Genomic DNA, 57,671 nt, shown 5'->3' on the forward strand with positions numbered 1-57,671 from the left:
CGAGGCCTGTGGCGTTCGTCACATGCCGCGCGCAGGTGCCCCGTGCGGTGTGTTTGTCCCCCAGGCGGCTCACAGGTGGCTCCCCGTCACATCACGAACCGGGCATGACCTGGGCCGCTCAGGTATCCGAGGAGATCAGCCGCACTGTAGGTTCTTGCGCCATGGAGGAGCTGGACCGACAGATCGTGCAGCTGCTCGTCAAGGACGGGCGGATGAGCTACACAGACCTGGGCAAGGCCACGGGCCTGTCCACGTCGGCCGTGCACCAGCGGGTGCGGCGGCTGGAGCAGCGTGGCGTCATCCGCGGCTACGCCGCGGTCGTCGACCCGGAGGCCGTCGGGCTGCCCCTGACCGCGTTCATCTCGGTGAAGCCGTTCGACCCCAGCGCCCCCGACGACATCGCGGACCGCCTGGCCGGGGTCCCCGAGATCGAGGCCTGTCACAGCGTCGCGGGCGACGAGAACTACATCCTCAAGGTGCGCGTGGCCACGCCGCACGAACTGGAGGAACTGCTCGCCCGGCTGCGCTCCCTGGCGGGGGTGTCGACGCGGACGACGGTGGTGCTGTCCACGCCGTACGAGGCGCGTCCGCCGCGCATCTGACGCGGCGGCAGGGCCCCCGAAACGGCCCGCTCGCGCTTGCGGGCCGGAGTGTTTCGCTGGGCTCCCCTCCCTCCCACACGAACAAACGTGTCCCGTGCCCGACCTGCGTGCCGGTCCGCTCACGGCAGGCGCGAGACTGGTCCCCATGAGTGAGTCCACCGCCCCGCCCCAGACCGTCCTGCTCCGCCGCGGCGAAGTCCACAGCCCCGCCGACCCCTTCGCCACGGCCATGGTGGTCGAGCGCGGTCAGGTCGCCTGGGTCGGCTCGGAGGGGGCCGCGGACGCCTTCGCGGACGGTGTGGACGAGGTCGTCGACCTGGACGGTGCCCTCGTCACCCCGGCATTCACCGATGCGCATGTGCATACGACGTCGACAGGGCTCGCGCTCACCGGCCTGGACCTGTCCGGTGCCCCTTCCCTGGAGGCGGCCCTCGCCCTCGTACGGGACTTCGCCGCCGCCCGCCCGCACGACCGCGTCCTCCTCGGACACGGCTGGGACGCCGCCCGCTGGCCCGGCGGCCGCCCCCCGACGCGCGCCGAGCTGGACGAGGCCACCGGCGGCCGTCCCCTCTATCTGAGCCGGATCGACGTCCACTCGGCGGTCGTCACCACGGCGCTGCTCGACCTGGTCCCGGGTGACGTCACCCGGGAGGACGCTCCGCTCACCGCCGCCGCCCACCACGCCGTACGCGCCGCCGCGTTCGCCGCCGTCACGCCCGCCCAGCGCGCCGCGGCCCAGCGCGCCGCCCTCGCCCACGCCGCGTCCCTGGGCATCGGCACCGTTCACGAATGCGCAGGCCCCGAGATCTCCTCGGAGGACGACCTCACGGGCCTGCTGCGGCTGGCGGCCGAGGAGCCGGGACCGCGGGTCATCGGCTACTGGGCGGAGCAGGCCGACGAAGGGGTCGCGAAGGCACGGGAGTTGGGCGCGATCGGCGCCGCGGGCGACCTCTTCGTGGACGGAGCCCTCGGCTCGCACACCGCCTGCCTGCACGAGCCGTACGCCGACGCCGGCCACACCGGCACCGCCTACCTGGACGCCGCGGCCGTCGCCGCGCACGTCATCGCCTGTACGGAGGCGGGCCTCCAGGCGGGCTTCCACGCCATCGGTGACGCCGCAGTGAGCACCGTCGTCAAGGGCGTGCGCGACGCCGCCCAGAAGCTCGGCCTGGCCCGTGTCCGCGCCGCCCGTCACCGGGTCGAACACGCCGAGATGCTCACCCCCGACACCGTCGCGGCTTTCGCGGAACTCGGCCTGACGGCCTCCGTCCAGCCCGCCTTCGACGCCCTGTGGGGAGGCGAGGACGGCATGTACGCCCAGCGCCTGGGCGTCGAGCGGGCCCGCACCCTCAACCCCTTCGCGGCCCTGCTGCGTACGGGCGTCCCCCTCGCCTTCGGCTCCGACAGCCCGGTCACGCCCCTGGACCCGTGGGGCACGGTCCGCGCCGCCGCCTTCCATCGCACCCCCGAGCACCGCGTCTCCGTGCGCGCCGCGTTCACGGCGCATACCCGCGGCGGCTGGCGGGCGATCGGACGCGACGACGCGGGGGTCCTGGTGCCGGGCGCGCCCGCGGACTACGCCGTGTGGCGCACCGGCGAGCTGGTCGTGCAGGCCCCGGACGACCGGGTCGCGCGCTGGTCCACCGACCCCCGCTCCGGCACCCCCGGCCTGCCCGATCTCACCCCCGGCGGGGACCTCCCCGTCTGCCTGCGCACCGTCGTGGGCGGGCGGACGGTCTTCGTACGGCCGGGCGAGTGATCTCCGGTTGCGGCACGGTGGTGATCTTCCGCCTCCAGTTCCCTCGCACCACCTGCGCGTCCTCCGCCCTGACCAGGCCTTTGATGTAAAAGGTGGAGGTCAAACGGCTGTTGACAGGCGGAGGAGGGTGGCCGGTAGGTTCGGCCGAGTCCACCACCGGACGCCCGACCGGGAACCTCCGCGCGCACGCCGCGGCGCCGCTGGGTCAGGGACGGTGTGCCGCACCGGGGCACCGCCACTGGGAGCCAGGCTCAGCGCTCGCGCAGCGGCAAGGGAAGGTTCCGGCCGGTCGGGAGGTGTGACCCGGGTGGGGCCCGGGCGCTCAGTAGACAACGGCTCTCGGTCGATCCGCAGCCGGCGGATCCCAGGTCGGCCCGAAGGGCGCCGGGCCCCCATCCGCCGTATGCGACGGCCCCGGAAGCCCGGTGGGCAGGCGGCTGAAACCCGCACTCTTACCCAGGTCTTGTGCATTCGACACCACCGTACGAACGTGCTGTCGCGTCATCGCAGGCCGAGCCCACTATGGTGGACCCCTGCGTACGGAGATGAAGGGGCAGCAGTGAACGACGGCGACGGGACCCTCGCGGCAGGGGGCCAGGGGAGGCAGTTCGGCCCGCTCGGCACCGCCTTGGTGATCATTCCGACCTACAACGAGGCGGAGAACATCAAGTCGATCGTCGGCCGGGTGCGAAAGGCCGTCCCCGAGACGCACGTCCTGGTGGCCGACGACAACAGCCCCGACGGCACGGGCAAGCTCGCCGACGAGCTGGCCGCCGAGGACGACCACGTCCATGTCCTGCACCGCAAGGGCAAGGAGGGCCTGGGCGCCGCCTACCTCGCGGGCTTCCGCTGGGGCATGGAGAAGGGATACGGCGTCCTGATCGAGATGGACGCCGACGGCTCCCACCAGCCCGAGGAACTGCCCCGCCTGCTGACCGCCCTGAAGGGAGCCGACCTGGTGCTCGGCTCGCGCTGGGTGCCCGGCGGCCGGGTGGTGAACTGGCCGAAGTCCCGTGAGTTCATCTCGCGAGGCGGCAGCCTCTACTCGCGCCTCGCCCTGGACCTCCCCCTCCGCGACATTACGGGCGGCTACCGCGCCTTTCGCCGCGAGACCCTGGAGGGCCTCGGCCTCGACGAGGTCGCCTCCCAGGGCTACTGCTTCCAGGTCGACCTCGCGCGCCGCGCGGTCAAGGCCGGCTATCACGTCGTGGAGGTCCCCATCACCTTCGTCGAGCGCGAACTCGGCGACTCCAAGATGAGCCGCGACATCCTCGTGGAAGCCCTGTGGCGGGTGACGGCGTGGGGCGTCGGCGAGCGGGTCGGCAGGATCACCGGCCGCGGCAAGAACCCCTGATGGCCGTACGACCGCACAGAAACGGTTGATCGCCCCCTTATCCCGCCCTGAGCCGGGCCCGGGCACACTGGAGGTATGACGACTGGCGCTCAGACCCCCAGGTATCCCACCCGGCCCCGGCGCTCCCGGCTGCGCACATTCCTGCCGTTGGGTGTGGCCGCGTGGCTCGTGCTGGAGATCTGGCTGCTGACCGTGGTCGCGGGGGCGTCGAGCGGGCTGGTGGTCTTCCTGCTCCTGGTAGCGGGCTTCGTCCTCGGCTCTGTCGTCATCAAGCGGGCCGGGCGCCGGGCCTTCAGGAACCTCACCGAGACGCTGCAACAGCAGCAGGCCGGCGTGATGCCCACGGCCCGGCCGAACAGCGAGGGCAACGGCCTGATGATGCTGGGCGGCCTGCTGCTGATGATCCCCGGCCTGATCTCGGACGCGGCCGGACTGCTCCTCCTGCTGCCCCCGATCCAGAAGGCCGTGAGCCGCTACGCGGAACGCACCTTCGACCGCAAGCTCCGCGATGCCGCCTCCGGCACCCTGGGCGACGCCTTCCAGCAGGCTCGCATCCACCGCCCCGACGGCAAGGTCGTCCAGGGCGAGGTCATCAGGGACGAGCCGGGAGACACACCCCAGGAGCCGCGCCCTCCGCTGTCGCGCTGACCTCGACCTCGTCCGGGGCGCGAGCCCCCGGGAACCGCGCACCCCACCACTCACCGGCACAGAACACACCGCGGGCGCCGTACGTCGGATCGACGTACGGCGCCCGCGGCAATGAACGCGCGCTGAACCTTGCCCAAGCCCCCGCAGGGACTACGCGGACTTGCGGCTGTCCCGGGGGTGAACCGCGATGTTCATCGCCCCGGACCGCAGAACGGCCAGCCGCTCCTCAAGGACCTCCTCGAGTTCCTCGCGGGTGCGCCGCTCCATCAGCATGTCCCAATGTGTACGCGCGGGCTTGGCCTTCTTCTCTTCCGGGCCGTCGCCGTCCACGAGGAGTGCCTGGGCCCCGCAGACCTTGCACTCCCACTCCGGCGGGATCTCCGCCTCGACCGAGAAGGGCATCTCGAAGCGGTGCCCCTTCTCGCATGCGTACTCCACGGCCTGGCGCGGAGCCAGGTCGATACCGCGGTCCGTCTCGTAGCTGGTCACCACGAGGCGCGTGCCGCGAAGAGCTCGCTCACTCATGAATCGTGCCTCCCGGGCTTGTCGCCCACAGGACAGGTGTCGCTGTCGTCGTCATCCGGTCAACGTCCGGTCGGCGGTAAAGATTCCCGTTCCGTGTCCCGTTCCGGGTCATGCGTCGCCGTCGTAGCCGCCCCTTGTTGTACCCACCAGCGCCCGGTTTGTCACATCTGCTAGCAGATGTGACCCAGCGTTTCGGCACCTTTGACGCGCAGTAACGGTACGCCTGGCAGGCCAAAGGCGTATACTACAGCTCTTTCGCATCCGGTGCTAAATCCTGTCCGGAACCGGATTGCCGGCGGCGCCGATCGCCCGCCGCACCGGAACCCACGCGAGCAGCAGGAACCCGATGACGAAGAAGGCGACCAGCGAGACGATCGCGTCCCGGTAGCTTCCGGTCAGCTGATAGGTGATCCCGAACAGCAGCGGGCCGAGCCAGCTCATGCCGCGGTCGCTCATCTCGTACGCCGAGAAGTACTCGGCCTCCTTGCCGGGCGGGACGAGATGCGAGAACAGGGAGCGGGACAGGGCCTGGCTCCCGCCGAGGACCAGTCCGATGCCGGCCGCCAGGACGAAGAACCACACGGGCGCCCCGGCGGGCAGGAAGTACCCGGCCCCGATCGTCACCGTCCACGCGACCAGCGACCCGAGGATCGTGCGCTTCGCCCCGTACGTCCGGGCCAGCCGGCCCAGCGTCAGCGCACCCACCACCGCCAGCACCTGGACCAGCAGCACGGCCCCGATGAGCGTGGACTGCCCGAGCCCCAGTTCCTCGGAGCCGTAGACCGACGCCTGGGAGATCACCGTCTGGATGCCGTCGTTGTAGACGAGGTACGCCAGCAGGAAGGCGAGGGTCAGCGGATGGCGGCGCATGTCGCGGACGGTCGCCGCGAGCTGACGCCGGCCGGGGACCGTCGTGCCGCGGGCGGGGGAGCGGCGGTCGCGCAGCCGCCGGAGCGGTACGAGTGTGAAGGCGCCCCACCACAGGCCCGCCGACGCCAGGCAGATGCGGACGGCCGTGGTCTCGGAGAGGCCGAAGGAGTCGTGCGCCAGGTACAGCACCAGGTTCGCGACCAGGACCAGCGATCCCGCCGCGTAACCGAAGGCCCACCCGCGCGAGGAGACCGCGTCGCGCTCCCCGGGCGGGGCGATCTGCGGCAGGTAGGAGTTGTAGAGCATCATCGCCACGGACTGCGCGGCGTTGGCGACGACCAGGAGAGCGCCGCCGAGCAGATAGCGGTCGCCGTCGAGGAGGAACATGCCCGTCGTCGCCGCGGCGCCCGTGTAGGCGGCGGCCGCCAGGAGGGGCTTCTTCCGGCCGGTGCGGTCGGCGGCGGCGCCGACCAGCGGCATCACCAGTACCGCCACGATCACCGACAGGGACACGGAGTACGCGAAGAAGGATCCGGCGCGTACCGGGATCCCCAGGGGGTGGACGTACCCGTCGCCGTCCGCCGCCGACTCGGCGACCGACGTCAGGTAGGGGCCCAGGAACACGGTGAGCACGCTCGTCGAGTAGACCGAGCACGCCCAGTCGTAGAAGTACCAGCCGCGCTGCTCGCGCCTCCGCTCGGCGGCCTCGCCGGCTGCCTGTGTCCGCACGGTGTCGGTGCCCACCCGTGCCCTCGCTTCCCCGTCAAGGCGCCGCGCGAAGGCCCCGGGCCGCCGCCTCAGACCCAGACTCCCCGGTCCTCCATGACCTTGCGCAACGTGTCGATGTGATCGGTCATGATGCCATCCACTCCCAGGTCCAGAAGCCGGTGCATGCGGTCCGGATCGTTGACGGTCCACACGTGCACCTGCAGCCCGCGCGCGTGGGCGGTACGGATGAAGCGCTGGTCCACCACCTGGATGCCCGACTGGGACTCCGGAACCTGGGCGGCGACCGCCGAGCGGCGCACCGCGGCCGGGAGGCCCCACGAGCGCAGCCGCAGGTTGAGCACACCCCGGGTGCCGTACGACGTGGCCAGGCGCGGACCGGCGAGGCGCTGGGCGCGGACCACGCGTGCCTCGGAGAAGGAGCCGAGGCAGATCCGGTCCCAGCAGCCGGCGCGCTCGACCAGGTCCAGGAAGGGCAGCAGCGCGGGCTCCGCCTTGACGTCGACGTTCCAGCGCACGTCGGGGAAGGTCTCCAGGAGTTCATCGAAGAGGGGCAGCGGTTCCTCGCCCGCCACGCGCGCGTGGCGCACCTCGTCCCACGGCAGGTCGGCGATCCGTCCGGCGCCGTCCGTCACCCGGTCCAGCGTCGCGTCGTGGAAGGCGACGAGCCGGCCGTCCCGCGTGGCGTGGACGTCGGTCTCGATGTACCGGTAGCCCGCCTCGATGGCGCGGCGGAACTGCCGCACGGTGTTCTCCAGGCCGTCCGCCGCCCCTCCCCGGTGGGCGAAGGCGATCGGGCCGGGATGGTCGAGGTAGGGATGGCGTATCCGCGCGGTCACGGTCGCAGTATCCCTCTTTCCGGCAGCCCGACGGCAACGACCGTGCTGCCGTCGGATGCCGGGACGGTGGCGAACACACGGAGGAACAGCTGGGTGAGCGGGCCGATCGACACCGCGTACAACAAGGTGCCGACGGCGACGGTGCCGCCCAGGGCGAAGCCGGTGCCGAGGACGGCCACCTCGACGGCCGTCCGCATCAGGCGGACCGAGCGGCCCGTGCGCCGGTGGAGTCCCGTCATCAGCCCGTCCCGGGGGCCCGGTCCCAAGCGCGCGGCGATGTAGAGGCCGGTGGCGAGGCCGTTGAGAAGGATGCCGGCCAGGAGCAGGGGCACCCGAACGACCAGGGCGTGCGCCTCGGGCAGCAGGGCGAGCGTGCCGTCCATGACGACGCCGACCACGACCACGTTGGAGACCGTGCCGAGGCCCGGGCGCTGGCGCAGCGGAATCCACAGCAGCAGCACCGCCGCGCCCACGACGACCGACACGGCACCGATCGTGAGTCCGGTGAGTTCGGCGAGCCCCTCATGCAGCACGTTCCAGGGTTCCAGGCCCAGGCCCGCCTCGACGAGCAGCGCCGAACTCGCCCCGTACAGGACGAGACCGGCGTACAGCTGGATCAACCGTCTCACCAAGTGGTGCCGCGCGGACAAGGTAATGCCCCCCTGTGGTGGTAGTGGACTGATGCATGACACCCTGTGGCTTGCGAAGCAACGTCATCCATGGCCAATCAGGGGAAGGTGGACTGATTCACATGGCGCAGTGGACGTCGGCCGTGGGGGCGGCGCAGCTCGCACGGCTGCTCAACTCCCAGCAGGACCGCCCGGCGGGCCCCGGCGCCCGCCGCCCGCCCGCCTATCGCGCGCTCGCCGACGGCATTCGGCTGCTGGTGCTGGAAGGCCGCGTGCCCGTGGCCGCCCGGCTGCCCGCCGAACGTGAACTGGCGATGTCCCTGTCCGTGAGCCGCACCACGATCGCCGCCGCCTACGAGGCCCTGCGCGCCGAGGGCTTCCTGGAGTCCCGGCGCGGCGCCGGGAGCTGGACCGCGGTGCCGGCCGGGAACCCGCTGCCCGCTCGGGGGCTCGAACCCCTGCCGCCCGAGGCACTCGGCTCGATGATCGACCTCGGCACCGCGGCCCTTCCCGCCCCCGAGCCGTGGCTGACCCGCGCCGTGCAGGGCGCGCTGGAGGAACTGCCGCCGTACGCGCACACGCACGGCGACTACCCGGCCGGTCTGCCGGCGCTGCGTACGATGATCGCCGACCGCTACACCGCGCGCGGGATCCCGACCATGCCCGAACAGATCATGGTGACCACGGGCGCCATGGGGGCGATCGACGCCATCTGTCACCTCTTCGCGGGCCGCGGCGAGCGCATCGCCGTCGAGTCGCCGTCGTACGCCAACATCCTCCAGCTGATGCGGGAGGCCGGTGCCCGTCTCGTGCCCGTCGCCATGGCCGAGGGGCTGGCCGGCTGGGACATGGACCGCTGGCGGCAGGTACTGCGGGAGGCCGCGCCCCGGCTGGCGTACGTCGTCGCCGACTTCCACAACCCGACCGGTGCGCTCGCCGACGAGGACCAGCGGCGGCGGCTGGTGGACGCGGCCCGTTCCGCGGGGACGGTGCTCGTGACCGACGAGACGATGAGCGAGCTGTGGCTGGACGAGGACGTCGAGGGCACGGCGATGCCGCGGCCGGTGTGCGCCTTCGACCCGGCCGGGTCCACGGTCGTCACCGTCGGATCCGCCAGCAAAGCCTTCTGGGCGGGGATGCGCATCGGCTGGGTGCGCGCGGCGCCCGACGTGATCCGCAGCCTGGTCGCCGCGCGCGCGTACGCCGACCTCGGGACCCCCGTGCTGGAGCAGCTGGCCGTGAACTGGCTGTTCAGCACCGGGGGATGGGAGCAGGCCGTGGCCCTGCGGCGCGCTCAGGCCCGGGAGAACCGGGACGCTCTGGTCGCGGCGGTACGGCGGGAGCTGCCCCGCTGGGAGTTCGAGGTGCCGAAGGGCGGACTCACGCTGTGGGTGCGGACGGGTGGGCTGTCCGGGTCGCGCCTTGCGGAGATGGGCGAGCGTGTGGGGGTGCGGGTGCCTTCCGGGCCTCGGTTCGGGGTCGACGGGGCCTTCGAGGGGTATGTGCGGCTGCCGTTCACCGTGGGGGGCGCGGTGGCCGAGGAGGCGGCCGTGCGGCTGGCCGCGGCGGCACGGTTGGTGGAGAGCGGGAGTGCGGGGGGTGGCGAGGCGCCGCGTACGTTCGTGGCGTGAACGGCGCCCGTGCGGACGAGTGGGCTTCGTCCGCGGGAGTCCGCGGGGCGGGCTACGGCGCCACTGACTTCTCCACCACCACGGCCTCCGTCGGTACCGCTTCGGGCTCTGCCTCCTTGGGCACCAGCTCCGGCTCCGCGTCCGCCGGCGTCGTCCGCGCCGGCAGCAGATCCAGCACAGCCTGCCGATGCGCGTCGCCCGTCGCCTCGTCGTACGGGTCCGGTGTCGCCGGGACCTGGAGGCGATGGACCGGCCCACTGCCCAGGCGGGCGTACCCCCGGCCGGGCGGGACGTGCGTGACCGGTGTCGTGCGCGGGGGAGCGCCGAGGAGGGCTTGAAGCTGGTCCGCCGAGGCCGGGCCGAGGACCACCCGCGCGCGTGTGTGCTGGCGTACGGCGTCGCTGAGGGACTCCACGCTGTCCAGCTGGTCGGCCACGACGACCGTCACGTTCGCCGCGCGTCCGTGGCGCAGGGGGACCTGGAGGAGGGACTGCGGGTCCTTGCGGCCGTCCGCGGCGGCCACGTGCGTGAACGCGCTCGGGCGGTCCAGGAGGATCCACAGGGGGCGTCTGGTGTCGTCCGGCGGCGGGTGGCCCGCCTGCCGGGCCCGGTTGGCCGCGATCAGACGGCGCTCCGTCTCGGTGGCTGCCCACTCCAGGCTCGCCAGCGCGCCGGCCAGCCCGCACTCGACGGCCAGGACGCCGTCCCGGCCGGTCAGGCAGGCGTACTCCCCGGTGCCGCCGCCGTCGATGATCACCACGTCCCCGTACTGCAGGGCCTGCAGGGCGATCGACCGCAGCAGGGTCGAGGTGCCGCTGCCCGGCTGGCCCAGGGCCAGCAGGTGGGGCTCGGTGGAGCGGATGCCCGTGCGCCAGACGACCGGCGGCACGTCGCGCTGTTGCTCGCCGTGGGTGACGGGGAGCGTGCGCTGCACCTCGGTGGGGTCGGTGAAGCCGAGGACCGTCTCCCCGGGGGCCGTGACGAAGCGCTGGGCGACGATGTCGGTCGGCAGCGGCGGCAGGACGGTGACCGTGAGCTGGTTGCCCTCCTCGTCCCAGGCGTAGTGGTACTCACGGCCGCGGCCGGACTTCGCCGTGAGCAGGTGCTCGATCCGCGTGCGGGCCTCGGCCTCGCCGTCGGTGAAGTACGCCGGGTAGTGGATCTCCAGGTGGGTGATGCGGCCGCTGTCGTCGAACGCGTACGAGGGGAAGGCCTTCTGCCACTCGCCGCCGTGGGTGTACAGGGGCGCCGGGTCCTCGGCGGACGTGAAGTACGGGACCAGCGCCTCGTAGAGCGACTTCAGCCGCTCGGTCTGCGACTCGTCGGGGCCGTCGGGCGTGGGCGGCTTGCGGTCCCGGCCGTGCCAGGCCGCCGCCGCCATCAGCGTGATGACGGCGAGCAGCGGGCCGTACGGCATGAGCGCCACGACCAGGAACACCGAGGCCGCCAGGAACAGCAGCGCGCCGCGCCCGTCCTTGGGGGTCTCGGCCCACCTGCGCCGCCCGGCCGAGGCCAGCCGGCGCAGACCGCGGGTGATCGTGATCAGCGGTTGGAGGACGTCGGTGGCGCTGTCGGCCGCTGTCCTGGCCAGCTCCCGGCTCCGGGCGAGCTGTGCGCTGCCGGTGCTCAGGATGCGGGGGAGAGGGCGCCGGGCCACGGGTGCCTCCAATGGGTGCGTACGGGCGGAATGCGTACGAGGAAGAGGGCCGTCAGAACTTGATCCCCCCGAGGAGGCTCGCCAGGCTCTCGCCGCCCGCCTTGATGCTCGGGGCGATGGCCGTGCTCGCCAGGTAGAAGCCGAACAGGGCCGTGACCAGTGCGTGCGACGCCTTCAGCCCGTCCTTGCGGAAGAAGATGAAGACGACGATGCCGAGCAGGACCACGCCTGAGATCGAGAGGATCATGTGAGTTCTCCTGGTTCGCGGGGACAGTCACCATGGGTGCTTCCAGGCTCACAGGATGTATCCATACGATTAAAGGTGCAAATGGTGGTAATTCGGGCGTATATCCCGGGTGGTGGAGCGGTCTGCGTGTCGTCTGAGCACTGCTGATACTCCCGGTGGGGTCTGTGTCGATCTTTACCTCGGGCACATCGGGTCATGTGCGGCGCGAGCCAGTACCCTGTCGATTCACTCGTACGGCTGTACCGCTCGTGGCCGTACGTCCGTGAGTCCCCGACGTTCGTACGTTCGTAGTGAGAGGTGGTCCGGCCGATGACCGAAGCCCCCGACCCCGAAGTCGTGGAGCTGGCGACCAAGATCTTTGATCTGGCCCGGCGCGGGCGGACCGAGGCGCTCGTGGCGTATGTCGACGCGGGCGTTCCGGCCAACCTCACCAATGACCGTGGCGACTGTCTCGTCATGCTGGCCGCCTACCACGGCCACTCCGACGCCGTGCGCGCCCTGCTGGCCCGCGGTGCCGAGGTCGACCGGGTCAACGACCGAGGCCAGACCCCGCTCGCGGGGGCCGTGTTCAAGGGGGACACGGACGTGGTCAAGGCTCTCCTGGAGGGGGGTGCGGACCCGGCCGCCGGCACCCCGTCGGCCGTCGACACAGCCCGAATGTTCGGTCGGACAGAAGTGCTGGAACTCTTCGGCGCTCACTGATTCGAACAGTCTGACCAGCAAAAACGCGGAAAACGGGGGAGGCGGTACCGGGCCGCCGAAATTTCGGTCGCGGCAGATGGAAGTGCCGGGTCATCATGACGACGTGGTTCACGGACGTGATGGTTGGGCAGGTGTTGCCGCACCGCGCGGACCGTGATGCGGTCCGCATGGGCCACCGACGAGAGGCAGAGGAAGATGGTCTACAGCAAGCAGGAAACGGCGGGCGCCCCGACGTGTTGTCACGCGGCCAGGTAATGCACGTCCCCGGTTGCGTCGACGCTTGATGTGAGGCTGTTTCCCATGTTCGATCCGGTCATAGCGCCCAGCGGTACGCTGCTCGGCCTGCTCCAGCGGGGCCGCGGCGACGGCACGCTGCACGCGCTCACCGCACCGCGCGCCGAGGCGCTCGCGGCGCTGGACCACTGCGTGCGGCGCGACCCCCGCCACGACTGGCAGGTGGAGAACCGCTCCCTCTACTACGCCCGCCTCTACCTCGACCTGAACGGCGAGCTGGATGCGATCGAGGCCCATCTCTTCGACGCCGAGGACGTCCTCGACACCGACGAGTCACGCACCGGGCTCGCCCTCGCCGTCCTCGGCCACCTCGCCTCGTACGGCAGGCGCGACGCGCTCGCACTGCTGCGCAGGTACGCCGCCCACGGCTCCAACTGGGCCTGGGCCCTGGACGAACTGGCGTTGCGTGACGACGACGCCGGTCTGCGCGCCCTCGCCGCACCCGTTCTGGCCCGCTTCCCCAACGACGCCGAGGGCGAGGCCGAGCTGGCCGCCGCCGTACGCGACGCCTTCGAGCCGAGGCCCTGGCGGCTGTGGGCCGAGGATCCACGCGAATCCATCGCCACGCGCGTGCGCGCCGCCCAGGAGGCCGGCTGTTTCGACCGCTGGCAGCGGCAGATGCGACCTTCCGGGCCCCGCCCGGGGTGGAGCGTGCAGGCGGTCTTCGAGTGGGCCCAGCAGGGCCTGGAGCGCGGCGCCGCGCTCCATGTCCCGGCCGCCCGCTGTCTCACCGCCGTCGCCGGCCCCGAGGACCGGTCCGAGATCGTTCAGGCCGCGAGAACCGGCCTCGACGGCGCCCGCTGCACCGCCCTGCGGTACCTCGCCGACGGCAACGATCCCGACGCCCTCGACCTGATCGAGGACGCCGTGACCACCGGCTCGACGGCCGTCGTGGAGGCCGCCGCCGACGCCTTCGAACGCATGCGCAGTATCGCCGCCGTCGAGCGGGCGCGCGGCTGGGCGCACCGGCCCGACGCGCTGGGTGCCGCAGCCGGGCGCGTCCTCGCCTGCCGGGGCGGCACGCAGGACCGGGACCTGGTCCTCGCCGCACTACGGGAGGCGGTCCGCGGCGAGGGCCCCGACGCGCCGACCCTGTGGACCCTCGTCGACGGCACGGGACGGCTCGGCATCACCTGCGCCGCACCCGTGCTCCGCCACATCTACCGCGAAACCGCCTCCTCCCATCTGCGCGGCCGGGCCGCCAACGCCCTCGCCGCCACCGACCCCTCCTTCCCCACCGGCTTCGCCGTCGAGTGCCTCTGGGACTGCGAGGAGTCCACCCGTGAACTCGCCGCCCGGCACGCCGAGACCGGCGACGCCCGGGTCGTCGAACGGCTCCGCCGCCTCGCCGCCGACCCGGCCGAGGAAGCAGAGGTCCAGACAGCCGTACGGAGCCGGATCGGACCGGACGCCGCCACGATGTGACCCTCGGGGAACAGGCACGCCCGCCGGGTGAACACCGGGTGACCCGCGGGTCAGACAGGGATGGACAGGGCCTGACCTGCCCAGGTGTGCCGCGCAACGCTCACGGGACGTTCCCCGCCCGGAAAGATCGACGTTGACGCGGCCACGTCCGGCACGGCGACAACAGCGGTATGCGTGTCGTCATCGTGACCGAATCCTTTCCCCCCGATGTGAACGGCGTGGCCCACTGCGCGCTTCAGACCGCCCGGCACCTCGTCGATCGCGGTCACGCTCCCGTCGTCGTCGCCCCGGCACCCGCACCGGGGGTCAAGCACGACGCCCTCGCGCCGTGCCCCGTCGTCCATGTCCCCTCCCTTCCGCTCCCGGGCTACCCCCAGGTCCGCGTCGCCCTCCCCAGCCGGCGTCTGGCCGCGACGCTCATCGAGCACCGTGCCGACGTCGTCCACCTGGCCAGCCCCTTCGTCCTCGGTGTCCGCGGCATGGCCGCCGCCGCCCGGCTCGGCGTCCCCGCCGTGGCCGTCTACCAGACCGACCTCGCCGGATACGCCCGTACCTACATGGGGGCGGGCGAGACGGCCGCCTGGCGGCGCATCCGTTCCGTGCACTCCGCCGCCGACCTCACCCTCGCCCCGTCCAGCGCGGCCCTGCACGACCTGGGCGCGCACGGTGTGCCCCGGGTCAAGCTGTGGCCGCGGGGTGTGGACACCGTCCGTTTCCGGCCAGACCGCCGCGACGAGGCGCTGCGCCGGGAACTCGCCCCCGACGGCGAGCTGATCGTCGGCTACGTCGGGCGGCTCGCCCCCGAGAAGCAGGTCGAGCTGCTGGCCGGTGTCTGCGGCCTGGACGGCGTGCGGGTCGTGGTCGTCGGCGACGGGCCCAGCCGGCCCGGGCTGGAGGAGGCACTGCCGGGCGCCGTCTTCCTGGGCCGCCGCACCGGCGACGACCTCGCCCGGATCTTCGCCTCGCTGGACGTCTTCGCGCACACCGGCCCCTTCGAGACCTTCTGCCAGACCGTGCAGGAGGCCATGGCCAGCGGCGTGCCCGTCGTCGCGCCCGCCGCGGGCGGCCCGCTCGACCTGGTCGCCCACGGGCGCACCGGCCTGCTGGTCCCGCCACGGGACGCCGCCGCCGTGCGGGACGCGGTGTGGGCGCTGGCCGCCGACCCCGGGTTGCGGGCCGCGTACGGGGCCGCCGCGCGCACGATGGTCGAGGGGCGCACCTGGGCGGCCGTCGGCGACCATCTGATCGGGCATTACGCGGATGTGCTCGCCGCGCGCAGGACGGTGGTGGCGGCATGAGCTCGCTGCGGATCGTCCGGCTCGCGAACTTCGTCGCGCCCGCATCCGGTGGCCTGCGCACCGCGCTGCGCGAGCTGGGCAAGGGCTACAAGGCGGCCGGGCACGAACCCGTCCTCATCGCCCCCGGCGACCGCGCGAGCGACCGCGAGACCGAGCAGGGCCGGGTGATCACCCTGCCGGGCCCGCTGCTGCCCGGCACCGGCGGCTACCGCGTCCTCACCGACAAACGGCGCCTGGCCCGCCTCCTGGAGGAGCTGGCCCCTGACCGGCTGGAGGTGTCCGACCGTACGACGCTGCGCTGGACCGGCAAGTGGGCCCGGCGGGCCCGGGTGCCCGCCGTGATGGTCTCCCACGAGACCGCGGACGGCGTGCTGCGCACCTGGGGCCTGCCGGAAGGGGCGGCCCGTCGCGCCTCCGACGCCCTCAACATCCGTACGGCCCACACCTACGCGCGCGTGGTGTGCACCACGGAGTTCGCCGAGCGGGAGTTCGTGCGGATCGGGGCGCGCAACGTCGTACGGGCCCCGCTGGGCGTCGACCTGGTCCAGCGCCATCCCGCGTTGCGTGACCCCGGGCTGCGGGCGCGGCACGCGCGCGTGGAGGAGACGCTGCTGGTGATGTGCTCCCGGCTGTCGGTGGAGAAGCGGCCCGGAACGGCCCTGGACGCCCTGGAGGCGCTGCGGCGGCGCGGGCGCGAGGTGGTGCTGGTCGTCGCCGGGGACGGGCCGCTGCGGCCGCGGCTCGAGCAGCGGGCGCGGGAGAAGGGGCTGCCGGTCACCTTCCTCGGGCACGTCTCCGATCGCGGGCTGCTGGGCGCGCTGCAGGCGTCCGCCGACGTGTGCCTGGCGCCGGGCCCCGCCGAGACGTTCGGGCTCGCCGCGCTGGAGGCGATGGCGTGCGGCACGCCCGTGGTGGCGAGCGCGTCCTCCGCGCTGCCGGAGGTCATCGGCTCCGCCGGGGCCGTCGCGGCGGACCACGGGGAGGCCTTCGCGGACGCCGTGGACCTGCTGCTCGAACGCATGGAGGCGGACCGGCGGGAGGCCGCACGCGCGCGTGCGGAGTGTTTCGGATGGGACACGGCGGTCGCGGCGTTCCTCGCGGCGCACGACGCGACGGTCCCGGCACGTCCCTTCGCGCCCGGGGGCGTCACATGAGACCCCTCCGCTTCGTGGCCCTCGGCGACTCGCTGACCGAGGGCGTGGGCGATCCCCTGGGCGACGGGTGGCGCGGCTGGGCCGCGCTGCTCGCCGCCGGGCTGGCCGAGGAACCCGTCCAGTTCACCAACCTCGCGGTGAGCGGGGCGCAGACGAGGGACGTGCTGGAGCGGCAGTTGCCCGCCGGGCTCGCCCTGCGCCCCGACGTCGTGTCGGTCGTCGTCGGCGTCAACGACACCCTGCGCTGCACCTTCGGCATCCACGCCGTGGCCGCACGACTGGACGCGGTGTACGCGGCCTTCGCGGAGCAGGGCGCGGTGCTGCTCACGGCCTGCCTGCCCGACCCGGGGGCGATGCTCGGGCTGCCGGGGGCACTGGCACGCCCACTGGCCCGGCGGCAACAGGCGGTCAACACCGTGGTCCATGCGCTGTCCGACCGGTACGGCGCTGTGCACCTGCACGCCTGCGAGGGCGACTGGACAACGGACCGCGCGATGTGGAGCGCGGACCGGCTGCACCCCGGCGAGCGCGGCCACCGGCAGCTGGCGGTGCGTTTCCACGCGCTGCTGGCCGAGCACGGCCTCGCGACGGGAACGCCGCCCTCGCCCCAGCCCGAGTTCCCCGCACCCACCAGGTCGGCGAGCCTGTGGTGGCTGGCCACCGCGGGCACCGGCTGGGTGGCCCGGCGCTGCACCGACCTGCTGCCGCAACTGCTCGCCCTGGCCGCCGACGAGATCCGCCACCACGCGCGCGGGACGAGCGCCCGGCTCGACCTGCGCGCGTCCGCCGCGGTGTCGGCGGCGCTGGCGGCGCTGTCGATCGGGGAGCAGGCGGACGCCGCATAGGCCCTGTCGTTTGGATCAGGCCGGCTGCAGTCACGGCGCCTTCCCGCCGACCCGAGCGGGGCCTGGTGCGTGCAGCTGCAAGGCGGAGGAGGGCGCCAACGCGGAGCGTTGGCAACCGACGACAACGCCGCAGATGTGCGTGCCAGGCCTAGGGGGTGTCCGCAAAGTGGCGGCGTCGTTGGTTGGTTCGTGGTGCGTCGTCATGAACTGACTGATGCGTCGTGGGCGGTGATCGAGCCGTTGCTGGCTCCTCCGCGGATGGGGCGTCCGGTGCGGGATCGTCGGCAGGTGGTCAACGGCATCCTGTGGAAGCTGTCCACGGGGGCGGCCTGGCGGGACCTGCCTGAGCGTTACGGCCCGTGGAAGACGGTCTACGAACGTTTCCGCCGCTGGTCGGCAGACGGCACCTGGGACCGAATGGCGAAGTCGTCCACACCCAGCACGCGCGGCGTGCTGGACTGCGGGTCGGGCAGTGCCACGACCCTGCGCAGCAAGGTCATACGTCCCACTCGGAAGCCCAGTTGGGCGGTCAGCCGAGCGCCTGCTCGTCCGGCGAGTGGCGAGCCCGACACGCTCCAGGACGCGGCCGAGCCGCGTAGTGAAGCGCGCGTACGGGGCAGTCAACTGCGCGAACGGCTCGGCGAATGTGCGGCGCGGGCAGTCGTCCGTGCCGCAGATGAAGCGCCGGACCGTCCGGTGTATCACGACACTCTGTTCAGCGAGCGGTAGATCCTTCAGCCTGCGCTGGTAGGAGTCATGCACTCGGTTCGAGGGGCTACCGCAGTCCGGACAAGCCGCACTGGACGCCTGGCCTCTGGCCGTGACATCGACGGTGCCGAAGGTGACGGTCACCGCTTCGACGGAGCGTCACTTGCGACCGCTCCCCAAGATCTGTGCCCGAGCCGAGTTTTGAAGGCAGTGGTGGGCTTGCCAGGACCCGGGCTCGTCGAGCCGAAGAGCCCGCCAAGGCCGGCTGATCTCTGCACATCCCGCCTCGACGGCCCTTGGCCCTCAATCTTTTTCTGATCTCGAAGGGGTAGATCAACCCGCGCCGGCCGGAAAAACGAGGGTTATGGGAGCGTTCGTGGAACGGTCACTGTGACTGTTCCACGAACGGAGCCCCCAGAGGGCTGTGGAACGTGCGAGGAGGAGACCTTAAGCGGGCAGTTTCGTGTCGATGACGAAGCTGATTTCTATGACCTGGCCGGGCAAGGTCAGTTCAGTGATGCCCAAGACCGTGCTGGCTGGGCGGTGGTCGCCGAAGTACCCCAGGTTGCCCTCCGCCGTCGCCGCGGCATTCTGCCGCAGGTTCACCACGTACAGGGTCTGCGAGACGACCTGGTTCCGGGTGGCGCCGTAGTGGTCCAGGACCTTGTCCATGTTGGCGTAGGTCTGCTTGAGCTGGGCGGCGAAGTCGCCCGCGTAGAGGAACTCGCCTGTCTCATCGAACGAGAGCTGTCCAGAGACGTGGATCAGCTCGCCGGACTTGATCGCCTGTGAGTAGCCGAAGTCGCTCTCGGCCGGCACGTTGTAGTTGAAGACATCAATGGTGGCCACGGTGCTCGCCCTTCCGGTTCGCTCTCTTGTAGTTACTCGGAAACTGTAGGAGAGTGATGGCTGGCCTGGAAGAACGCACTTTTCGGTGACTGAGGAACCTGATGGAAACCAAGCAACTACTCAAGGGCCTGCCCGAGGACGCTGACCTGCGGCGCGCAGACTCCCTGGCGCGGGAGATCTTCTCGGACGTCGCCAACAAGTGGGCGCTCCTGATCATCGAGGCGCTCGGCGAGCGCACCCTGCGCTTCAGCGAGCTGCGGAACGAGGTCGAGGGCGTCAGCCACAAGATGCTCACCCAGAACCTGCGCATGCTGGAGCGCAATGGCCTGGTCGACCGGAAGGTGCACCCCACCGTGCCGCCGCGAGTCGAGTACACCCTCACCGAGCCGGGCCGGGCCCTGCGCACCGCGGTCGACGCCATATGCGGCTGGACCCACCAGCACCTCGGTCACATCGAGAGTGCACGCGGCCGTTTCGACGCCTGACGGGCACGCAGCGACACCCTCGCGCGTTGCGCAATTCCATCATCGGCGGCACCGCGAGCGATATAAAACTGCCGGACGTTGTTGACACCTGGGTCTCCGATCACTACGGAGATCTGGCATGCCCCCTTCAGTCAGACAGCTGCAGGACCGCCAAGCCCAGCGACGCCTGGCACGCTCCCCCAAGCTCTTCGAGCAGGGGGGACCCCCAGAGCACGCACCAGACGCCGCAGGGCCCGCCCTCCGGGCGGACGGAGGGACTTTGCGGACACGACCTAGGGCACGCCAGTTCGCAACAGGCCCTGCGCGGGCTTCAACGGCGTCGCACGGCCACGAAACGCACCGGCGTGCCCGGCACGGCCTGTGCCGCGGCCGGGAGGTCGGTGGGGCGGACGACCGCGATCACGGGGTAGCCCCCCGTGGTCGGGTGGTCGGCGAGGAAGACCACCGGCCGGCCGTCGGGCGGTACCTGCACCGCCCCCAGCACCATGCCCTCGCTGGGGAGCTCTCCCGTGACGGCCCGCCGCAGGGCAGGCCCCTCCGTGCGCAGCCCGATGCGGTTGCTGGCGGGGGACACCCGGTACGGGCGGGAGGTGAGCGCCCGTACGTCCTCCGGCGGGAACCAGTCGTCGCGCGGGCCCAGCGTCACACGCAGGACGAGTTCGGACGGGGGCGCCGGCTGCGGGGCGACGTCCACGCGTGCGTGGAGGGGGGTCGGGCTGCCCAGCGGCAGCACCGTGCCGTCCGTGAGGGGTGCCGGGCCGAGGCCGGACAGCAGGTCGGTGGAGCGACTGCCGAGCACCGGCTCGACAGCGATGCCACCGGAGACGGCGACGTAACTGCGTACCCCGGCGACGGCCGATCCGACGTCCAGGACGGCCCCGGCGGGCACGTGGACGGGCGCGCCCCAGGGGACCGTCCGTCCGTCCACCGTCACCGGGCAGGGGGCGCCCCCGACCGCCACGGTGACCGCCGAACGGGGCCGCAGGGCGCAGCCGTTGAGCGTCGTCTCCAGGACGGCCGCCTCGGGGGAATTGCCGACCAGCCGGTTGACGAGCGCCGCCGCCGGCGCGTCGAGCGCCCCGGAGTGGGGCACACCGAGGTGGGCGTGCCCGGGGCGGCCCCGGTCCTGCACGGTGGTCAGAGCTCCGGCCCGTACGACGGCGAGTGCGTGGTCCGTCATGCCGTCCCTGCCGACCCGATCGGAGTGAAGCGCACGCGCGTGCCCGGTGACAGCAGAGCGGCCGGTACGCGCGCGTGGTCCCACAGCACGGTGTCCGTGGTGCCGATGAGCTGCCAGCCGCCGGGCGACGAGCGCGGGTACACGCCCGTGTAGGGGCCCGCCAGCCCGACGGAGCCGGCCGGGACGGCCGTACGCGGTGTGGCCCGGCGGGGCACGTCGTAGCGCGGCGGCAGACCGGTCAGGTAGCCGAAGCCGGGCGCGAACCCGCAGAAGGCGACACGGAATTCCGTGCCCGCGTGGATGCGGGCGACCTCCTCCGGGGACACTCCCCAGTGCGCGGCCACGTCGGCCAGATCAGGGCCGTCGTAGCGCACGGGGATCTCCACCACCGCCCCCGCGCGCGGGGGAGCGGGCGGTACCTCGGCGGCGGCGAGTTCGGACGCGAGGCGGTCCGGTTCGTCGAGACCGTCGAGGAGGATCGTGCGGGCCGCCGGGACGATCTCCCGGGCCGACAGCGAGCCCTGCCCGCGGCGCCGCAACAGCTCCGCGTGCAGCGCCTCCACCTCGTCGCCCGAGGACGCCTCGACGAGCAGGGCGCGCTCGCCGACGGGCAGGACCCTCATGCGAAGGCCTCCACCCGGACACCGGACGCCTCCAGCCGCTCCCGCACCCGGCGGGCCAGGTCCACCGCGCCGGGGGTGTCGCCGTGCAGGCACAGCGAGCGAGCGCGCATCTCGATGCGCGCCCCGGAGCGGGCGGTGACCGTGCCGGAGCGGGCCAGGTCCACCGAGCGTTCCACGACGACCTCAGGGTCGGTGACCACGGCGCCCTCCTGGCGGCGCGGCACGAGCGTGCCCTCGTCGGTGTAGGCGCGGTCCGCGAAAGCCTCCGTGACGGCAGGGAGTCCGGCCTTGCCGGCCAGTTCCAGCAGGCGCGAGCCGGGCAGGCCGAGCACGGGCAGCGTGGCGTCCGCGAGCAGTACGCCGTCGACGACCGCGGTGGCCTGCTCCTCGTCGTGCACGACCCGGTTGTAGAGCGCGCCGTGCGGCTTGACGTACGCCACCCGGGCACCCGCCGCGCGCGCGAAGACCTCCAGGGCGCCGATCTGGTAGGCCACTTCGGCCGCCAGCTCGGCCGACGGCACGTCCATCGCGCGCCGCCCGAACCCGGCCAGATCCCGGTAGGAGACCTGGGCGCCGATCGTCACGCCCCGCTCGGCCGCCAGCTCGCACACCCGTCTCATGGTGGCCGCGTCCCCGGCGTGGAAGCCGCAGGCCACATTGGCGCTGGTGACGACCGACAGCAGACGTTCGTCGTCGGTGAGCCGCCAGCGGCCGAACCCCTCGCCGAGGTCGGCGTTCAGATCGATGGAGGTCATGACTCTCCCGTGTCTGACTCAGGCCACGCGGTACTGCTCGTCGCGGGCGTCGGTGAGAAACATCTGACCCGGTGCGTGTGTGATCGCGAAGGGCGGGCGCGAGGCCGTCACCGCGGCCTGTGGGGTCACTCCACAGGCCCAGAACACCGGGATGTCGTCCGGCTCGGTGTGCACCGGGTCCCCGAAGTCGGGGCGGCCGAGGTCGTCGATACCGAGCACCGAGGGGTCCCCGCAGTGTACGGGGCTGCCGTGCACCGCCGGCAGCAGGCTGCTCTCCCTGATCGCCGCCGAGAGGTGCTCCGGCGGCACCGGGCGCATGGACACCACCAGCGGACCGCGCAGCCGCCCCGCCGGGCGGCACTGGCGGCCGGTGACGTACATCGGCACGTTGCGGCCCTGCTCCACGTGACGGATCGGGACGCCCGCCGCCGTCAGCGCCCACTCGAAGGTGAAGCTGCAGCCGATCAGGAACGACACCAGGTCGTCCCTCCAGTGCGCCCGCACGTCCGTCGGCTCGTCCACCAACTCGCCGTCCTGCCACACCCGGTAGCGCGGCAGGTCGGTGCGCAGGTCGGCGCCGTCCGCGAGGACGGTCGTGACGGAACCGGCGTCCGTGACGTCGAGCACGGGACAGGGCTTCGGGTTGCGGGTGCAGAACAGCAGCATGTCGTACGCCCAGTCGGCGGGCACCGAGATCAGGTTGACCTGGGTATGGCCCGCGGCGACCCCCGCGGTGGGGCCCGTCAGGCCCTCCCGGAAGCGGGCGCGAGCCGTTTTCGGGCTCCACGCGTGCGCGTGCCCGTCGACGAGGGTCAGGGGGCGGTCGTCGGTGCGCGTGCGGTTCACACCAGCTCCTTCCCGCGCGTCTCCGGCAGCCCCAGCAGCGCCAGCGCCGCGAGGCCGTAGCCGATCGCCCCGAAGACCAGCGCGCCGCCCACGCCCCAGCTGTCCGCCAGGAAGCCGACCGTCGTGGGGAAGACCGCGCCCACCGCGCGCCCCGTGTTGTACGTGAAGCCCTGACCGGTACCGCGCACCGCCGTCGGGTACAGCTCGCTGAGGTACGACCCGAAGCCGCTGAATATCGCCGACATGCAGAACCCGAGCGGGAAACCCAGCACCAGGAGCAGGGTGTTGGCGCCACTGGGGATGTTCGCGTACGCCAGGATGCAGATCGCCGACAGCAGCGCGAAGAGCCAGATGTTCCGCCGGCGGCCCAGCCGGTCGGTGAGGTAGCCGCCCGTCAGGTAGCCGATGAACGCTCCCGAGATCAGGAACGTCAGATAGCCGCCGGTGCCGACGACCGACAGGTCGCGTTCCGTCTTCAGGTACGTCGGCACCCAGGTGGCCAGCGTGTAGTAGCCGCCCTGGACGCCGGTGGAGAGCAGCACGGCGAAGACCGTGGTGCGCAGCAGGCCGGGCTTGAAGATCGCCGTGAACGAGCCTTTGCCGGCGCTCTGCTCGCGTGCCACGACGGCCTCGGGCGCGTCGTGCACACTGCGCCGCACCCAGATCACGAGCAACGCCGGCAGCGCCCCGGTCCAGAACATGATGCGCCAGGCCAGATCGTCGCCGGCCAGGGAGAAGACCACCGTGTACACGATCGCGGCGAGCCCCCAGCCCACGGCCCACGAACTCTGGATCGCGCCGAGCGTACGGCCCCGGTGCCGAGCACTCGCGTACTCGGCGACGAGGATCGCGCCCACTGCCCACTCACCGCCGAAACCCAGCCCCTGAAGGGCGCGGAACACCAGCAGCGTCTCGTAGTTGGGCGCGAAACCACAGGCCACCGTGAACACCGCGTACGTGATCACTGTGAGCAGCAGCGCCTTCACCCGGCCGACCCGGTCCGCCAGCACACCCGCGAGGGCGCCGCCGATCGCCGAGACCACCAGGGTGACGGTGGTGAGCAGGCCGGTCTGACCGCTGTCCAGGCCGAAGTACGCGGCCAGCGCCACCATGCTGAGCGGCAGCGTGAAGTAGTCGTAGGAGTCGAGGGCGTAGCCGCCGAACGCGCCGGCGAAGGCACGGCGGCCGCGCGGGCCGAGGGCCCGCAGCCAGCCGAACGCGCCGTCGTCGTCGGCGCGTTCACCTGTAGGGGCGTGTGTGTCCTTGGTCAGGGCCTGGGACGGAGGAGGCGTGCTCATGGGCACCTCGCAGAGGGAGGACGAAGGGTGCTTGAGAACGTGACCGCGCCGTGCGGAGACGTTCCGCGTCGCGGTGAGGAGATGATGCCGTGCCCAGCACCGTAGAGGATCGTTCAACGATCCGCCAATACCCCTGTTGTATCGTTCTTGTTATCTGCGATTGAATTCGGGCTATGGCAGAGCAGCTGACGTCACTCGCCGACGATCGCGCCCTCCTCGGGCGCACCAGCACCGCCGAACGGGTCTCGGACATCCTCAGAAGCCGCATCGCCGAGGGCTTCTTCCCACCCGGGACACGGCTGTCGGAGGACAGCATCGGCGGCGCGCTGGGCGTCTCCCGGAACACGCTGCGCGAGGCGTTCCGGCTGCTCACCCACGAACGCCTGCTCGTCCACGAGCTGAACCGGGGCGTCTTCGTCCGGGTCCTGACCGTCGAGGACGTCGAGGACATCTACCGCACCCGCGGCCTCGTCGAGTGCGCCGTGGTACGGGGTCTCGGCGAGCCGCCGTACGATCTGCAGGCGCTCGCCGAGGCCGTCGCGGACGCCAGGCGGGCGGCCCGGGAAGGTGACTGGAAAGCGGTGGGTACGGCCAACATCCACTTCCACCGGGAGCTGGTGGCGCTGGCCGGCAGCGAGCGCACGGACGAGCTGATGCGCAGCGTCTTCGCCGAACTGCGCCTCGCCTTCCACGTCGTGGACGAGCCGCGCAGCCTGCACGAGCCGTACATGGCCCGCAACATCGAGATCCTGGGGGCCCTGCAGGCCGGGGACCGGGACACGGCCGAGCAGCTGCTCGCGGTCTATCTCGCCGACTCGCTGGAGCGGGTCGTGGAGGTCTACCGGCGGCGGGTCGGGGACGACGGCCAGTGAGCCGCGGTCCCGGCCGGCAGCGGTGACGCCGGGGCGCCTCTGCGTCGTTTGGGTCGTTGTCAGACCGAGGACCTAGTCTGTGCACCGTGACTTCGCGTGCATCGACGGACAGTGTTCCGCCCCAGTTCAGCGCGGGGCCTCGGCCTGCCATGGGCCCGGCCGCCGACGAGGGACTGGCGCGGCGGCTGCGCGCGCTCGCCTGCACCGCGCCGCTGCACGACCTCGACGCGCGCAAGGCCAACCTTGCGGGCGAGTACTCGGTGTACGGCATGGCGGAGGTGGCCCTTGCCGCCATCGACCTCGTCACGCTGAACATGGACTTCGACACCGGCGCCGACCACGACCAGATCGTGGCCCGGCTCATCCCGCGCGTCGCCGCCCAGGCCCCGCAGCGACCCGTCGCCGAACACGAGCGCGTGGCCCGCTGGGTCCTGGAGAACCTGATCAACGTCGGCAGCGCCGACCGCGGCTTCCGCGCGGTGTACGGCACGTTCGAACCGGACGGCACGTATGTGCGCCGCGACTACGACTTCAAGCTGATCGAGGAGGTCCCCGGCCCCGGCGGCACCGTCTACCTCCGTACCACGGACGAGGCGGTCAACGTCCTCGTCGGCGCCCTCGACACCGATGTCACCAGCGCGCAGATCGCCGCGGAGGTCAAGCTGGAGGTGCTGATCAGCCGCGGCCGGCTCGCCGACGCACAGCTGGCGGCCGAACAGGCCCGGTACCGGACGGTGCAGTACTCCGAGACGCTGCGCAAGGCGCTGGACGCGACCCGGAGGAACGTCCGGGCGGTGGACTGGCTGACCGCCGTGCCCGACATGATCGCCGAGGCACTCGACCACGTCGCCGACCGCTACCGCCACGAGAACGCGATCCTCACCAACATCCGCAAGGCCCGCGACGAGACCGAGGACCCCGAGCACAAGCGCCGCGCGGCGGAGCTGGTCGACATCGTCAAGGACTGCATCCGCCGGCACACCCAGTTGCAGTCCCGGCTGCTGGAGGCAGGACCGCTCTTCCGCGCCGAGCAGGACCGGCAGGCTTTCGCCACGCCCATGACGACATCGGGGACAGACCTGTACGGCCACCTTCTCGCGCCGGTCCTGCCGCTGCCCCTGGAGCAGGCGATCCGCGTCACCGACGCCTTCTTCGCGCAGGGCACCGGGCTGCGCACCCCGGTGTCCGTCCGGATCGGCGACCTCGTCGACATACTGCTGACCCCGCCCGTGGAGCGGGAGCACCTCGGCGCGGAGATGCCGGAGCCGGACCTCATCGCGACGCCGGACGACAGCCGCTTCAGCGAGGAGCAGCTGGCGGCCGCGATGGAGCTGCTCGACCTGCCGCACGACGCGCCGCGCCGGCTGTCGGGCCTGCTCGCCGACGCGCGCAGGCGGGACCCCGAACTGCCGTACCTCGTCGCCCTGTTGGCGGTCCACGCGGCCAGTCCGCCGGTCGGCACGGCCTACCGGCAGGGGGAGGAGAAGCTGCTCTTCGCCGTCGACGACGGGACGGAGCTGGACGATCCCGAGTTCGGTGGTGCCGACCTCATCGTGGGGACGGCACTGCTGGACGCGGTCGGGATGGCCACCGACCGGACCGAGGCGGCATGAGCATGCACGAGCAGCAACGCAGCCATGCGCGCCGGCGCAGCTACGAGCACCAACGCAGCAAGGAGCCCCGACCGTGACCGAGCACGCCGACTGGAGTGAGCCGGAGGCCGGTGCCGCGCCGACGAGCGCCGCCGTCACGCCCGCCGACGCGGCCGACGCGGCGCGGCTCGTCGCCTTCGGTCTGCAGCCCAAGCTGCTGCCCGCCCGCGACCAGGAGTACGCGGACCTGCTGCGCCGGTACCGCGAGGACCCGCCGTTCGCGCGGCTCGCCGACGCCGTGGCCGCCGGACTGGGCCTGGTCGTGCTGGAGGTGTCCCCGCGCGCCGGGATGGCCGTGACCGCCGCCGAGGACTCGGTGTTCGCCGTCCGCATGGGTGACTACGCGCGTCGTACGTCCGCCGACTCCGGGGACCGGTTCCTGCACGGGCTCGCCCATCTCGCGGTCGCCGCCCTGGCGTTCCCGCGCCCCGAGGACCTCGCCGACGACGCATACATCGGACGCGTCACGGTCAACGGCGTCGACGCCTTCGTACGCCAGGCCTGCCGTCGGCTGGAGGAGCGCGCCGCGGAGCAGGGCGAGAACACCGACCCGGCCACCGACGCGCCCGGCCTGGAGGCCGCGTGGCGGATCTGGGCCAGACGCAGCGCGACGGGGGCGACCAAGGACGCGCGCCGGCCGGCCGCCTCGACCACGGGCATCGTGGCCAAGGCGGTGACGTTCCTCACCGACTCCGGATTCCTGCAGCGCACCGGCGACGACAACGGCGGCACGTACCGCACGACGGCCCGCTACCAGCTCCAGGTGCGCGACATGGCGGGCAGCGCCGCCATGGCCGAGCTCCTCGAACTGGGCGTCGTCCCGGTCACCGACGGCACAGCGACACTGCTGCCCGCCGAGGACGGCGACGACCTGGACCTGGTGGCCGACGCCGGGCTGCCGTTCCACTCTTCCTGACCCCCCTCAACTGACCAAGCCTTACGAGAGTCCGCCATGTACGAGCTGTCCCGGGTCCGCCTCTACTCCATCGGGCCTGCCGGTGCGCGCTACGCCGACACCGTGCTGGACCTGCGGGGTGTGGGCGAGCCGGTGCCCGACCCCGCGCCCACACAGGCGGAGTTCTTCGAGGAGGAGCCGGTCGGCCCGCCGCGCCGGCCCGCGCCCGCCGGTGTGCTCTTCCTGGAGAACGGCGGCGGCAAGTCCGTCCTGCTCAAGCTGATCTTCTCCGTGATGCTGCCGGGACACCGCAACACCCTCGGCGGCGCGAGCTCCGGTGTGCTGCGCAAGTTCCTGCTCGCCGACGACTGCGGACACGTGGCGCTGGAGTGGCAGCACGTGCAGACCGGCGAGTGCGTGGTGGTCGGCAAGGTCAGCGAGTGGCGCGGCCGGCAGGTGTCCAACGACCCACGCAAGTTCGCCGAGGCCTGGTACTCCTTCCGGCCCGGTCCCGGGCTGACCCTGGACAACCTGCCCGTCGCCGAGTCCACCGCCGTACGCGCGCCCGCCGAGGGCCAGTCGGGCGCGCAGGGCCGGAGGCGGACCATGAAGGGCTTCCGTGACGCCCTGACGGAGGCCGGGAAGGCCTACCCGCACCTGGAGGTGCACTGGGAGGAGATCCACGAGCGCTGGACCGAGCACCTGGGCGACCTCGGCCTCGACCCCGAACTCTTCCGCTACCAGCGGGAGATGAACGCCGACGAGGGCGAGGCCGCAGGCCTGTTCGCGGTGAAGAAGGACTCCGACTTCACCGACCTGCTGCTGCGGGCCGTCACCGACACCCGCGACACGGACGGACTCGCCGACCTGGTCAGCGGCTTCGGCAACAAGCTCGGCCGCCGTGCCGAGCTGATCGCCGAACGGGACTTCACCGCCGGGTCCGTCGACCTGCTCGGCCGGATCGTCGAGGCCGCTCAGGCCCGCACACGTGCGCGGGACATCCACACCGGAGCCGAACGCCGGACCCGCACGCTCGCGCGCAGACTGTCCGCGCGGGGCGCGCAGGAGCGCACGCGCGCCGCAGACCTCGCCCAGCGCGTCACCGCCGCCGCGTACGCCGTCACGCACGCCGAAGCCGCCCGGGAACGCAGCGCGCTGATCGCCGCCGAACTCGCCTACCGGCATGCCTCGTTGGCGCTCGCCGGCGCCGAGAAGGCAGCCGCCGCGCAGAAACGCGAGCTCGCCGACGCGCGCACGCTGCACTCCGCCTGGCAGGCCGCCGAGGCCGTGCTGCGCCACCGTGCCGCCGCCGACCGGGTCGCCCGCGTGTCCGCCGCGATCCAAGAGGCCGAACGGGACGCGGCACCCGCCCTGGCCGCCCGCGCCAAGGCCGCCGTCGACCTCGTACGCGCCCTGCACGCGGCCGCGGAGAACGCCGAGCACCACGCCAACGAGGAGGAGGAGCGGTCCGCCGCGCTGCAGGAGGTCAGCGACTCCGCGTACCGGGACTCCACCGCCGCCGCCACCGAGGCGCAGCGGGCCCGCAGTGAGGCCGGGCACCTGCGGCAGCGCCTGACCGAGGTCGAGCAGGAGACCGCGGAGGCGGTGCGCGCCGGGTGGCTCGACGACAGCACCCCAGACGCCGACCCGGCCCGCGCCGCCCTCGCCGCCAGCGACGCCGAGAAGACGGCGGTCGCCGCCTGGGACACCGCCCGCGAGACCGCACGCCGGGCCACGGAACACGCGCGAGAGGCGGCCGCCGCCGAGACCCGCGCCGAACTGACGGCGGCGCGTGCGGCGGACGCGGCGACCGCCGCCGAGCGCGCCTACGACGGGGAGCGGCGTACGGCTCAGGCACTGGCCGGTGAGGAGCGGCTGGCGGAGCTGCTGGGGATCGCCGGGCACGGGTCACGGGCCGGGGTCCCCCAGCAGCGTCGTGACGAGGACGCCGTCGGCTCTCCGGAGGCCTCCGGCGGCCACCTCACCGCCGAGGAACTCGACCGCTTCGCCGACGAACTCCACGAACTCCTCGACGACGCCGTCTCCTCCGCCGAGCGGCAGCTGTTCGAGCTGCGGACCGCCGCCGCGGACGACGCCCGGATCCTCGGGGCGCTCGGCGACGGTGGCCTGCTGCCGCCCGGCCCGGACGTGCTGGCCACCGTGGAGTACCTCGGCGAGCACGGCATCCCCGCACTGCCCGGCTGGCGCTATCTCGCTCAGGCCGTCGACCCCGCCGACCACGCACGCGTGCTGGCCGCCCGGCCGGAGCTGGTCGACGGCGTGATCATCACCGACCCGGACTCGCACGCGCGGGCCCGCGAGGCGCTGAGCGACGCCGCGCTGCTGCCCCGGTCCGCCGTGGCGGTCGGTACGGCAGCCGCCCTGCTCGCGCCGACCCCGGCACCGGAATCGGGCGACGGTGACGTTTTCCTCGTACCGCCGAACCCCGCCATGCACGACGAGCACGCCGCCGACGAGGAGCGGCAGGCGCTGCGCGCGCGGGCGACCGAGCGGGACGAGGAGATCCGCACGCTCGCCGCCCGGCTCGGCAAGGACCGGGAACTGGCGGCGCGGCTCGCCTCCTGGCGCACCGGCTGCCCCGCCGGGCGGCTCGCCGAGCTGGCGCAGGCAGCGCAGGACGCGCGCGCGTTCGCCGAGGAGGCCGAGGCCGAGCTGGCCGAGGCGCGGACGGTGCGGGCCGAGGCCGACGAGACCGCCGCCGAAGCCGTGCGGGTGCGGGACGAGCGGCAGGAGGCCGCGCAGAAGGCCCGGCGCTCCGCCGACGCCCTCGCCGGGCTTGCCTTCCGGCTGCGCGAACGGGCCGGCTGGCAGGTCAAGCTGCGCGAACTCGCCGACGAGGCCGCCGAGTCGGAGGCCCGCGCCCAGGTCTGCCTGGAGCGCGCCCGCGCCGCCGACGAGGACCGGCGTGCCGCCCAGCGCGCCGCCGACGACGCCCGCCGTACCGCCCGTGCACTGCGCGCCGAGCGCTCCGAGATCGCGGGCGCCCCCGACGAGGTACCCGAGGACGACACGGACGCCCCGAAGGCGTCCCTCCCCGCCCTGAGGGAGGCCTACCGGGCCGCCTCCCAGGTGTACGAGAAGGTCGGCGTCGGCGCCGACCTGCGCGCCGAGCAGGCCCGTGCGGAGAGCGACGAGAGCGCGGCCCGCGCCGAGCTGGACCGGCTCAGCAACAAGGTCCGCACCCGCGCGGAGCAGCTTCTTCAGTCGCCCGACGGTTCCGACGGGCCCTCCCGGCAGGCCGCCGCCGCGCGCGCGGAAGAGCTGGTGCAGCTCCTGGAGACGCGCATGTCCAGCGCGAGCGAGCAGCTCGGGCGACTGCGCGGCGAGGCCGAACGGCTCGCACCCGAGGACGGCGAGGCCCACACCGAGCTGCCCGAGGAGCTGGTACCGAGCGACGCCGAGCACGCGCAGACCCTGCTGCGCACGGCCACAGCCGAACTGGCCTCGCGCACCGAGGCCTTGACGCAGGCCCGGGAGGCGCACGCCGAGCTGCTCGAAGCCCATCGCGCCGCCGAGGATGCGGCCGGTGGCTTCGACGAGATCGCCGCCATGCTGCGTGACCTGCTGCGCGAGCACGCCGTTGAGGAGGAGCAGGAGGCGCCGGAGCCGTATCCCGGCAGCCTGGAGGAGGCCCGGCAGTCCGCCGCCGAGGCCCGCCGGTCGCTGCGCGGCTGCGCCGCCGACCTGTCCGCCGCCGAAGCCGCCGTACGCGAGGCCAGCGACATCCTCGTCCGGCACGCCAACTCCACGCGGTACGAGCAGGTACGCACCCCCGCGCGGCAGCAGATCCGCGAGCTGCCCGCCTCCGCGCTGCCCGAGCACGCCCAGAAGTGGGCCGACGCCTTCGCGCCCCGGCTCCGCGTCCTGACCGACGAACTGGAGCAGCTGGAACGCAACCGCGACTCGATCGTGGACCGGCTGCGCGGGCTCGTGGAGTCGGCCCTCGCCACGCTCAGGTCCGCCCAGCGGCTGTCGCGGCTGCCCGAAGGACTCGGCGAGTGGTCCGGTCAGGAGTTCCTGCGTATCCGTTTCGAGGAACCCGACCAGGCCACGCTCACCGAGCGGCTCGGCGAGGTCATCGACGAGGCGACCCGCGCGGCCGTGAAGAAGAACTCCGACCTGCGGCGCGACGGCATGTCCCTGCTGCTGCGCGGCGTGGCCGCCGCGATCCAGCCCAAGGGCGTGGCCGTCGAAATTCTCAAGCCGGACGCCGTGCTGCGCGCCGAGCGCGTCCCCGTCGGGCAGATGGGCGACGTGTTCTCCGGCGGCCAGCTGCTCACCGCCGCCATCGCCCTGTACTGCACGATGGCCGCGCTGCGGTCGAACGACCGGGGCCGCGACAAGCACCGGCACGCCGGCACGCTGTTCCTCGACAACCCGATCGGCCGGGCCAACGCCACCTATCTGCTGGAGCTCCAGCGTGCGGTGTCGGACGCCCTGGGCGTCCAGCTCCTCTACACCACCGGGCTGTTCGACACGACCGCGCTGGCGGAGTTCCCGCTCGTCATCCGGCTGCGCAACGACGCCGACCTGAGGGCCGGGCTGAAGTACATCAGCGTGGAGGAGCACCTCCGGCCGGGACTCCCTCAGCAGGCCGCGGCCGGGGAGGCGGTGCACAGCGAGATCACGGCGACACGGATGTTCAAACGGCCTGCGTGACCGTCACGCCTCCGTGATCAGATCCGCGTCGGCGCGCACGCACCGCCGCCTGCCCGCCGCGAGGAGGGCGACAGCGTCCGCGTCACGGAGGGCGTGCCGCTCCCGCCCACTTCAGGGATGCGACAACTGCCCGGCCCCGCCCCGCCGACGTATCCGCTCCCGGGTCCGCTCAGCGGCCCGGGCCTGACGGCGGGCCCGGCGTCGCTCGCGCCTGAGGGCGCGCGCGGTGCTGCTCGGCATCGACACCACGCCGTTGCGCTGGTTCCAGACCTGGCGTGTCACCCAGACGTCGAGCACACCCCACGTGGCCACCACCGTGCTGGCCACGCTGCTGATCACCATCGGGAAGGCCAGCCAGGACGCGGCCATCGTGCACAGGAAGGCCACCATCGCCTGGATCAGTGTCAGCGCGACGATGAGCACCGCCCGCACGGCCGCCCTGCGCACCGGATCCGGCAACCGGCGCCGCCGCGCCGGCTCCTCTATCCACAACGGACGGTAGTACGGCTGCTCCCGCCCACCACTGCGCTGACCACCCGCCGCCTGGCGCCGGGCTGCCGGAATGTCGGGACCCGGTGCCCCGGGGTGCTGCTGAGCCGTCAGGTTCCCCGTCCCGCCGCCCGCGGACGCCTCGCGCCGCTCCGCCGTGCCCATCAACGTGTCACTCCCCACCGCCAGCAGACCGCTCGCCTCGTGTCCGAAGACCCGGCTCCCCAGTGGCTGCCCGGCTTGCGCTGTTTTACGCCGCCTGGATGCGGGACGCGGCTCCTGTGGCCGACTCCGCCCCCGTTTCCCGTAGGGAAAGACGAATGACGCAGACTCAAGATTCCCAAGAAAACGAAAAAATCTGGCCAACCGGCCAGGCTCGCCGGACAGATCGGTTCCCGCGGCATCGCCGGTTTTGGGGAGGCAATCTCCTCCCATGACCGGACAACTCGCCATGTCTTGACGTCGGCACTGCAGTTCAGCCTCCGGACTCGCCTTCGAGTTAACTGCGCGTCGGTAGTAGGCTCGCGGGCGTTTGTTGACGCACATGCACCCCCTGCCGGTGGGGGTCGAGCTGGGGGAGGCCATGCGCTTTCGCGGGAAGTCGATCCGCCGGAAGATCGTGGCGCTGCTTCTCGTGCCGCTGGTGTCCCTGGCAGCGATCTGGGGCTTCGCCACGGTGCTCACAGGACGTGAAGTGGCCCAGCTGTTCAACGTGTCGTCCGTCGTGGAGAAGGTCGGCTACCCCACCGAGGACGTCGTCCGCGCGCTGCAGCAGGAGCGCCGTCAGACACTCGTCTACCTCGCCGACCCGCGGGCGTCGGATGCGCTGTCCGCTCTCCGCACCACCCGGACCGCCACCGACGCCGCCGTCGCCAAGATCGTCAAGAGCGCAAAGAGCCCCGACGTCCGTGACGCGATGGACACGGACGACGACGCACACCTCACCGCGGTCCTGGAGGCACTCGACGGCATCGACGCGCTGCGCCGCAGTGTCGAGGACGGCTCGGCGACCAGGGCCCAGGCCTTCAGCCAGTACAACCGTCTCGTCGACCCGTGTTACGTGCTGCTGGCGTCCCTCGACGGCATTGACAGCGTGGAGATGGACAAGCAGGCCCGCGCCCTCGTCAACCTCACCCGCGCCCGCGAACTGCTCTCCCGCGAGGACGCCCTCCTCGGCTCCGCCCTCGTGGTCGGGAAGCTCTCCCGCGAGGAGATCCGCGAGGTCTCCGACCTCGTCGCTCAGCGGACCCTGATGTACGAGGTCAGCCTGCCGGTCCTGCCATCGGCGGAACGGGAGCGTTACGACCGGTTCTGGAAGAACGCCACCGCCGCCCCGCTGCGCTCGGCCGAGCAGGCTGTCGTCTCCTCCGAGCCCGGCACACCGCGCGCCGTGACCGCCAAGAGCTGGGACACCGCCGCCGGAAGGGTGCTCGACGAACTCGCCACACTCAACGATGAGGCGGGCGACCGCTACCAGGACCGCGTCCAACCGGAGGCGATCGACGTCATCGTCAAGGCGTCCGTCGTCGGCGTCCTCGGTCTGATCGCCGTGCTGTTCTCCCTCTTCCTGTCCGTGCGCATCGGCCGTGGCCTCATCCGCGACCTGCGACAGCTGCGTCTTGAGGCCCACGAGGCGTCCGGTGTCCGACTGCCCAGCGTCATGCGCCGTCTCTCCGCGGGCGAGCAGGTCGACGTGGAAACCGAGGTCCCGCGCCTGGAGTACGACAAGAACGAGATCGGTGACGTCGGCCAGGCCCTCAACACCCTGCAGCGCGCCGCCGTCGAAGCCGCCGTCAAACAGGCCGAACTCCGTGCCGGCGTCTCCGAGGTCTTCGTCAACCTCGCCCGGCGCAGCCAGGTCCTGCTCCACAAGCAGCTCACCCTGCTCGACACCATGGAACGCAGGACCGAGGACACCGAGGAACTCGCCGACCTGTTCCGCCTGGACCACCTCACCACCCGCATGCGCCGGCACGCCGAGGGCCTGGTGATCCTCTCCGGCGCCGCACCTTCCCGCCAGTGGCGCAAACCCGTCCAGCTCATGGACGTGGTGCGCGCCGCCGTCGCCGAGGTCGAGGACTACGAACGCATCGAAGTCCGGCGTCTGCCCCGTATCGCCGTGACCGGCCCGGCGGTCGCGGACCTCACCCATCTCGTGGCTGAACTCCTGGAGAACGCCACGGTGTTCTCCCCTCCGCACACCGCGGTCCAGGTCCTGGGCGAGCGGGTCGCCAACGGCTTCACCCTGGAGATCCACGACCGCGGCCTGGGCATGGCGGCCGACGCCCTGCTGGACGCGAACCTGCGGCTCGCCGAGACGCCGGAGTTCGAGCTGTCCGACACCGACCGGCTCGGCCTGTTCGTGGTCAGCCGGCTCGCCCAGCGGCAGAACGTCCGGGTCTCCCTGCAACCGTCCCCGTACGGCGGCACCACCGCCGTCGTCTTCATCCCCGACGCGCTGCTGACCGACGACGCCCCGGACACCAACGGCATCGGTTTCCGCCTCGACCGTCCCCAGCGCTCCCAGGCGATCGAGCCGGAGAAGACCCGCCGTCCCGCCCTCTCCCAGGCGCCCGTCCAGCTGCCCGGCTCGCTCCTGGACGGCCCGGTCGAGCTGGAGGCCCCGGTCGACCTCGACTCCATCGCGGACTTCCCGGACGTGCTGGACGACGAGGACAGCGAACGCGGCGGCCTGTTCCGCCCGGGGCGTGCCCTCACCCACGCGGAGGAGGAGCCGACGGTCCGCCACGGCGAGCAGCAGCACCGGACCGCCGAAGCCCGCGGCGGGCCCGATCCGGCCGATCCGGAGGAGCACCTGAGCGCCCCGGTGCCGCTGCCCCGCCGCCGCACCCCCAAGCTGGTCAGCTCCCACGGACGCCCGGTTGCCGAGCGGACCCGGCGGGAGCGGACGGACGACGAGCCGTCGGCGGGCACGAGCCGGCCGGAGCCGGAGGCAATGCCTTCGCTGCCGCTCCGCCGTCGTGGCCAGGAGCCCATGACCGGGCGCGATCCGAGCAGGCCGGAACCCGAGTCCGGCCCCTCGCTTCCGGCTCGGCGCGGCGGTGACGAATCCCCGGGAGCCCGGGGCGGAAGCCTCGGCGAGGCATCGGAGCCGTCGGCCCTGCCCCGGCGGACCCGGCGTGCCGAGATCGCGTCGAGCGTCCCGGACAGCCCCGCCAGGCCTCCCGGCCCCGGGCAGCGGGAGACCGGCTCCGGTACCGGCCCCACCGGTTCGGGTACTCGGCCGCTGCCCCGGCGCGTGCGGCAGGCCAACCTGGCGCCCCAGCTGAAGCAGAGCTCCGAGCGGAGCGCTGAGGGCCGAGCCGGCCTCGCCGAACGGGACGCCGACGAAGTACGGAGCCGCATGGCCTCACTCCAGCGTGGCTGGCAGCGTGGCCGTGAGGAGAACGCCGCGGGCGACGACGCCCACAGCGGCACAGCACCACAACGAACGACAAAGGGGGACGGTCGATGACCGCACCGAAGCCGACCGGCCACACCGCGACCAGGGTCGGGGAGCTGAACTGGCTCCTCGACGACCTTGTGGACCGCGTCGCGAGCATCCGCAAGGCCGTCGTGCTCTCCGGAGACGGTTTGGCGACGGGAGCGTCCAAGGACCTGACCCGGGAGGACAGCGAGCACCTGGCCGCCGTCGCCTCCGGGTTCCACAGTCTCGCCAAGGGCGTGGGCCGCCATTTCGAGGCGGGCAACGTACGGCAGACGGTCGTAGAGCTCGACGACGCTTTCCTGTTCGTGACGGCCGCCGGTGACGGCAGCTGCCTGGCCGTCCTGTCGGACGCCGACTCGGACGTCGGGCAGGTCGCCTACGAGATGACTCTCCTCGTGAAGCGGGTAGGTGTGCATCTGGGCACCGCCCCGCGCACCGATCTGCCCTCGGGCGGGTAGTGGGATGACATGAGCGCAGATGGTCAGGGAAGAAGCCACTGGTTCGACGACGAAGCCGGACCGGTCGTCCGTCCGTACGCCATGACGCGCGGCCGCACCACCAGTGCGGGCCAGCACCGCCTCGACCTGATCGCGGTGGTCGTCACGGAACCCCACGCGGACGACCCGGAAGCGGACTCGACGCTGTCCCCCGAGCACGTGGACATCGTCGACCTGTGCCGTGACACCCCGCAGTCGGTCGCCGAACTCGCCGCCGAACTCGACCTGCCGATCGGAGTGGTACGGGTCCTCATCGGGGATCTGGTGGACGCTGAACTGGTCCACGTGAACCGGCCCGTGCCCCCGGCCGAACTGCCGGACGAAAGTATTCTGCGCGACGTGATCAACGGCCTCCGGGCGCTGTGAACGGCGCGGAAGCGAGGTAGTGACGTGACAGGCTGGCAGTTCTGGGTCGACCGAGGCGGCACGTTCACCGACGTCGTCGCGCGGCGCCCGGACGGTCGCCTGCTCACCCACAAGCTGCTGTCGGACAATCCGGCCCGTTACTCCGACGCGGCGGTCGCGGCCGTCCGTGCCCTGCTGGACGGCTCCCGCGAGCCCGTGGAGGCCGTCCGGATGGGGACGACGGTCGCCACCAACGCCCTCCTGGAGCGCAAGGGCGAGCGGACCTTGCTGGTCGTCACCCGCGGCTTCCGTGACGCCCTGCGTATCGCCTACCAGAACCGCCCCCGCATCTTCGCCCGCCGCATCGACCTGCCCGAGCTGCTGTACGAACGGGTCGTCGAGGTGGACGAGCGCATCGCCGCCGACGGCACCGTCCTGCGCGCCCCCGATCTGGACGCCCTTGCCGGGCCCCTCCAGCAGGCCTACGACGACGGCATCCGTGCCGTCGCCGTGGTCTGTCTGCACAGCCACCTCCACCCCGCTCACGAACAAGCCGTCGGGGAGCTGGCCGCTCGCGTCGGCTTCCTGCAGATCTCGCTGTCCAGCGAGGTCAGCCCGCTGATGAAGCTTGTCCCGCGTGGAGACACCGCCGTCGTCGACGCCTACCTGTCGCCCGTGCTGCGCCGCTACGTCCAGCACGTCGGCGATGAGCTGCGAGGCGTGCGACTGATGTTCATGCAGTCCAACGGCGGCCTGGCCGAAGCCGGGCAGTTCCGCGGCAAGGACGCCATTCTGTCGGGTCCCGCCGGAGGCATCGTCGGCATGGCCCGCATGTCGCAGCTCGCCGGTTTCGACCGCGTCATCGGCTTCGACATGGGCGGTACCTCCACCGACGTCTCGCACTTCGCCGGCGACTACGAACGCGTCTTCACCACCCAGATCGCGGGCGTAAGGCTGCGCGCGCCCATGCTGGACATCCACACCGTGGCGGCCGGCGGCGGCTCGGTCCTCCATTTCGACGGCTCCCGCTACCGCGTAGGGCCGGACTCGGCGGGTGCGGACCCGGGACCCGCCTGCTACCGCGGCGGCGGCCCGCTCGCCGTCACCGACGCCAACGTCATGCTCGGCCGGATCCAGCCCGCCCACTTCCCCAAGGTGTTCGGTCCCGACGGCGACCAGCCCCTCGACGAGCAGCTCGTCCGCGACCGCTTCAGCGCCCTCGCGCGCGAGATCCGTGAGCAGACCGGCGACGACCGCACCCCCGAGCAGGTGGCCGAGGGCTACCTGCGGATCGCGGTCGCCAACATCGCCAACGCCGTGAAGCGGATCTCCGTCCAGAAGGGCCACGACATCACCCGGTACGCCCTCACCACCTTCGGAGGTGCGGGCGGCCAGCACGCCTGCATGGTCGCCGACTCGCTCGGCATCCGCACCGTCCTCGTGCCCCCTATGGCCGGTGTCCTCTCCGCACTCGGCATCGGCCTCGCCGACACCACGGCGATGCGCGAGCAGTCCGTCGAGGCACCCCTGGAGCCGGCCGCGATGCCCGCCGTCCTCAAGACCGGCGACGACCTGGAGGGCGCCGCCCGCGCCGAACTCCTCGCCGAGGACGTCCCGGAGCGCAACGTCCAGGTCACCCGCCGCGCCCAGCTTCGCTACGACGGCACCGACACCACCCTCACCGTCGAGCTGACCGACCCCGACACCATGCGTCGAGCCTTCGAAGAACGTCATCGCGCCACGTACTCCTTCACGCTCGACCGCCCGATCGTCGTCGAAGCCCTCTCCGTCGAAGCCACCGGCATCACAGAACCCCCCGATCTCTCCGCCCTCGCTCCCTACGAAGGCACCCTCGAAAGCCACGCGGCCGCCCCGGAGACCATCCGTCTCCACACGGGCGGCGCCTGGCGCGACGTACCCCTCCACCGCCGAGAGGACCTGCCCCCCGGCGAGACCGTCACCGGCCCCGCGATCATCACCGAGTCCAGTGCGACGACCGTCGTCGACGACGGCTGGCGGGCCGCGGCGACCGACGACGGGCATCTGGTCATGGAACGCGTGGCGATTACGGAGAGTTCCGATCTCGACACGAAAGTCGATCCGGTCCTCCTTGAGGTCTTCAACAACCTCTTCATGTCCATCGCCGAGCAGATGGGCGCTCGCCTGGAGTCCACCGCCCAGTCCGTCAACATCAAGGAGCGCCTGGACTTCTCCTGCGCCCTCTTCGACCCGGACGGAAACCTGGTGGCCAACGCCCCCCACATCCCCGTCCACCTGGGTTCCATGGGCACCAGCGTCAAGGAGGTCATCCGGCGGCGCGGCTCCCGGATGCGGCCGGGAGACACGTATGCGGTCAATGACCCGTACCACGGCGGCACCCACCTGCCCGACGTCACCGTCATCACCCCCGTGTTCGACCAAGGGGACACGGAGGGTGACCGCATCCTGTTCTACGTCGCCTCCCGCGGCCACCACGCCGAGATCGGCGGCATTGCCCCTGGCTCCATGCCCGCGAACAGCCGCACCATCGAGGAGGAGGGCGTCCTCTTCGACAACTGGCTGCTCGCGGAGAACGACCGCTTCCGCGACGAGGAGACGCTCCGCCTGCTGACCGAGGCGCCCTGTCCCTCACGCAACCCGAAGACGAACCTCGCCGACCTGCGCGCCCAGATCGCCGCGAACCGGAAGGGCGTCGACGAGGTCGGCCGGATGATCGACGACTTCGGTCTCGACGTCGTCCAGGCGTACATGAAGCACGTCCAGGACAACGCCGAGGAGGCCGTCCGCCGGGTCATCGACGCGCTGGACGACGGTGAGTACGCCTACGAGACCGACTCCGGCGCCGTCATCCGCGTACGCGTCCGCGTGGACCGCGACAAACGGTCCGCGACGATCGACTTCACGGGCACGTCACCGCAGCTGACGACCAACTTCAACGCCCCGTTCTCGGTCGTCAACGCGGCCGTCCTGTACGTCTTCCGCACCCTGGTCGCCGACGACATCCCGCTCAACGACGGCTGCCTGCGCCCCCTGCGGATCATCGTGCCGCCGGGGTCCATGCTCGCGCCCGAGGCGCCCGCAGCCGTGGTCGCCGGCAACGTGGAGACCTCCCAGGCCATCACCGGCGCCCTGTACGCCGCGCTCGGTGTCCAGGCCGAGGGCTCCGGGACCATGAACAACGTCACCTTCGGCAACGAACGCCACCAGTACTACGAGACCGTCGCCTCAGGATCCGGTGCCGGCGACGGCTTCCCCGGCGCACCGGTCGTCCAGACCCACATGACCAACTCGCGCCTCACCGACCCCGAGGTACTGGAGTGGCGGCTGCCCGTCCGGCTGGAGGAGTTCGCCGTCCGGCGCGGCAGCGGTGGAGCAGGGCGCTGGCGCGGCGGGGACGGCGCCGTGCGCCGCATCCGCTTCCTGGAGCCCATGACCGTCTCCACCCTGTCCCAGCACCGCCGGGTGCCCCCGTACGGTATGGCGGGCGGCGAGCCCGGCGCGCTGGGCGCCAACCGGGTGGAGCGTGCGGACGGAACGGTCCTCCAGCTCGCCGGCAGCGATACGGCGGACGTCGGCCCAGGCGATGTACTCGTCATCGAAACCCCCGGCGGCGGAGGCTACGGTCCGCCGTCGCCCGACCCCCATCAAGCAGGAGAAGAGATCGATGATCTTCGGGCGTTCTGAGCGCGGCAAGCCCCCGGTCGAGCCCGTCACGCTCAAGATCCTCGTGGCCGGCGGCTTCGGAGTGGGCAAAACCACCCTCGTCGGCGCGGTCAGCGAGATCAGGCCGCTGCGCACCGAGGAACTGCTCACCGAAGCCGGGCGCCCGGTCGATGACATCAGCGGTGTGGAGGGCAAGCACACCACCACCGTGGCGATGGACTTCGGGCGCATCACGCTGCGCGAGGACCTTGTGCTGTACCTGTTCGGCACACCCGGGCAGGAGCGGTTCTGGTTCATGTGGGACGAGCTCTCCGAGGGCGCGCTCGGCGCCGTCGTGCTCGCCGACACCCGTCGCCTTGAGGACTGCTTCGCCGCCGTCGACTATTTCGAGCGGCGTTCCATACCCTTCGTCGTCGGTGTCAACTGCTTCGAGGGTGCCGCCCGGTACCCGACGGAGGACGTCCGCCAGGCCCTCGACCTCGATGCCGACGTACCGGTCCTGATGTGCGATGCCCGCGACCGGGAGTCCGTCAAGGAAGTTCTCATCGGCGTCGTCCAGCACGCCATGGCCCATGCGGCGGACCGCCGCCAGACCGTCTCCTCCTGAAAGCGGTTGACCGCGGCGTCTCGGGCACGCGCACGGCCCGTACCCCCGCCGACCGGGGTACGGGCCGCGGCCCGTGGCATCACGCACGCGCGCGTGCCGGGTCGTCACCACTCAGTGTGTGTCTGACCGGGCTCGTCTAGCGGTCGCCGTCCTCCTCCCAGCCGAAGCTCCTCTCCACGGCCTTCCTCCAGTTGTGGTACTCGCGGTCGCGCACCGACGCGTCCATGGCCGGCGTCCACTCGACGTCCTTCTGCCAGTGCGCCTTGAGCTCGTCGAGGTCGTTCCACACCCCGGTGGCGAGCCCGGCCGCATAGGCGGCGCCCAGACAGGTCGTCTCGGAGACCTTGGGCCGGACCACCGGCACGTCGAGCACATCCGCCTGGTGCTGCATGAGCAGGTTGTTCTTGGTCATGCCGCCGTCGACCTTCAGGGTCGTGATGTGCACACCGGAATCCTGGAACATGGCGTCCACGACCTCGCGCGTCTGCCAGCTCGTCGCCTCCAGCACCGCACGCGCGAGGTGCGCCTTGGTGACGTACCGGGTGAGCCCGGTGACGACACCGCGTGCGTCGGAACGCCAGTACGGCGCGAACAGACCGGAGAACGCGGGCACGATGTAGGCACCGCCGTTGTCCTCGACGCTTGCCGCCAGGGGTTCGATGTCGTCGGCGGTACTGATGATGCCGAGCTGGTCGCGGAACCACTGGACCAGCGCGCCCGTGATGGCTATCGACCCCTCCAGGCAGTAGACCGGCGCCTCAGTGCCGATCTTGTACCCCATCGTCGTCAGCAGCCCGCTCTTCGACGGCACGGGCCGGTTGCCGGTGTTGAGCAGCAAGAAGCTTCCCGTGCCGTAGGTGTTCTTGGCCGTGCCCACGTCGTAGCAGGCCTGCCCGAACACGGCCGCCTGCTGGTCGCCCAGCGCGGACGCGACCGGCACACCTGCGAGCTGGCCGACGGCGGTGCCGTACACCTCGGACGAGGACTTGATCTCGGGCAGCACCGCCTCGGGAATGTTCATCGCCGAGAGGATCGAGGAGTCCCACTGGAGGGTCTCCAGGTTCATCAGCATGGTGCGGCCGGCGTTGGTCACGTCGGTGACGTGCTGCCCGCCGTCCGTGCCGCCGGTGAGGTTCCAGATCAGCCAGGAGTCGATCGTGCCGAAGGCGAGTTCACCGCGCTCCGCACGGGACCTCAGGTCGGGCACGTTGTCCAGCAGCCAGGCCGCCTTGGGGCCGGAGAAGTAGGTGGCCAGCGGCAGCCCGGTCTGCTCGCGGAAACGGTCCTGTCCGTCGGAACCGCCCAGCTGGTTGCAGAGCGCGGCCGTGCGCGTGTCCTGCCACACCACCGCGTTGTGCACGGGCTTGCCCGTGGCCCGGTCCCACAGGAGGGTCGTCTCGCGTTGGTTGGTGATGCCCAGCGCGCTGAGCTGGTCGGCGCGCAGTCCGGCCTTGGCCACCGCCCCGGCGACCACCGCCTGCACCTTGGACCAGATCTCGGTGGCGTCGTGCTCCACCCAGCCGGGCTTGGGGAAGATCTGGCGGTGCTCGCGCTGGTCGACGGCGACGATGGCACCGTCCTGATTGAAGATGATGCAGCGGCTCGACGTGGTGCCCTGGTCGATCGCTGCCACGTACTTCTCGGCGTTGTCCGTCATGGCTACCCCTTGGGCTGGGTCAGAAGGCTGCGTTGTAGATGAGGCCACCTAGCACTCCGCCGGCCAGTGGACCGACGACCGGAATCCACGAGTAGCCCCAGTCGGATGTGCCCTTGTTCGGGATCGGCAGGACAGAGTGCACGATGCGCGGACCGAGGTCGCGCGCCGGGTTGATGGCATAGCCCGTGGGTCCACCCAGGGAGAGGCCGATGCCGACGACCAGGAGGGAAACCAGGAGGATCGCTATGCCGGATCCGTAGATGCCGGTCTCGCCCGGGATCCGACCGATGCCGATGCCCGCGACGTGCTTGTCCTCGCCGACCAGGGCCAGGATGGGCAACACCAGGGCGATGGTGGCGAGCGTCTCGGTGATCAGGTTGGCGATCGGGTTCCGGATCTCCGGGATCGTGGAGAAGATGCCGAGTGTCGGGACCGGCTCGTCCACCGTGCCCTCCGTGGTGCCCGTCTGCCGCACGTTGGCCTGGAACTGGGCGTAGTACACGAGGTAGCACAGTATGGCGCCGATCATGGCGCCGGTGATCTGGCCCAGCAGATAGACCCAGACCTTGCTCCACACGCCGGTGTCGATGGCCAGGCCGAAGGTGACGGCCGGGTTGATGACCCCTCCGGAGAGGGGAGCGGAGGTGTATGCGCCCGCCAGCACACCGAACCCCCAGCCGAACGCGATTACCACCCACCCGGCGGCCCGCGCTTTGGAGAATCTGAGGGTGACGGCGGCGCAGACACCGGCACCGAACAGGATCAGGATCGCCGTACCGATCATCTCGCCGACGAATATGTCTCCGTTGGTCATGGCGGCTCCTTGGCCCCGCCCGGGACGATGTGCCCCGGTCCTTCGTGCAGGGTGCGTTTCCCATGGCGACTTCAGCCGATGGCAGGAACCCGCGCCCCGCCCGGCGTCCGTGACGAGCGTGCCGTCGCAGCCGAATCGCCCGTGGGTGGCAGGGCCTCGGCGCTACGAGGGCCCGTGCGGCGCAGTGCTGGAACAAGCCGAATATGTACGGCGATGTCGACTGACACCGGAAGTGTTCACCGGCGCCCAGGGGGCGTCAAGGTTGCCGACGCCAACGGTTGAGGAGCAGATGACGGCCGCTTTTTCTCCAGGTTCGCACAGGCCGCCACTCGGCGCCTGCCGAGCCGAACCCGGGCGGGCGGCCGCTCGGTTCGGTGCGGATCAGCCATGATCATTTGAGCCCGCGGAAGCCCGTGCCGGCGAGCCTGTGGCACCTGCCGAGGACCGGCCGGACCGTTCCGTCTCCGCCCGTTCCGCCGCCGGTGCTGCGCAGCACCCACGGAGGGGGCGCAAGCCGCTCAGCCCACGCCCGGCTCCGCCACCGCGCACCCCTGCGGGCGCCGGCGCCGGCGCCGTCTCCGCTCCGAGGCGCATCTCGTGCCCCGGCATCCCCGCGCGGCCCAGCACCCAGCCGGCCCCCGCGCAGCGCCTTCGCCCCGGCCCCGTCGTTGACCTGCTTGAAGTGGTCTACATCCAGCCAGCTCAGCGCGGACGCCCGCCCCTAAGCGATCCGCCGGTCCGCCTTGCCGGTGATCGCGTCCGACCCCGGCAGCCGTGTCAGCGGATTGAGGGCCGCTGCCCCGTCAACCCGGCTCTCGGCCAGTGCGCGTACGAGGTCCGCGAGCCGTACGACACCCACGCACCGCCCGTGCTTGTGAACCGGTCAGCAGCGCCCGTACCTGCCCTGCGGACGCGGTGTCGGGCAGCAGCGCGACCGGCCGGCAGAGCCCGCTGTCCGCCTCACGCACGGCGTAGTACAGCGGAGCCAGCCCGCCGAGGTCGGCGAGGGCCCCGGCGAACACGTTGACGTACAGCGGCAGCAGCGTCTCCCTGCGCACCGCCGCACGGACGCCGACGCAGGATTCCGGCTCGATCACAGCGCGTAGAGGATCACCGCACCGCCACCACCGCCGATCCATGCCCGAACAGACCCTGGTTCGCGGCGATGCCCACCCTCGCGCCCGCGACCTGCCGGTCACCTGCGGCACCCCGCAGCTGCCAGGTCAGCTCGCAGACCTGGGCTATGGCCTGTGCCGGGACCGCCTCCCCGAACGAGGCCAGCCCACCGCTCGTGTTCACGGGTATGCGCCCGCCGAGGCTCGTCACGCCTTCCCGCAGCAGCTTCGCCGCCTGGCCCTCGCCGCACAGCCCCAGGTCCTCGTACCACTGCAGCTCCAGGGCGGTGGACAGGTCGTACACCTCGGCCAGCGACAGATCCTCCGGTCCGATGCCCGCCTCCTCGTAGGCAGCCCGTGCGTTCGATGCCCGGAACGGCTCGGTGGCGGGCTCCACCCCGACCGCGGAGTCCGTGCCGATGTCCGGCAGGTCCAGCACTGTGCTGGGGTACCGCGGTGTCACCGTGGACACCGCCCGGATCCGCACCGGCTCCGCCGCCCCGTGCCGCCGTGCGAAGTCCATGCCGGCGAGTACCAGCGCCGCACCGCCGTCCGAGGTCGCGCAGATGTCGAGCAGCCGCAGGGGATCGGCGACCACGGCGGAGGCAGCGACCTCCTGCGCGGTGACCCGCCTGCGGTAGCGCGCGTACGGGTTCAGCGCTCCCAGGGCGGCGTTCTTCACCTTCACCTGGGCGAAGTCCTCCTGCGTGTCCCCGTGCACGGCCATACGCCGTCGCGCGTACAGACCGAAGTACGCCGGATTGGTCGCCCCGAGGACGCGGAAGCGCAGCCAGTCGGGATCGTCGGGCCGCTCCCCGCCCGCGGGCCGGAAGAAGCCCTTGGGGGCCGCGTCGGCGCCCACCACGAGCACCACCTCCGCGAGGCCCGAGAGGATCTGCGCCCGTGCGGTGTCGATGGCCTGCGCCCCGGACGCACACGCCGCGTACACGCTCGCGACCCGGGCCCCCTGCCAGCCCAGTGCCTTCGCGAACGTCGCCCCGGCCACATGGCCCGGATAGCCCCCACGCACCGTGTTCGCGCCGACGATCGAACCGACGTCCCGCCAGTCCAGCCCGGCGTCGGCGAGCGCCGCGCGGGCCGCCACCGTCCCGTACTCGACGAAACTGTGTCCCCACTTGCCCCAGGGGTGCATCCCCGCGCCGAGCACCGCCACGTCACGAGTCACGCCGTCACCCCCATCGGCCGCCAGTGCCAGGTCGTCCAGGTCGTCTCCGCGTCCTCATGGAGCACGCCGGGCACAACCTCCACTTCCATGCCCACCGTCAGATCGGCGACGGTGACCCCGGGAGCAGCCTGCCCCAGCACCACGATCCGCTCGGACTCCAGCTCCACAGCGATCAACGCGTACGGTGTCCACGGAAGTTCCGGATCGGTCACGTACGGTGACGGAGGCCGGTACCGACTGTCCGTGTACGACCAGACGCGCCCCCGCCGCGACAGCGGAACCTCCTCCAGATCGCCCCCGGGACATCCCGGGTTGCGGCAACAGCCGTCCTCGCGCGGAAAGAAAACCGACGCGCAGGCCGAACAACGGGTGCCGAGAAGCCTGAAGTCGTCCCCGTCACCGGCGAACCACCCTGCCACCACGGGCGTGCGTGTACGTGCCACCGTCCCTCCCCGACTCCGTATCTGACGGAACGTCAGGAGTGTGCCACGCGCGACCTCGGATGGGCAGGGGCATCCGGAAGTACCGGAAGAGCGGCCCCGCCATCCCCCCACGCGATCGAGGGGGGACTGCAAGCGATCACTTCCCCGACGGAACGGCTCCTGGTAGATGCAGGGGACATGACACGACTCTCCATCGCGGTACGCGGACTGATCACCGTGCTCGCCGCCCTGCTCGTCATGACCGCCGCAACCACCACGGCCCGGGCGAGCAGCGAGCCCAAGGCGCCGAAGGACTTCGTGACGCTGCACAGCGTGGATCCAACGATCCTGCAGGAGATGCGCTACTTCACCCCGCACAACTTCGTGGGCGAGCGCATCGACGGCTACGCGCAGCCGATCTGCGTCCTCACCCGCCCCGCCGCCGAAGCACTGCACAAGGCCCAGGTCAGGCTCCTGCGCAAGGGCTACACCCTCAAGGTGTACGACTGCTACCGGCCCCAGCGCGCCGTCGATCACTTCGTCCGCTGGGCACAGGACCTCGACGACCAGGCGATGAAGGCCGAGTTCTACCCGAACGTCGACAAGACCCGGCTGTTCGCGGACGGTTACATCGCGGAGAAATCCGGCCACAGCCGCGGCTCGACGATGGACCTCACGATCGTGAGGCTGCCGGCGAAACCGACCCGTCCGTACCACCCCGGAGAATCCCTCGTGCCCTGCTTCGCCCCCAAGGAGGAGCGTTTCCCCGACAACTCCGTCGACATGGGCACAGGCTTCGACTGTTTCGACACCCTCGCGCACACCCTGGACCCGCGCGTGCAGGGCGAACAGCGCGCCAACCGGCTACTGCTCAAGAGCACCCTTGAGGAGCTGGGCTTCGTGAACCTCGCCGAGGAGTGGTGGCACTACACGTACAAGCCCGAGCCCTACCCGGACACCTACTTCGACTTCCCCGTGTCCGCGAAATCCCTCCGCGGCAATCGCTGAACAGCCTGCCGGAGACGTCCCTGTTTTGATCGGATACAGTCCGCCGCGTGTCCGAAACCGAAGCATTCACCCCCAACTCCGCTCCGGGCTCCCACTGTTCGAGCTGCGGAGCGCCCTATGGAGAGGGCGTCTCCGGCTGGCCCCGCACCTGCCCGGCGTGCGGCGCCGTGGTCTACCGCAATCCGCTGCCGGTGGCGGTCGCGCTCCAGCCCGTGTACGACACGAAGGGCACTGCCCTGGTGGTCATCACCCGAACCGTGAGCCCCGCGCGCGGGGGCACCGCACTGCCCGGCGGTTTCATCGACGACCGCGAGGACTGGCGACAGGCCGTCGTCCGCGAGCTCAGGGAAGAGACAGGCATCGACGCCCCGAGCCGCGACGTACGGCTCGTCGACGCGATGAGCTCCCCCGACGGGCATCTGCTGCTGTTCGGCCTTCTCCCGGAGCGCCCGGCCGAGAGCCTCCCGCAGTCCACTGCCACCGACGAGACGGAGGGCTGGCACCTGCTGCGCAGGCCGCAGGAGCTCGCCTTCCCCCTGCACACGCTCGCCGCGCGGGCCTGGTTCGAGGGCCGTTACGTCTGAGCCTGGCGCTTGCCGAGCCCGCGCACGCGCACGGGGTGCAACGGCTCGCTGACGCCGTCCTCACCCTCCCGCTCGACGACCAGGCGGCGGCCCTGCCAGCGGGCGACGTAACGCTCGATCTCCGGTTCGTCCCAGCCGTCCCCCGCGTCGGGTACGACCAGTCCACCCCCGGTCCGTCCCCGGGCAGGCGCCCACACCTCCAGCTCCAGCCCGCCGTCGTCCCCGCGCACGGGGACGACGGCTCCCGCGCGCGCGAACACCGGAATCCGCGCCAAGGAGGCATCGACGAGCACCTGAGCAGGCCCCTCGTACACCTGCTCCGTGCTCGTGTCGTACCAGCGTCCCCGCGGCAGCTGCACCGCACGCCGGTCCGCGCCCGGGTGGAGGACCGGCGCCACCAGGAGACAGTCACCCAGGAGGAAGGCGTCCTCGCAGTCACGCAGCATCCGGTCCTCCGGCGCCGACCACCACAGGGGCCGCACATAGGGCGCGCCCGTGCGCCGGGCGAGATGCGCCAGCGTCACGAAGTACGGCAGCAGCCGCCGCCGCTCGACGAGCGCCACGCGCGCGTGCTCCAGTACCTCGGCACCGAACTCCCAGGGTTCCCTGCGCCCCGCCCGCAGGCTCGCGTGCGTGCGGAACAGCGGCAGGTACGCGCCCAGCTGGAACCACCGCAGGTACAGCTCGGGCGACGGACTCCCGTCGAAGCCGCCGATGTCCGGCCCCGAATAGGGCACCCCGCACAGCCCGAGCCCCAGAACCAGCGCCAGGGACGCCCGCAGGCCCGGCCAGCCCGTGGCCACGTCACCGGACCACGTTCCGCCGTAGCGCTGCATGCCGGCCCACCCGGAGCGCGAGAAGACGAAGGGGCGCTCCTCGGGAGCGACTCTCCGCAGCCCTTCGTACCCCGCCCTCGCCATGCACAGCCCGTACACGTTGTGCGCCTCCCGGTGGTCACCGCCCCGCCCGTCCAGGGAGTGCCGGGCGGAACGCGGCAGCGTCGACTCCCCGAAGGCCGTGAAGGACGTGGGCTCGTTCATGTCGTGCCAGAAGCCCGAGAACCCCTGCGCGAGCCGCTCCTCGTAGAGACCGCCCCACCACTCACGCACGCGCGCGTGCGTGAAGTCCGGAAACACCGCGTCCCCGGGCCACACAACCCCCCGCACGACGCGTCCCTGGGCGTCGCGTACGAACGCGTCCTCGCCCGTCCCGCTGGAGTACACGGCGTTGTCGGGCGCCGAACTGACCGCCGGGTCGATGATCGACACCAGCCGGATCCCGTCCCGCCGCAGCTCCTCGGCAAGGACGGGCAGCTTGGGGAAGCGCTCCTGGTCGACGGTGAACACCTGGTGGGCGTCGTAGTGGTCGATGTCCAGGTGCAGGGCGTCGAGCGGCAGCCCGCGCTCCTGGTATCCCGTGACGATCCGCCGCACCTCCTGCTCGCTGCCGAAGCCCCACCGGGCGTGATGGTGACCGAGCGCCCACGCGGGAGGCAGTGCCGGCGCCCCCGTGAGCGAGGCCCAGGCGAGCAGCACGCGCGCGGGGGTGCCCACCATCATCCAGCAGCGCAGCGGACCGCCATCCATCCGCAGCACGCTCGTACCGGGCCGGTCGTGACCGGAACCAGCGCCCTCCTCGCCCTCCCGCAGCGTCACCGAGCCGTCCCACGAGTTGTCGTGGAACACCAGATGCGTGCCCGCGTCGGCCACCACCAGCTGCACCGGCATGGTGATGTACAGCGGGTCGTCCGCGGGTCCGAAGGCCAGACCGGGGTCGGTGTTCCACAGGCGGTACGTTCCGTCCCGCAGCCGGGGGCCCGAGGCACGTCCCCCGAGTCCGAAGAACCGTGCGTCCGAAGCCACCTCCGACCGCTGCATCCAACGAGCCGAGCCCCCGCCGACCGGCTCCCACCACCGGGGCGGCAGATCACGGCGCAGGGTCACGCCACCGGGCGTGCACACCTCCACCGCGCCGTGCCGCGACACGACGACCGTCGCCCGCTCCGCCACGACGCGCCAGCCGCCGTCCTTGTCCGGCTCCAGCACCGCCCGGGGGTCCGGCTCCGGGCAGTCACCCGCCAGCGCGTAGGACGGCTCCGGACCGGCCCCGTCCCAGCCCCAGAAGACGGCCCCGTTCACGGCGACGAGAATCCGCAGCTCGGAGCGGCCGAACCGGATGATGCCGCCGCCCGGGCCGGGCTCCACCGACTGCACGGGCCCGGGCACCCGAGCGCGCTCGGCGCCCCGCGGCGGCAGTCCCACGGCGTCGGCACGCCTCCTGCGCCATGCGGCCCGTATGGTGCGCAACCCCTGGGCCGCCCCCGTATAACCGACCGCCTTCACCGAACGCACCAGGTCACGACCGTCCATGCTGCTCACCCTGCCATTGACCGGCGCACGCGCGCGTGTCGTTCAACTTCCGTTCACCCGTGTTGGGACCACATCTTCACGACACGGACTGTGTGGGGTGCACCCTGGTGTAGAAGTCGATCACATGGCATCGTCCGTGTCATCCGCGTCACGCGCACACCCCAGCCCGTGCGCGGAGGACGCACACGACGCGCACAGTCCGGGAGCCGCCCCATGTCGATCGTGAACCCGCAGCCGCTCTGGCAGCCAGATCCGCAGCGCATCGCCCAGGCACAGATCACCAGGTTCCAGGCGTGGGCCGCCGAGCACCACGGTGCCCCCTCCCAGGGAGGCTACGCGGCCCTGCACCGCTGGTCCGTCGACGAGCTGGACACCTTCTGGAAAGCCGTCACCGAATGGTTCGGCGTACGGTTTTCGACCCCCTACGCGCGCGTGCTGGGCGACCGCTCGATGCCCGGCGCCCAGTGGTTCCCCGGGGCCACGCTCAACTACGCCGAGCACGCCTTGCGCGCGACCGCGACCCGCTCGGAGGAACCGGCCCTCCTGTATGTCGACGAGAGCCACCAGCCGCTCCCCGTCACCTGGGGGGAGCTGCGCCGCCAGGTCGGCTCCCTGGCCGCCGAGCTGCGTGCCCTCGGCGTACGCCCCGGAGACCGCGTCAGCGGCTATCTGCCGAACATCCCGCAGGCCGTCGTCGCCCTCCTCGCCACGGCCGCCGTGGGTGGTGTCTGGACGTCCTGCGCCCCCGACTTCGGCGCCCGCAGCGTCCTCGACCGCTTCCAGCAGGTCGAACCGGTCGTACTGATCACGGTCGACGGCTACCGCTACGGCGGCAAGGAGCACGACCGCCGCGACATCGTCGCCGAACTCCGCCGCGAGCTGCCCACACTGCGCGCCGTCGTCCACATCCCCCTCCTCGGCACCGAAGCACCGGAAGGCGCCCTGGAGTGGTCGGCCCTGACGGCCGCCGACACGGAGCCCGTCTTCGAACAGGTGCCCTTCGACCACCCCCTGTGGGTGCTCTACTCCTCGGGAACGACCGGCCTGCCCAAGGCCATCGTCCAGTCGCAGGGCGGCATCCTGGTGGAGCACCTCAAGCAGCTGGGCCTGCACTGCGACCTGGGCCCCGAGGACCGTTTCTTCTGGTACACGTCGACCGGCTGGATGATGTGGAACTTCCTCGTCTCCGGCCTGCTCACCGGCACGACGATCGTCCTCTACGACGGCAGCCCCGGCTACCCGGACACGGGCGCCCAGTGGCGGGTCGCCGAACGCACCGGGGCCACCCTCTTCGGCACCTCGGCCGCGTACGTCATGGCCTGCCGCAAGGCCGGCGTACACCCCGGGCGCGACCACGACCTGTCCAGGGTGCAGTGTGTCGCCACGACCGGTTCCCCGCTGCCGCCCGACGGCTTCCGCTGGCTGCACGACGAGGTCCGCGACGACCTGTGGATCGCCTCCGTCAGCGGCGGCACGGACGTGTGTTCCTGCTTCGCGGGCGCCGTACCGACCCTGCCGGTGTACATCGGCGAGCTCCAGGCACCCGGTCTGGGCACCGACCTGCAGTCCTGGGACCCGAGCGGCAAGCCCCTGGTCGACGAGGTAGGTGAGCTCGTGGTCACCAACCCCATGCCGTCGATGCCGATCCACTTCTGGAACGACCCCGACGGCAGCCGCTACTACGACAGCTACTTCGACACGTATCCCGGCGTGTGGCGGCACGGCGACTGGATCACCGTCACCTCACGCGGTTCCGTCGTCATCCACGGCCGCTCCGACTCCACCCTCAACCGCCAGGGCGTGCGCATGGGGTCGGCCGACATCTATGAAGCCGTCGAGCGTCTCCCCGAGATCAAGGAGTCCCTCGTCATCGGCATCGAGCAACCCGACGGCGGCTACTGGATGCCGCTGTTCGTCCACCTGGCCCCCGGAGCAGTCCTCGACGACGCCCTTCTGAGCCGCATCAAGCAGACCATCCGCGAACAGCTCTCACCGCGCCACATCCCCGACGAGATCATCGAGGTGCCCGGCATCCCGCACACCCTCACCGGAAAGCGCATCGAGGTCCCGGTCAAACGCCTCCTCCAGGGCACCCCTCTGGAGAGGGCCGTCAACCCGGGCTCCATCGACAACCTCGACCTGCTGCACTTCTACGAGGATCTCGCCCGCAAACGCGCCTGACCTCACCCCTGGGGACCGGTCAGCCTCCATAGGTGGCCTCGGACTCGCCGAGCACGGCGGCGAAATCCGAGGCCAGTCGCGTCGCGTCGGGCGGCTCCAGCTCTGCCACGGAGATCCGCACGCCCGGCTCGGACGACAGCCGGAACCGGGCCCCCGCAGCGATCCACCAGCCGTACGACCGCAGCCCGTTCACCACGGCCGACTCGTCTCGAACGGGCACCCACACATTGATGCCACTCGCCCCGTGCGCCTCGATGCCACGCTCACCGAACTCCCGGAGCAGCGCCTTCCGGCGCAGCGCGTACGTCTCCTTGGCGCGCCCCACCAACGCGCGCGTGCCGTCGTCGGTCAGCAACTCGTACACCGTCTCCTGAAGCAGATGGCTGACCCAGCCAGAAGTCAGCAGCAGCCGCCCGTCATGCCGGGCCAGCGTGACCGGATCACAGGCCGCCGCGGCCCACCGCAGGTCGGCCCCCAGGAACTTGCTCACCGTCCGCACGTGAACCCACCGCGACAGTGCCCCCGCGGTGATCGTGTACAGGGGGGCATCGGCGACATCGGACACATGGTCGTTCTCCACGACCAGAACATCGGGCTCACGCCGGAGCACGTCGACGAGCGCGTCCCGCCGCGCCTCGGAGAAACAGCCGCCGTACGGATTCTGCGCCCGCGGACTGCACACCAGGGCCCGCACCCCCGCATCCAGCGCCCTGCGCAGGGACTCGGGAAGCATGCCCTCGTCGTCCACGGCGACGGGAACGGCGCGCAGCCCCAGGGCCGAGACCAGATCGAGCAGATGGTGATAACCGGGGTCCTCCATGGCGACGGAGTCGCCGGGCCTAAGCTCCACGGACAGCAGCCGTCCGATCAGATCCAGCGCCCCGTGCGCGAAGGTCACGTGCTCGGCGGGGACGCCGTCGGGCCGCATCCAATCGCGTACGGCACCCTCCAGCCGGTCCAGCCTGGGCGTCGCACGGTGCGACCGCGCCCTGGGGGAGAGGCGCGAAGGGGGTACGAGGCCCGGGAGCAGCCGCGGGTCGGGGTGGCCGCCGGCCAGGTCCCGCAAGCCCTCGGGCACCTTGGGTGGCCGTCGCGAGGCCACCGCGGGCGCCGGCGCCACCACGGTTCCACCACGCCCGCGCGTGACCACGATGCCGCGCTGCCGTAGCTCCTTGTAGGCCGTGGCGACCGTACCCGGACTCACCCCGAGGTCGTCCGCGAGCCGTCGCACCGGAGGGAGCGCCGCACCGGGCCCCAACGCCCCCTCGGCCACGCCCCGTTCGACGGACGCGGCAATCCCCTTGGCTGTCGTGCCACTGATCCCATATTGTATTGCCACGTTGGCCATTATGTATCAGTACATAATTTCAGGCAAGGGGGAGCCAGTGCATCCGGTGCGCCGCGCAGCCGCATGGTCGAAACGCCTTCCCGGAGGACGCGACGGGCGCAGAATGCTCACCATCGCCCTTGTGGACCGTGTCGGAAGCGGCCTGTGGGCATCCGTCTCCGTCCTCTACTTCACCTACGTCGCCCACCTCACCGTCGCCGAGGTCGGCACCCTCGCCGCCGTCGCCGGAGCCGTCGGAATCGCAGGCGCGCCCCTCGGTGGCCGCATCGCCGACCGGTTACCACTCACCCGCGTCCTGCTCGCCGTACAACTTGCGCGCGCCCTGGCCTCCTTCGCGCTGCTCACGACGGACGACTACGCGCTGCTCCTCGCCTTCTCGGCCGTCGGGAGCCTCGGCGACCGTGCGTCGAGTGTGCTCACCAAGCTCTACGCCGCCCGCATCTCAGGACCGGACCGCGTGCGCTACCAGGCCGTCCACCGAACGATCGCCAACGCCGGCTGGGCCCTGGGCGGACTCGCCGCCGCGGCAGCCCTCGCGCTCGGCACCGTCACCGCGTACCAGTGGCTCCTCGTCGGCGACGCCGTCTCCTTCGTCGGCTCCGCCCTCATGACCCTGCGCTGCGGCGAACCTCCGTCCCCCTCCCGCACCGTCGCCACATCCAAGGACGCGGCGGTGACGCAGAAGCCGTCGAACCCCTGGCGCGACCGCACCTACCTCGCCTATGTCGCCACGGAAGCCGTCCTCTTCCTCGACGACGCCGTCTTCAAGGTCGGCCTGCCCCTGTGGATCGCCCACATAGGCAACGTGCCGCACGGCCTCGCACCCCTGCTCATGGTCCTCAACAACGTGATGGTGGTGGCCCTCCAAGTCCCCCTGGCCCGGTTCGGCGCCACCACGCCGGCCGCGCGCGCCCTCCTCATCCCGCTCTCGATCGCTTTCGCCCTGGGCGGCATCACCATGGCCCTGTCGGCGACCGGTGGCACCGTCGCCGCCACGCTGCTCCTGGCGGCCGCGGCCACCGCCTTCACCATGGCCGAGATGCTCCACGCGACCGTCTCCTGGGAACTCTCCCTCGCGCTCGCCCCCGACACCGCGCAGGGCGCCTACCTCGGCGTCCACGGCCTGGCCCAGTCCGCCCAGCGCAGCATCGGACCACTCGCCGTCACCGCGGCCATCACCACCGGCCCCATCGGCTGGACCGCCTTCGGTGCCCTCATCGCCCTGACCTGCATGGTTCAGCACCGCCTGGTCCGTGGCCGCCTCGCCCGGACGCCACTGTCAGTGCCACCGACTACTGTGAGTGAGCATTGATCGACTGTGCACAGGGGGAAACATGGCGCACACCGACCACCAGACCATGCGACGCGTCCTGCGCCGCGAAATCGCCGGCACGATCGGCCTGCTGACCGACGAACACGACTTCCGCGCCATGCGGCGCTACCGCAGCTTCACTTTCGACGACCACGCAACCTACCTGGAACAGGTCGAGGCCCTCCTCAGGTCCCGCGCCTCCCAGGGCAACCACACCACGGTGGCCCTCTTCGACCCGGAGGAGTACGCCGAATTCTGCTCGGAGCGGGGCCTCGACCCGGACAACCCGGCAAACCGCACCCGGTTCACAGCCGAACTCGCGGCCACCGGCCCCAGCGTGCCCTACGAGGGCCAGCCCCTCACCGACCTCCTCCCTACCCTCATCGACGAAGCCGTCCGACAAGCCACCTGGGAATACGCGGCCACCCTCCTGGCCCGCCTCGGCACCTGCGCCTCCTGCGGCGAGGACATCGCCCGCGCCGCTTTCGCCCGCGCCACGGACCTCCTCACCCGCATCATCGACACCGCCCCACCGGGGCACCGGCATCTGGTGTGCAGCGTCTCGGGAACACCGGAAACCCTCGTCTCCGTCCTGCACGCCGACGACGACGCAGACGGCACCACACAACTCGACGAGGCCGAAGCTGTCGAATTCACCACCGTCCTGGCCCTCGGCCTCGCCGCCCACAGCCCCGGGGGACTCGTCATGCGAACCATCGCCCCCGGCACCCCCGACCGCATCTACGGCTGGCGCCTGCGCGGACATGGCCTCGAACCCCTGACAGCCGGAGAGGTCTTCGACGCCTACTGCACCGACGCCGAATCCGGAGACCTCATCTCCCCGGAGTCGAACGTCGACTACTGCGAGCCACCCGACCTCGGGGACGAAGAACCGAAGCCGCGCCACCACCACCCGTGAACACGGGAGGGGCGCTCCACCCGCAGGTGGAGCGCCCCTCCCGGACAACCGATGGCCTGCCCGGCCCGACTACTCGCCGGACAGCACCGCCTGAGCCGCGCTGCGCGCCTCTTCAGCACTGTCCGCCGCCCGAGCGGCCGCCGCGGCACGCTCGCACTGCGCCAGCGTGTACTTCGCCAGCGTCGCCCGGACATAGGGAATCGACGCCGCACCCATGGAGAGAGAGGTGACACCCAGACCGGCCAGCACACACGCGAGCAGCGGGTCGGACGCAGCCTCACCACAGACACCACAGCTCTTGCCCTCGGCCTTGGCGGCCTCCGCGGACAGCGCGACCAGGTCGAGCAGAGCAGGCTGCCAAGGATCCTGCAGACGGGACACCGCACCCACCTGGCGGTCCGCGGCGAAGGTGTACTGCGCGAGGTCGTTCGTCCCCAGCGACAGGAACTCCACCTCCTGCAGAATCGAGCGCGCCCGCAGCGCGGCCGACGGGATCTCCACCATCGCACCGAACTTCGCCCGCAGCCCGGCAGCACGGCACGCGTCCGCGAACGCCTTGGCATCGGCACGGTCCGCCACCATCGGGGCCATGACCTCAAGGTAGACCGGCAGCCCCTCCGCAGCCTTCGCCAGCGCTGCCAGCTGGGTACGCAACACCTCGGGGTGGTCGAGCAGCGTCCGCAGACCGCGCACGCCCAGCGCCGGGTTCGGCTCGTCCGCCGGCGTCAGGAAGTCCAGCGGCTTGTCCGCGCCCGCGTCCAGCACGCGCACGACGACCCGCCCCTCGGGGAAAGCCTCAAGAACCTGCCGATAGGCCGCGACCTGCTTCTCCTCGGACGGTGCGTTCTTGCTGTCGTCGAGGAAGAGGAACTCGGTACGGAAGAGACCGACGCCCTCCGCCCCGGCCTCGACGGCGGCGGGCACGTCCGCGGGACCGCCGACGTTGGCCAGCAACGGCACCTTGTGACCGTCGGAGGTGGCACCCGGCCCGGTCGAGGCGGCCAGCGCGGCCTTGCGCTCGGCGGCCTCCGCCTCCAGCTGCGCCTTCTTCTCCTCGCTGGGGTTCACGAATATCTCACCGGTGCTGCCGTCCACGGCGATCACCGTGCCCTCGGCGAGTTCACCGGCCCCCGGCAGCGCCACCACGGCCGGCACACCGAGGGCCCGCGCCAGAATCGCGCTGTGGCTGGTCGGCCCGCCCTCCTCCGTGACGAACCCGAGGACCAAAGTCGGGTCCAGCAGTGCCGTGTCGGCCGGCGCAAGGTCACGTGCGATAAGAACATACGGCTCGTCGCTGTCCGGGACGCCCGGCATCGGCACCCCCAGCAAACGAGCGACGATACGATTCCGCACGTCATCGAGGTCGGCCACCCGGCCCGCCAGGTAGTCGCCCGCGCCGGCCAGCAGCGCGCGGTACGCGGCGAAGGCGTCGTACACCGCACGCTCGGCGGTGCTGCCGACGGCAATACGCCGTTCCACATCAGACATCAGCTCGGGGTCCTGAGCCATCATGGCCTGCGCCTCGAGTACCGCCTGGGCTTCGCCTCCCGCCAGGTTGCCCCGGGCGATGAGGTCGGCCGCCACAGCTTCCACGGCTTTGCGGGCGCGCCCCTGTTCACGCTCCGCCTCGTCTGCCGCTATTTGCTTGGCAGGCGGCTC

At 71.8% G+C, this 57,671-nt stretch carries 46 protein-coding genes and 2 pseudogenes (1 of these 48 running past the window's edge); 26 read left to right on the top strand and 22 right to left on the bottom strand.

Features of this window, described 5'->3' with window-relative positions; translation table 11 throughout:
* The first annotated feature begins 161 nt into the window (after positions 1-161).
* From NW895_RS14805 to fxsA, 4 genes are all read left to right on the top strand, one after another.
* A complete protein-coding gene (locus tag NW895_RS14805) occupies positions 162-602 on the top strand; it encodes an Lrp/AsnC family transcriptional regulator (RefSeq protein ID WP_018548954.1) in 441 nt (146 codons plus the stop codon).
* 145 nt (positions 603-747) lie between these two features.
* On the top strand, positions 748-2,361 hold the full coding sequence (locus NW895_RS14810; RefSeq protein WP_289935960.1) for an amidohydrolase: 1,614 nt from the start codon (positions 748-750) through the stop codon (positions 2,359-2,361).
* Between the two features lie 559 nt (positions 2,362-2,920).
* Complete coding sequence (locus NW895_RS14815; RefSeq protein WP_289935961.1) at positions 2,921-3,715, top strand: polyprenol monophosphomannose synthase; 795 nt, start codon at positions 2,921-2,923, stop codon at positions 3,713-3,715.
* 75 nt (positions 3,716-3,790) lie between these two features.
* A complete protein-coding gene (fxsA, locus tag NW895_RS14820) occupies positions 3,791-4,363 on the top strand; it encodes an FxsA family membrane protein (RefSeq protein ID WP_289935962.1) in 573 nt (190 codons plus the stop codon).
* Positions 4,364-4,513: 150 nt separating this feature from the next.
* Here the strand turns inward: fxsA and NW895_RS14825 are convergent, their stop codons facing one another.
* From NW895_RS14825 to NW895_RS14840, 4 genes are all read right to left on the bottom strand, one after another.
* Positions 4,514-4,888, bottom strand: coding sequence for an RNA polymerase-binding protein RbpA (locus tag NW895_RS14825; protein ID WP_003977404.1), 375 nt, complete (start codon positions 4,886-4,888; stop codon positions 4,514-4,516).
* Positions 4,889-5,155: 267 nt separating this feature from the next.
* Positions 5,156-6,502: an MFS transporter gene (locus NW895_RS14830; RefSeq protein WP_289935963.1), complete on the bottom strand. Its 1,347-nt coding sequence runs from the start codon at positions 6,500-6,502 to the stop codon at positions 5,156-5,158.
* 53 nt (positions 6,503-6,555) lie between these two features.
* A complete protein-coding gene (locus NW895_RS14835) occupies positions 6,556-7,323 on the bottom strand; it encodes a glycerophosphodiester phosphodiesterase (RefSeq protein ID WP_289935964.1) in 768 nt (255 codons plus the stop codon).
* Positions 7,320-7,973: a hypothetical protein gene (locus NW895_RS14840; RefSeq protein WP_289935965.1), complete on the bottom strand. Its 654-nt coding sequence runs from the start codon at positions 7,971-7,973 to the stop codon at positions 7,320-7,322. The genes NW895_RS14835 and NW895_RS14840 overlap by 4 nt, the downstream gene beginning before the upstream one ends.
* A gap of 101 nt (positions 7,974-8,074) precedes the next feature.
* On the opposite strand from NW895_RS14840, the gene NW895_RS14845 reads away from it, so the two are divergent.
* On the top strand, positions 8,075-9,583 hold the full coding sequence (locus tag NW895_RS14845) for a PLP-dependent aminotransferase family protein (RefSeq protein WP_289935966.1): 1,509 nt from the start codon (positions 8,075-8,077) through the stop codon (positions 9,581-9,583).
* Positions 9,584-9,635: 52 nt separating this feature from the next.
* On the opposite strand, the gene NW895_RS14850 is transcribed toward NW895_RS14845, so the two are convergent.
* Together NW895_RS14850 and NW895_RS14855 are read right to left on the bottom strand one after the other, a co-directional pair.
* Positions 9,636-11,240, bottom strand: coding sequence for a hypothetical protein (locus NW895_RS14850; RefSeq protein WP_289935967.1), 1,605 nt, complete (start codon positions 11,238-11,240; stop codon positions 9,636-9,638).
* Between the two features lie 52 nt (positions 11,241-11,292).
* A complete protein-coding gene (locus tag NW895_RS14855) occupies positions 11,293-11,487 on the bottom strand; it encodes a hypothetical protein (RefSeq protein WP_289935968.1) in 195 nt (64 codons plus the stop codon).
* A 309-nt stretch (positions 11,488-11,796) separates the two neighbouring features.
* Here NW895_RS14855 and NW895_RS14860 point away from each other — a divergent pair, with 309 nt between their 5' ends.
* The 6 genes and pseudogenes from NW895_RS14860 to NW895_RS14885 form a co-directional block, all read left to right on the top strand.
* The gene (locus NW895_RS14860; protein WP_289935969.1) at positions 11,797-12,189 is read left to right on the top strand and encodes an ankyrin repeat domain-containing protein; all 393 of its coding nucleotides are present in this window, start codon (positions 11,797-11,799) and stop codon (positions 12,187-12,189) included.
* Positions 12,190-12,489: 300 nt separating this feature from the next.
* Positions 12,490-13,908: a HEAT repeat domain-containing protein gene (locus NW895_RS14865; RefSeq protein WP_289935970.1), complete on the top strand. Its 1,419-nt coding sequence runs from the start codon at positions 12,490-12,492 to the stop codon at positions 13,906-13,908.
* Between the two features lie 170 nt (positions 13,909-14,078).
* Positions 14,079-15,206, top strand: coding sequence for a glycosyltransferase family 1 protein (locus tag NW895_RS14870; protein WP_289935971.1), 1,128 nt, complete (start codon positions 14,079-14,081; stop codon positions 15,204-15,206).
* Positions 15,203-16,360, top strand: a complete 1,158-nt coding sequence (locus NW895_RS14875) for a glycosyltransferase (protein WP_289935972.1) — start codon at positions 15,203-15,205, stop codon at positions 16,358-16,360. Before NW895_RS14870 ends, NW895_RS14875 begins: the two co-directional genes overlap by 4 nt.
* A complete protein-coding gene (locus NW895_RS14880; protein WP_289935973.1) occupies positions 16,357-17,205 on the top strand; it encodes an SGNH/GDSL hydrolase family protein in 849 nt (282 codons plus the stop codon). The genes NW895_RS14875 and NW895_RS14880 overlap by 4 nt, the downstream gene beginning before the upstream one ends.
* Before the next feature lie 192 nt (positions 17,206-17,397).
* Positions 17,398-17,610 (top strand): annotated as a pseudogene (locus NW895_RS14885) (transposase); the annotation flags it as partial.
* A 327-nt stretch (positions 17,611-17,937) separates the two neighbouring features.
* Here NW895_RS14885 and NW895_RS41190 read toward each other — a convergent pair.
* A pseudogene (locus NW895_RS41190) lies at positions 17,938-18,057 on the bottom strand (hypothetical protein); the annotation flags it as partial.
* Between the two features lie 303 nt (positions 18,058-18,360).
* Positions 18,361-18,762 carry a RidA family protein gene (locus NW895_RS14890; protein WP_289935974.1) on the bottom strand — a complete coding sequence of 134 codons (402 nt, stop codon included), beginning with the start codon at positions 18,760-18,762 and terminating at the stop codon, positions 18,361-18,363.
* A 101-nt stretch (positions 18,763-18,863) separates the two neighbouring features.
* On the opposite strand from NW895_RS14890, the gene NW895_RS14895 reads away from it, so the two are divergent.
* Positions 18,864-19,247 carry a helix-turn-helix domain-containing protein gene (locus NW895_RS14895; protein WP_289935975.1) on the top strand — a complete coding sequence of 128 codons (384 nt, stop codon included), beginning with the start codon at positions 18,864-18,866 and terminating at the stop codon, positions 19,245-19,247.
* A 310-nt stretch (positions 19,248-19,557) separates the two neighbouring features.
* Here NW895_RS14895 and NW895_RS14900 read toward each other — a convergent pair whose 3' ends face one another.
* The 5 genes from NW895_RS14900 to NW895_RS14920 are packed head-to-tail and all read right to left on the bottom strand — an operon-like array spanning position 19,558 to position 23,949.
* Positions 19,558-20,427, bottom strand: a complete 870-nt coding sequence (locus NW895_RS14900; RefSeq protein WP_289935976.1) for a biotin-dependent carboxyltransferase family protein — start codon at positions 20,425-20,427, stop codon at positions 19,558-19,560.
* Entirely contained in the window at positions 20,424-21,050 is a 627-nt protein-coding gene (gene pxpB, locus NW895_RS14905) for a 5-oxoprolinase subunit PxpB (RefSeq protein ID WP_289935977.1), read from the bottom strand. Before pxpB ends, NW895_RS14900 begins: the two co-directional genes overlap by 4 nt.
* Entirely contained in the window at positions 21,047-21,805 is a 759-nt protein-coding gene (locus NW895_RS14910; protein ID WP_289935978.1) for a 5-oxoprolinase subunit PxpA, read from the bottom strand. Before NW895_RS14910 ends, pxpB begins: the two co-directional genes overlap by 4 nt.
* An 18-nt stretch (positions 21,806-21,823) precedes the next feature.
* Positions 21,824-22,651 (bottom strand): putative hydro-lyase, encoded by an 828-nt coding sequence (locus NW895_RS14915; protein WP_289935979.1) that lies wholly within the window; start codon positions 22,649-22,651, stop codon positions 21,824-21,826.
* Complete coding sequence (locus NW895_RS14920; protein WP_289935980.1) at positions 22,648-23,949, bottom strand: MFS transporter; 1,302 nt, start codon at positions 23,947-23,949, stop codon at positions 22,648-22,650. Before NW895_RS14920 ends, NW895_RS14915 begins: the two co-directional genes overlap by 4 nt.
* A gap of 173 nt (positions 23,950-24,122) precedes the next feature.
* Here NW895_RS14920 and NW895_RS14925 point away from each other — a divergent pair, with 173 nt between their 5' ends.
* From NW895_RS14925 to NW895_RS14940, 4 genes are all read left to right on the top strand, one after another.
* A complete protein-coding gene (locus tag NW895_RS14925) occupies positions 24,123-24,821 on the top strand; it encodes a GntR family transcriptional regulator (protein ID WP_289935981.1) in 699 nt (232 codons plus the stop codon).
* Positions 24,822-24,907: 86 nt separating this feature from the next.
* Entirely contained in the window at positions 24,908-26,434 is a 1,527-nt protein-coding gene (locus NW895_RS14930) for a hypothetical protein (protein WP_289935982.1), read from the top strand.
* A 73-nt stretch (positions 26,435-26,507) separates the two neighbouring features.
* Complete coding sequence (locus NW895_RS14935; protein ID WP_289935983.1) at positions 26,508-27,389, top strand: hypothetical protein; 882 nt, start codon at positions 26,508-26,510, stop codon at positions 27,387-27,389.
* Between the two features lie 36 nt (positions 27,390-27,425).
* Entirely contained in the window at positions 27,426-32,048 is a 4,623-nt protein-coding gene (locus NW895_RS14940) for a hypothetical protein (RefSeq protein WP_289935984.1), read from the top strand.
* A 111-nt stretch (positions 32,049-32,159) separates the two neighbouring features.
* Here the strand turns inward: NW895_RS14940 and NW895_RS14945 are convergent, their stop codons facing one another.
* Complete coding sequence (locus tag NW895_RS14945) at positions 32,160-32,702, bottom strand: hypothetical protein (RefSeq protein ID WP_289935985.1); 543 nt, start codon at positions 32,700-32,702, stop codon at positions 32,160-32,162.
* A gap of 418 nt (positions 32,703-33,120) precedes the next feature.
* Between NW895_RS14945 and NW895_RS14950 the strand changes: the two genes are divergently transcribed.
* Genes NW895_RS14950 through NW895_RS14970 form a run of 5 tightly spaced genes read left to right on the top strand, consistent with a single transcriptional unit; the run spans position 33,121 to position 41,097 of the window.
* Positions 33,121-36,012 (top strand): nitrate- and nitrite sensing domain-containing protein, encoded by a 2,892-nt coding sequence (locus NW895_RS14950; protein ID WP_289936023.1) that lies wholly within the window; start codon positions 33,121-33,123, stop codon positions 36,010-36,012.
* Complete coding sequence (locus tag NW895_RS14955; RefSeq protein ID WP_289935986.1) at positions 36,009-36,443, top strand: roadblock/LC7 domain-containing protein; 435 nt, start codon at positions 36,009-36,011, stop codon at positions 36,441-36,443. The genes NW895_RS14950 and NW895_RS14955 overlap by 4 nt, the downstream gene beginning before the upstream one ends.
* A 9-nt stretch (positions 36,444-36,452) precedes the next feature.
* Positions 36,453-36,848, top strand: a complete 396-nt coding sequence (locus NW895_RS14960; RefSeq protein WP_289935987.1) for a DUF742 domain-containing protein — start codon at positions 36,453-36,455, stop codon at positions 36,846-36,848.
* A gap of 24 nt (positions 36,849-36,872) precedes the next feature.
* Positions 36,873-40,511, top strand: coding sequence for a hydantoinase B/oxoprolinase family protein (locus NW895_RS14965; RefSeq protein ID WP_289935988.1), 3,639 nt, complete (start codon positions 36,873-36,875; stop codon positions 40,509-40,511).
* Positions 40,492-41,097 (top strand): ATP/GTP-binding protein, encoded by a 606-nt coding sequence (locus NW895_RS14970; RefSeq protein ID WP_289935989.1) that lies wholly within the window; start codon positions 40,492-40,494, stop codon positions 41,095-41,097. Before NW895_RS14965 ends, NW895_RS14970 begins: the two co-directional genes overlap by 20 nt.
* 136 nt (positions 41,098-41,233) lie before the next feature.
* On the opposite strand, the gene glpK is transcribed toward NW895_RS14970, so the two are convergent.
* From glpK to NW895_RS14995, 5 genes are all read right to left on the bottom strand, one after another.
* Positions 41,234-42,754 (bottom strand): glycerol kinase GlpK, encoded by a 1,521-nt coding sequence (glpK, locus tag NW895_RS14975; RefSeq protein ID WP_289935990.1) that lies wholly within the window; start codon positions 42,752-42,754, stop codon positions 41,234-41,236.
* A gap of 19 nt (positions 42,755-42,773) precedes the next feature.
* Positions 42,774-43,568, bottom strand: a complete 795-nt coding sequence (locus tag NW895_RS14980) for an MIP/aquaporin family protein (RefSeq protein WP_289935991.1) — start codon at positions 43,566-43,568, stop codon at positions 42,774-42,776.
* 803 nt (positions 43,569-44,371) lie between these two features.
* The gene (locus NW895_RS14985) at positions 44,372-44,665 is read right to left on the bottom strand and encodes a hypothetical protein (RefSeq protein WP_289935992.1); all 294 of its coding nucleotides are present in this window, start codon (positions 44,663-44,665) and stop codon (positions 44,372-44,374) included.
* A 13-nt stretch (positions 44,666-44,678) separates the two neighbouring features.
* On the bottom strand, positions 44,679-45,869 hold the full coding sequence (locus NW895_RS14990; protein ID WP_289935993.1) for a lipid-transfer protein: 1,191 nt from the start codon (positions 45,867-45,869) through the stop codon (positions 44,679-44,681).
* Complete coding sequence (locus NW895_RS14995; protein ID WP_289936024.1) at positions 45,866-46,291, bottom strand: zinc ribbon domain-containing protein; 426 nt, start codon at positions 46,289-46,291, stop codon at positions 45,866-45,868. The genes NW895_RS14990 and NW895_RS14995 overlap by 4 nt, the downstream gene beginning before the upstream one ends.
* Before the next feature lie 198 nt (positions 46,292-46,489).
* On the opposite strand from NW895_RS14995, the gene NW895_RS15000 reads away from it, so the two are divergent.
* A complete protein-coding gene (locus NW895_RS15000) occupies positions 46,490-47,299 on the top strand; it encodes a M15 family metallopeptidase (protein ID WP_289935994.1) in 810 nt (269 codons plus the stop codon).
* Between the two features lie 47 nt (positions 47,300-47,346).
* The gene (locus NW895_RS15005; protein ID WP_289935995.1) at positions 47,347-47,883 is read left to right on the top strand and encodes an NUDIX domain-containing protein; all 537 of its coding nucleotides are present in this window, start codon (positions 47,347-47,349) and stop codon (positions 47,881-47,883) included.
* Here NW895_RS15005 and NW895_RS15010 read toward each other — a convergent pair.
* On the bottom strand, positions 47,874-50,252 hold the full coding sequence (locus NW895_RS15010) for a glycoside hydrolase family 31 protein (RefSeq protein WP_289935996.1): 2,379 nt from the start codon (positions 50,250-50,252) through the stop codon (positions 47,874-47,876). The genes NW895_RS15005 and NW895_RS15010 overlap by 10 nt on opposite strands.
* Positions 50,253-50,465: 213 nt before the next feature.
* Between NW895_RS15010 and NW895_RS15015 the strand changes: the two genes are divergently transcribed.
* Positions 50,466-52,433, top strand: a complete 1,968-nt coding sequence (locus NW895_RS15015; RefSeq protein ID WP_289935997.1) for an acetoacetate--CoA ligase — start codon at positions 50,466-50,468, stop codon at positions 52,431-52,433.
* A gap of 19 nt (positions 52,434-52,452) precedes the next feature.
* Here NW895_RS15015 and NW895_RS15020 read toward each other — a convergent pair whose 3' ends face one another.
* Entirely contained in the window at positions 52,453-53,772 is a 1,320-nt protein-coding gene (locus NW895_RS15020; protein ID WP_289935998.1) for an aminotransferase class I/II-fold pyridoxal phosphate-dependent enzyme, read from the bottom strand.
* 130 nt (positions 53,773-53,902) lie between these two features.
* On the opposite strand from NW895_RS15020, the gene NW895_RS15025 reads away from it, so the two are divergent.
* Both NW895_RS15025 and NW895_RS15030 read left to right on the top strand, forming a co-directional pair.
* A complete protein-coding gene (locus NW895_RS15025; protein ID WP_289935999.1) occupies positions 53,903-55,093 on the top strand; it encodes an MFS transporter in 1,191 nt (396 codons plus the stop codon).
* A 22-nt stretch (positions 55,094-55,115) separates the two neighbouring features.
* Complete coding sequence (locus NW895_RS15030; protein WP_289936000.1) at positions 55,116-56,012, top strand: hypothetical protein; 897 nt, start codon at positions 55,116-55,118, stop codon at positions 56,010-56,012.
* A 69-nt stretch (positions 56,013-56,081) separates the two neighbouring features.
* On the opposite strand, the gene ptsP is transcribed toward NW895_RS15030, so the two are convergent.
* Positions 56,082-57,671: the 3' portion of a phosphoenolpyruvate--protein phosphotransferase gene (ptsP, locus tag NW895_RS15035; RefSeq protein WP_289936001.1), read on the bottom strand. It continues 81 nt past the right edge of the window; only the last 1,590 of its 1,671 coding nucleotides appear in the window; its start codon lies off the right edge, out of view; it ends in the stop codon at positions 56,082-56,084.

Origin of the sequence: Streptomyces sp. S.PNR 29 (assembly GCF_030386795.1) — a bacterium.
GTDB lineage: Bacteria > Actinomycetota > Actinomycetes > Streptomycetales > Streptomycetaceae > Streptomyces.

Bases quoted from the DNA above. Each gene is read 5' to 3' on its own strand.
- NW895_RS14810 (WP_289935960.1), top strand. From the start codon at position 748: ATGAGTGAGTCCACCGCCCCGCCCCAGACCGTCCTGCTCCGCCGCGGC.
- NW895_RS14825 (WP_003977404.1), bottom strand. From the start codon at position 4,888: ATGAGTGAGCGAGCTCTTCGCGGCACGCGCCTCGTGGTGACCAGCTAC.
- NW895_RS14920 (WP_289935980.1), bottom strand. From the start codon at position 23,949: ATGAGCACGCCTCCTCCGTCCCAGGCCCTGACCAAGGACACACACGCC.
- NW895_RS14970 (WP_289935989.1), top strand. From the start codon at position 40,492: ATGATCTTCGGGCGTTCTGAGCGCGGCAAGCCCCCGGTCGAGCCCGTC.
- NW895_RS15015 (WP_289935997.1), top strand. From the start codon at position 50,466: ATGTCGATCGTGAACCCGCAGCCGCTCTGGCAGCCAGATCCGCAGCGC.
- NW895_RS14900 (WP_289935976.1), bottom strand. From the start codon at position 20,427: ATGACGGACCACGCACTCGCCGTCGTACGGGCCGGAGCTCTGACCACC.
- NW895_RS14925 (WP_289935981.1), top strand. From the start codon at position 24,123: ATGGCAGAGCAGCTGACGTCACTCGCCGACGATCGCGCCCTCCTCGGG.
- NW895_RS14865 (WP_289935970.1), top strand. From the start codon at position 12,490: ATGTTCGATCCGGTCATAGCGCCCAGCGGTACGCTGCTCGGCCTGCTC.
- NW895_RS15030 (WP_289936000.1), top strand. From the start codon at position 55,116: ATGGCGCACACCGACCACCAGACCATGCGACGCGTCCTGCGCCGCGAA.
- NW895_RS14870 (WP_289935971.1), top strand. From the start codon at position 14,079: ATGCGTGTCGTCATCGTGACCGAATCCTTTCCCCCCGATGTGAACGGC.
- pxpB (WP_289935977.1), bottom strand. From the start codon at position 21,050: ATGAGGGTCCTGCCCGTCGGCGAGCGCGCCCTGCTCGTCGAGGCGTCC.
- NW895_RS14980 (WP_289935991.1), bottom strand. From the start codon at position 43,568: ATGACCAACGGAGACATATTCGTCGGCGAGATGATCGGTACGGCGATC.
- NW895_RS14855 (WP_289935968.1), bottom strand. From the start codon at position 11,487: ATGATCCTCTCGATCTCAGGCGTGGTCCTGCTCGGCATCGTCGTCTTC.
- fxsA (WP_289935962.1), top strand. From the start codon at position 3,791: ATGACGACTGGCGCTCAGACCCCCAGGTATCCCACCCGGCCCCGGCGC.
- NW895_RS14845 (WP_289935966.1), top strand. From the start codon at position 8,075: ATGGCGCAGTGGACGTCGGCCGTGGGGGCGGCGCAGCTCGCACGGCTG.
- NW895_RS14960 (WP_289935987.1), top strand. From the start codon at position 36,453: ATGAGCGCAGATGGTCAGGGAAGAAGCCACTGGTTCGACGACGAAGCC.
- NW895_RS14805 (WP_018548954.1), top strand. From the start codon at position 162: ATGGAGGAGCTGGACCGACAGATCGTGCAGCTGCTCGTCAAGGACGGG.
- NW895_RS14880 (WP_289935973.1), top strand. From the start codon at position 16,357: ATGAGACCCCTCCGCTTCGTGGCCCTCGGCGACTCGCTGACCGAGGGC.
- NW895_RS14895 (WP_289935975.1), top strand. From the start codon at position 18,864: ATGGAAACCAAGCAACTACTCAAGGGCCTGCCCGAGGACGCTGACCTG.
- NW895_RS15010 (WP_289935996.1), bottom strand. From the start codon at position 50,252: ATGGACGGTCGTGACCTGGTGCGTTCGGTGAAGGCGGTCGGTTATACG.
- NW895_RS14910 (WP_289935978.1), bottom strand. From the start codon at position 21,805: ATGACCTCCATCGATCTGAACGCCGACCTCGGCGAGGGGTTCGGCCGC.
- NW895_RS15000 (WP_289935994.1), top strand. From the start codon at position 46,490: ATGACACGACTCTCCATCGCGGTACGCGGACTGATCACCGTGCTCGCC.
- NW895_RS14955 (WP_289935986.1), top strand. From the start codon at position 36,009: ATGACCGCACCGAAGCCGACCGGCCACACCGCGACCAGGGTCGGGGAG.
- NW895_RS14950 (WP_289936023.1), top strand. From the start codon at position 33,121: ATGCGCTTTCGCGGGAAGTCGATCCGCCGGAAGATCGTGGCGCTGCTT.
- NW895_RS14945 (WP_289935985.1), bottom strand. From the start codon at position 32,702: ATGGGCACGGCGGAGCGGCGCGAGGCGTCCGCGGGCGGCGGGACGGGG.
- NW895_RS14860 (WP_289935969.1), top strand. From the start codon at position 11,797: ATGACCGAAGCCCCCGACCCCGAAGTCGTGGAGCTGGCGACCAAGATC.
- NW895_RS14875 (WP_289935972.1), top strand. From the start codon at position 15,203: ATGAGCTCGCTGCGGATCGTCCGGCTCGCGAACTTCGTCGCGCCCGCA.
- glpK (WP_289935990.1), bottom strand. From the start codon at position 42,754: ATGACGGACAACGCCGAGAAGTACGTGGCAGCGATCGACCAGGGCACC.
- NW895_RS14940 (WP_289935984.1), top strand. From the start codon at position 27,426: ATGTACGAGCTGTCCCGGGTCCGCCTCTACTCCATCGGGCCTGCCGGT.